The following is a 56,476-nucleotide window of genomic DNA, read 5'->3' on the forward strand; positions in this document are numbered from 1 at the left end:
GCCGGTCGCCCCGGAGCCGGGTGCCCCCGCCCCACGTCCACGCCCCCACCTGCGGCGAACGTGAGCTGCGCCACTCGCGGCCGTCACCTCTGGACGAGTCACTTTGCGATTCCTTTACACTGAGTGGAACGCGCGGGTGACCGACGACCCGCGACGACGACCAAGGAGCAGCGGGACCACCATGGGTGAACCTCCCAGTACCAGCCGTGCCTCTTCCGGCCCGGGACGCATGCGTACGGGAGCGGGGGTGGCACGGTGACCGAGATCCTGCTGCTGGTGCTCGCCCTGTCGCTCACCCTCGCCTGCGCGGTGTTCGTGGCGGCCGAGTTCTCGCTGACCACCGTCGAGCGCGGTGATCTGGAGCGGGCGGCCGAAGCGGGCGAGCGGGGCGCGGACGGGGCGCTGAAGGCCGTACGGAAGCTGACGTTCCAGCTGTCCGGCGCCCAGCTGGGCATCACCGTCACCTCCCTGGTGATCGGCATGCTCGCCGAACCGTCACTGGCCGTGCTCCTGGAGGGACCGCTCAAGGCCGTGGGCCTGGGCGGCGCGGCCTCGACGACGGCGACGCTGCTGGGCGTGGTGGTCTCCACCGTCGTCCTGATGGTGGTCGGCGAGCTGGTGCCGAAGAACTGGGCGATCTCCCGCCCGCTGGCCGTCGCGAAGGTGGTCGCGGGCCCGCAGCGCGGCTTCACGGCCGCGTTCGGCCCGTTCATCCGGCACCTCAACAACACCGCGAACCGCTTCGTGCGCCGCTTCGGCCTGGAGCCCGCCGAGGAGCTGGCCTCCGCGCGCGGCCCCGAGGAACTCGTCGCGCTGGCCCAGCACTCGGCCGCGCAGGGCGCCCTGGAGCCGGACTCCGCCGAACTGTTCGTCCGTACGCTGCACCTGGGCGAGCTGACCGCCCAGAACGTGATGACGCCCCGGGTCGACGTGAAGGCGCTGGAGGCGCACGCCACGGCCACCGACGCCGCCAACCTCACGCACGCGACCGGCCTGTCCCGCTTCCCCGTCTACCGCGACAGCCTGGACGAGGTCGTCGGCACGGTCCACATCCGCGACGTACTCGCCCTGGAGCCGGACAAGCGGGCCGTGACACCCGTGACCGAGCTGGCCACGGCCCCGCTGCTGGTGCCGGACAGCCTGCCCGCCGACCGGCTCCTGGAGCGCATGCGCACGGCCCGCACGATGGCCGTCGTCATCGACGAGTACGGCGGCACGGCCGGTGTGGCCACGGTGGAGGACATCGTGGAGGAGGTCGTCGGCGAGGTCCGCGACGAGCACGACCCCGTCGAGGTCCCCGACCTGCTGCCCGCCCCCGCCACGGCGGACGGCCGCGCGGCCTGGGAGGCGGACGGCGGCGTACGGCTGGACGAGCTGGCCGGGATAGGCCTGCGCGCGCCGGACGGACCGTACGAGACGGTCGCGGGCCTGGTCGCCACCCGGCTCGCCCGCATCCCGGCCGAGGGCGACGTCCTCGACCTGGACGGCTGGCGGCTGGACGTCCTCGACGTGGAGCACCACCGGGCCGACCGCGTCCGCATCACCGAACCGGCCGCCGAGCCGCCCGGGGAGCCGGACGGCAGACCCGTGGGCAGGCCGGCCGGTCAGAGCGCGTGGGAGTCCCGATGAACACGTCCACCACCGTCCAACTGCTCATCGGCGCCCTGACGCTGCTGACCAACGCGTTCTTCGTCGGCGCGGAGTTCGCCCTGATCTCCGTGCGCCGCAGCCAGATCGAGCCACTGGCCCAGGAGGGCAACAAGCGGGCCCGGATGACCCTGTGGGGCCTGCGGCACATCTCGGCGATGATGGCGACCGCCCAACTCGGCATCACCGTCTCGTCGCTGGTGCTGGGCGCGGTCGCCGAACCGGCCATCGCGCACCTGCTGGAGCCCGCCTTCGAGGCGGCGCACATCCCGCACGGTCTCGTGCACCCGATCGCCTTCGTGATCGCGCTCACCGTGGCCACGTATCTGCACATGCTGTTCGGCGAGATGGTGCCGAAGAACATCGCGCTCGCCGCGCCCGCGCAGACCGCGCTGCTCCTCGGCCCGGCGCTGGTGGCCCTCACCCGTGCCCTGAGGCCGTTCATCTTCGGCATCAACGCCTTCGCCAACGCCCTGCTGAAACTGCTGCGCGTCGAGGCCAAGGACGAGGTGGAGTCCGCCTTCACGGACGACCAGCTCGCCCGGATGGTCGTCGACTCCAGCGAGGCCGGACTCCTGACGGCCGCCGACGGCGAACGGCTGCGCGACGCCCTGGAGCTGGGCACCCGCCCGGTCGGCGAGATCCTCGTCCCGGCCCAGCGGATGCGCACGGTCGACGACACCGTGACCCCGGCCCGGCTGGAACGGGCGGCGGCCGAGGCCGGCTTCTCCCGCTTCCCCGTGACCGGCGGGGACGGCACGCTGCTCGGCTACCTCCACATCAAGGACACCCTCGGCGTCACCGACCGCGACCGGCCCTTCCCCCGGAGCGCCCTGCATCCGGTGACGCGCGTCCGCATCGACACCCCGCTCGACGACACGCTCACCGCGCTGCGGGCCACGGGCAGTCACCTCGCGGCGGTCACCGGCGAGGCGGGCAACGTCCTCGGCTTCGTCACGATGGAGGACGTCCTGTCGGAGCTGGTCGGACCGTCCCCGGCAGCGGTCTGACCTGTGCCGCGGCGCCCGGGAAACCCTTGCGACGGAGACCGGGCGGGTGCCGCGGACGGGTGAGGTCACCGCAGGGGTCTGCGGATCCAGACCTCGCGGGCCACCGTGTCCCGGCCGGGAGGGACACCGAAGGCGAAGCCCGGGGCGGCGTGCGCACCGAGGACACCGAACCTCGACCATCCCCAGGCACGGAACGCCTCCGCCGCGGCGCTCCGCGGATCGCCGATACCGCCGCCACCGCCGCCGCCACCGCTGTGGCCGTCGACGGGCCGGTCCGGGGCCGCGACGAGCAGATCGGCGTCGAGCCGGATCAGCAGCCGCTCGACCATGCGCGTGGCGATGCCGCGCCGGCGGTGGGCCGGCAGCACCATCAGTTCGGCGAGCAGGAAAGCACGGCCCGAGGCGGTGAGTTCCTCGATGTCGGCGGGCAACTCGCCCTGGAAGTCCGACCACCACTCACCGGAGCGCGGCACCCGGTACCCGTACGCGCAGCCGACCGTCCCTGCCGTGTCGGCGACCACCATGTCGAAGCCGGTGTGCTGCACATGCTGTTCGAGCCGGTCCAGGAAGCCCTGGCGGTCGCGGTGCTCCTCCCCGACCGCGCCCCGGTACGCCCTGACGTGCACGTCCGCGACGGCGTCCCGCTGTTGCTCCGCCTGCCACCGGGACAGTCTGCGCAAGTACACCTCTGCCATACGGGCCTCCCCCCGGCCGCGGGACGGGTATCCCCGGACTCGGCATCATCACAGCAGGAGCCGCCGGGGTAAATGGTGTCTCGGCAGCGGCCGGTGATGATCCGTCGTACGGGAGCGCGTCGTCGGTACGGTCACGCGGACGGGCAAAGGGGGGCGGGAGTGGGGCGGGGAGAGCTGTGGAACGTCCGTTCCCGGGGTTGCGCGGCCGTGGCGGCGTCGCCGACGGCCGACGGTTCACGGGGCTGTGCACAGCCGCCGGTCTCGCCTACGCTCTGAACAGATTCACGAGCGGGGCTCGCCCGGAGCAGAGCCCGCCGACCATGTCGAAGCCGTGTCGCGGCTTCCCTCGCGCCCCCGGCCCCCGGGTGCATCAGCCCCCTGATCCCGGGTGCCAGAACGAGGCGATCGAGAACGCCGGGCGAACTCCCTTCCCGCCGCTTCCTCGCGAGCGGGCCTCTGTCCACATGTCCCTTGCGGACCCGCCAGCGGTGCACTCCCGCGTGCCGCCGCGACCCGACGAGGGATCACATGCCCTGGAACCGCTGCCGGGGGGCGGCGCGGAAGGGCGGTACGGTCGCCGCCGGTGGGCACGACACCGGCGGCGACCGTCACATCGACGGTTGCCGGCGTCACAGGCGGATCACCACGAGCGCCGTGTCGTCGTCAGGACCGAGTCTCGACGAGGGCAGAAGGTCGGCCAGGACGGCGTCGGCGAGGTCCTCGGGATCGAGTACGTGGTGTTGTTCGACGCTGTCGGCCAGGCGCCGCAGCCCGGCGTCGATGTCCTCACCACGGCGCTCGATCAGCCCGTCGGTGTAGAGCACGAGCGTCGCGCCCGGCGCGTAGCCCACGGTCGTCTCGCCCCGGGACATGAGTTCGTCGCACGCGCCCAGCGGCGGGTCGGTGGCCATGTCGAGGATCTCGACGCTCCCGTCGACGTGTGCGAGAAGCGGCGGCGGATGACCGGCGCAGCTGTACGTGACGGTGTGCGCGACGCGGTCGACCACGGCCTGGACGACACTCGTGGCGAGCGCGCCCTCGACGGTGCGCGCGTGCTGGGCGAGTGTCGTGAGCGCGGCGGCGGGCCGGCCGGTGGCACGGATCGCGGCGCTCAGCGCGCTGCGCAGCTGCCCCATGACACCGGCCGCCTCCAGACCGTGCCCGACCACGTCCCCGACCGCGGTGGCCAGCCGGCCCGCGTCCAGGTCGATCAGGTCGTACCAGTCGCCGCAGACGTTGAGGAAACTGGCCGCGGGCCGGTAGCGCACGGCGGCGAAGGAGTGTCCGGGCAGCGCGGTGCCGGGCAGCATGGCGCGCTGGAGGGTGACGGCGACCTCGTGCGACCGGGCGTGGGCCTCGCGCAACCGCTCGTTGAGTTCCTGCAGTTCCTGGGAACGGGTGAGCAGGTCGGCCGTCATGGTGTCCGCGCGGCTGAGCGTGGCGAGGGGGTTGCCCGGGTCGGCGGCGGCCTGCCGGGCGCGTACCAGCTGCGTGACCTCCTCGACGCGGTGGACGACGAGCGACACCCGGCCGTCGGTGTCGAGGACCGGGATGTTGACCGGGCTCCAGTAACGCTCCTCGAACACACCGGGTCTGCCGGGCACCTCGACGTCGTACTTCTGCAGGGCCATGGTGTCCCGCTCGCCGGTGTCGAGGACCCGTTCGAGCGATGCCCGCAGCGTCCTGGCGCCGTTGCCCGGGGCGTGCTCGCTCCGGGCGTCCTCGCTCCCGACGGCCGGGCTGTCGGGGAACACGTCGAAGATCGAACGGCCGAGCAGCTCGTCGAGGCCGCGCCCGGCGACCTGCACGTAGGCCCGGTTGGCGTCGAGCATCACCAGGCCGGGGGTGAGCAGCAGCACGGGGCTGGGCAGGGACTGGAAGACCTCCGCGAAGTCGATGTCCGACCTGAAGCCTGGCCCCTGGTGCCCGCCGGGTGCGCTGCGGTCGCTCATGCCCCCATGTCTACTCCGTCACCGGGGCCCGTGCGACCCGGCCGGTGCCGGGTTCGCCGACGGGCCGGTCGGCCGGCGCACGCGGTGTACGTCAGCCGATGCAGACCACGAGCAGACAGAGCTGCGAGGGCGAGGTCGCTGTCGGCGCGGGGCTCGCCGGTGACGTGCCCGGGTCGGAGGCGCCCGAGCCGCTCGTACCGTCCGAGGCGCCCGTCCCGTCGCCGGCGGCGGGGGCCGACGGCTGCTGCGACGCGGTGCCGCCCGTGTCCTGGGAGGACGAGGACGAGGCCGACGACGAGGAAGATGCCGAGGACGCGCTCCGGGACCGCCGGTCGGACGCCGATGCCGTGTCCGGTGACGGAACGGCGTCCGGCCGGGTGCCCCGCGGCGCGGCGGAGCTCGGGGCGACGGCGGCCCGCCCGGCCGACCGGCCGCTCGCGGGGACCTGCGTGGACGCGGCCGTCGAGGACCGCCGGGCGTCGGGCCGTGTCGACGACGGGCGGGTGCCCTGCTGTGCCTCGTCCTCGGCGGAGTCCGTGGCGGAGCCCGTGTCCGTGCCCAGTCCGGCGGCCTCCGGAGCCGAGGCGGCCTCCGCCCGGTCGGCCGAGAGCCGGTCCAGGGCGGTGAAGGTCAGGCCGCCGCCGACGAGCGCGACGGCGGTCGCGACGACGGCTCGGCGCTGGTTCTTCTTCCATCGGACGCGCTGGCGACGCCGTGCGGCCCGGCCCTGCGGTGCGGGCGTCGCTCCCTCGAAGCCGTCCTCGCCGTACGGGTCGGCCCCCGTGGTCCCGTCCGGGCTCGTCCCGGCCGACGAGGCATCGTGCGGACGGCCTTCGTGCGGACGGCCTTCGTGCCACGGGGCGGGGGCGGCGGGTTGCCATGCCGAGGTGCCCGAGGAGGCCATGGTGACCCGGGGCTGGACGGTGTGACGGCTGACGGTGACCGGAGCGATGTCGGGGGCGTAGGCGCCGCACCCGGGACACACCAGGGCGCCGTTGAGATGCCGACGACACGAGGAGCAGTAGTCCATCAGCGTCTTCCTGAGTTGACTGGATCGTCGCCCCGCCGGGTCCCTGCCCGGTGATGGTCGTACGTGGGTACGTGGGGACGGTTGGCCAGTCACGCTAACGAGGCCTGCGAGGCACTGTGTGCAGCCTGTGTGACGCTCCTGCACGGATTCCCCGGGGGCTCGAGGGCAATGCCGTGCGCATCCGGACATCGCGCCCAGCCCTCACCGCTCAGGGGCGCGGGGCTGTGGCATCGGCGGCTTCGTCACGGGGCGCGACCAGCCACGGAGCACCCGCGGGTCCATGTCCACATCAGCCACGCGGCCACGCGGCCGCTCGGGGTCGGGACAGGTCCAGGCCGGGTCCGGGTCGGTCCGGGTCAGGAAGTACCCGGACTCTCCGGCGCGCCCGAGGCGCGACGGTACTCGGCGTTGATGCGCTGCGCTTCCTCAAGCTGGTCCTCAAGGATGACGATGCGGCAGGCGGCATCGACCGGGGTGCCCCGGTCGACCAGCTCGCGCGCGCGAGCGGCGATCCGGAGCTGGTAGCGGGAGTAGCGCCGGTGCCCGCCCTCGGAGCGCAGCGGAGTGATGAGCCGGGCCTCACCGATGGCCCGGAGGAAACCCGGAGTGGTGCCGAGCATCTCGGCCGCCCGGCCCATCGTGTAGGCGGGGTAGTCGTCGTCGTCCAGTCGATCGCCCAGCGGACTGTCTGCTGTCATGTCACCTCGTTCTGCAACGCGTCGAGGGGCCCTGGTGCCGTACGGCACCAGGGCCCCGAAGGAAATTGAACACCATCTGCCGGCGCTACTGTCGCGCCGACCTTCTGTTTCCGCCGCCCGGCCCGGGAGAGGGCAGGGAGTGCGGGGACCGTGGTTGCGTGACCGGGGACCACCTTCCAATCCGGGGCCTAGCGGTACCCGTCCGAACGTTCTCGGCCGGGCGATCCTGATGGCGTCTGCTCCTTCCGTCTTTCTTCGAGTCTTCTCGAACCTTCTTCTCGAACCTTCTTCTGGATCAGTGGTGATGCGTCGGCGGCTCCTCGGCCTGCGAGCCACCCAGCGCGGCTGTCAGTCCCGTCACCGTCCTGCGAACCACGTGGCTTCGACACTCCACAACCGCTCTGACCTGCGAACTTCTGGTACTTCTCTGGTACGTCCACCCGCCAGTTCGTGTCTGCCGGGTCTTGCTCGACCTCGTCTACGAGAGAAACCTTAGCCACGTGCAACGCCAATGTCTACTCTGGCAAAGATAGATTTTGGTCGGCATGAGCCCCAGGTATTTTGGTGTCATCTCTACGGGAGGTGGGCAGGAGTGACCGCTGGATAGAATCGGCTCCCATGTCGAACCCTGACGAACTGCTCGTCGGTATCTCAGCCCTGGTGGAGTCCGGGCAGAGCAATCGGATGTCGCTGACCGTGGTTGCCGGTGGTGCTGTCATCACCGGCAGACTCGCTCCCGAAGCCGTGTGGCGGGAGCGGGTCTCGGAGGTGCTGAAGGACTCGGACCATCTCGGCCCGTTCTCCGGCGTCTTCATCGCGGACCGGCCACAGGACCGCGCCGACCATGGCGAGCCACCCACGCATCTGCACTTCCATCTCGCCCGGATCCTGCAGGGCAACGTCGGAATCCCCGACACGGGAGGGATGTACCGCGTCGCGATCACGGACGTCAGCGCCTGGACCGTGGGCGACTTCAGCTACTCCGACCACTGAGACGCCCACCCCTGAAACACCGAGGAACGTCGAAGGGCCCTGCCGACAGATGTCGGCAGGGCCCTTCGACGTGCACCGCGGTACCGGGTACCGGTGGCTGTTCCCTGTGTCAGCGGGCGACGGCGGCGTCCGCGTCGGCCGGCACGTCGGCCGTCGTGTCGGCGGGCACGGCCACCGGCGCGGGCATGGCCACGGCGGGCTCGGGGTCGCCGAGCATCGCGGACGCGTTCTGGAGCGGGGTCAGGACGCGCGGCGCGGCGGGCGTGGGCTCCTGGACGCTGCGGCAGGTGAAGCCGAGGCGCGCCATGGCCCGGGTGACCTCTCCGCCGGTGAAGTCGCGGCGGTCCTGGCGGGTGATGATCTCGCCGACCTGCTTGACGGGGTACTGGCGGCGGCCGATGAGTACGGACTCACCAGTGATGGCCTCGGGCTTGACGCCCTTCATCGAGTCCAGCACCCCGCTCTTGGTGAGGTCGAACGGGAACCGGGCGATGACACAGCGCATGATGCCTCACAGTCACAGAGAGGGAGAACGGGGGCCGGAGGGGGCCGGCCCGGGCGGGGGCGGGGGTGGGACGGGTGGAGCGGCCTGACCGGGCGAGCGTGTCCGGTCCGTACGAGGCCGGTCCATGGACGGTACTCGCCGGTGGCGACGTACGGGGCGGCGGGCTGCCGCAACCGCGTCGCGGGACCGGCTCCGGGCACCGTCGCGGTCACCGGCCGGGTCGGGCGCGAAAGGCCGGACGGCGGGTGGGCCGTCCGGCCTTACGGGACCGGACTAGGCAGCCGCGTCGACGGCGGACGAGCGCGGGGCCGGACGGCGGGCCGCGTCACCGGTGGAGCGGCTCCGGCTGCCACGGCCGCGCCGGCCGCGGGAGGCCGCGGACGGTGCCGAGGAGGTGCTGCGCCGGGGACGCTCGGAGGCGGGCGCCGTGATGGTGACCGGGACGCCCGAGGGGGCCTGGGCGCCGGTGATGCGGTTCAGTTCGGCTTCGCCCGAGCGGACCTGGGTGGTCTGCGGGTTGATGCCCGCGGCGGCCATCAGGCGGCTCATGTCGCGGCGCTGGTTGGGGGTCACCAGCGTGACGACGCTGCCGGACTCTCCCGCGCGGGCCGTACGGCCGCCGCGGTGGAGGTAGTCCTTGTGGTCGGTGGGCGGGTCGACGTTCACCACGAGGTCGAGGTTGTCGACGTGGATCCCGCGGGCCGCGACGTTGGTCGCCACCAGCACCGTCACATGCCCGGACTTGAAGCGGGACAGGGTCCGCGTGCGCTGCGGCTGGGACTTGCCGCCGTGCAGGGCCGCGGCCCGCACCCCGCTGCTCAGCAGGTGGTCGGTCAGCCGGTCCACCGCGTGCTTGGTGTCCAGGAACATGATCACGCGGCCTTCGCGGGCCGCGATCTCGGTGGTCGTCCGCTGCTTGTCCGCGCCGTGCACGTGCAGGACGTGGTGCTCCATGGTGGTGACCGCGCCCGCGGAAGGGTCGACGGAGTGGACCACGGGGTCGGTCAGGTAGCGGCGCACCAGCAGGTCGACGTTGCGGTCCAGCGTGGCCGAGAACAGCATCCGCTGGCCTTCGGGGCGCACCTGGTCGAGCAGCGCGGTGACCTGCGGCATGAAGCCCATGTCGGTCATCTGGTCGGCCTCGTCGAGGACGGTGATGGCGACCTGGTTCAGGCGGCAGTCACCACGGTCGATGAGGTCCTTGAGGCGGCCCGGGGTCGCGACGACGACCTCGGCGCCGGCGCGCAGCGCACCGGCCTGCTTGCCGATCGACATGCCGCCGACCACGGTGGTCAGCCGCAGCCGCAGGGAGCGGGCGTACGGGGTGAGCGCGTCGGTGACCTGCTGGGCCAGCTCGCGGGTGGGTACGAGGACGAGGGCCAGCGGCTGCCTCGGCTCGGCGCGCAGGCCCGCCGTGCGGGCGAGGAGGGCGAGGCCGAAGGCGAGGGTCTTGCCCGAGCCGGTGCGGCCGCGGCCGAGTACGTCACGGCCCGCGAGGGAGTTCGGCAGCGTCGCGCCCTGGATCGGGAACGGCACGGTCACACCCTCGTGGCCGAGCGCGTCCAGCAGCTGCGACGGCATGTCGAGATCGGCGAACGCCTCGACGGCGGGCAGGGCCGGGGTGACCGTCTTCGGCAGCGCGAACTCGCCCTGGGGCGAGCTCTGTCGGCGACCGTAGCTGCTGTCGGGACGGCGCGGGGCGCTGGAGCGGCTACCGCCACCGCTGCGGCCGGCGCTCGGACTTCCGGCGCTGCGGGTACGGGAGTAGCGGTCGTTCGTGCGCATACGGTTCACGTGGAACCTTCCTTGACATGGCGCGTATCAAGGAATTCCCGCGGAAAACGAACAGCGCAGAGAATTGCAAGAACGAGCCGAAGTAATGGGTAGCCGAATCGATTGGTAAATCGAAGCGGCGGGGAATATTCGCGGGAGGCCTCGCCGGAGCGCTTGGCGCGTTTCCTGGGACGGGGTCGGTCGTTCCGTGCGGGTGGCTCCGAAGGATTTTCATCCGGAGCTTGGACGGAGGACCCCGAAGAGCGGGTCGCGAATCCCCTGGAATGCAGCGAGCTGGGGCCCGCACCCCAAGGTGCGGGCCCCAGCTGCGAAGTGCGTGCCGACTAGGCGGGAACGATGTTCTCGGCCGTCGGGCCCTTCTGACCCTGCGCGATGTCGAACGTGACCTTCTGGCCCTCGTTCAGCTCACGGAAGCCCTGGGCGGCAATGTTCGAGTAGTGGGCGAAGACGTCAGCGCCGCCACCGTCCTGCTCGATGAAGCCGAAGCCCTTTTCTGCGTTGAACCACTTCACGGTACCGGAAGCCATGTTTTTCTCCTTCGGGGCGGTGCGTCGGGGCGCACACTGTGTGCGCTCCGTGTCGCCGTGATGATCACCCCACCGGAAATGAAACCGGAGCCATAAAGGATCCCCACCCGTAACGAACTGGTGGGGATGCCTGTCAAGATTTTCGGGAACCACAACATGCAACTGAGATCGAGACTAGCACGCCGAGATCGACCGTGCATGATGAATGAATCCGCTCAGCCTGTCGAGTAAGTAATATTCATCGCGCGTCGATCTCAATTCTCATCTGGCGGGCATAGATATTGGCGGGCCCGGGCGGCATGGTTTCTGGTTGCCGGCCGCGTGCGCCCGGCGGCGAACCGTGGGGGGCCGCCGCCGGGCGGGTCGGTCGTCCGCGCCCCCTCGGGGTCAGGGCCGGATCGGGAGGGTCCGGCAGTTGGAGGTGGTGGGCTTGGCCGCCAGGCGGTCGGTCAGCCAGTCGATGGCGTCGCCCTGGTCGGTCAGCAGCGGGGCGAAGTGGTTGAGGAGCGCGCTGCCCACGCCCGGCAGGACGACGGGCTTGTAGGTGACGTCGGCCCCCTTGCGGCACCAGTCGACGGCGAGGTCCCGCGACTGGCCGTGGGGTACGAGGTTGTCGCTGACGCCCGTCGCGAGCCGGACCGGCCCCGACGGCTTCAGCCGGCCGATGCGCTGGCCGTCCAGGAACGTCCTGAGCTCGGGCGTGGCGGCGATGATCTCGCTGATGGAGCGGCCGTCGGTGGTCCACTTGGTGCTCTTGGCGTAGCCGTAGCCGAAGAGGGCGTCGCCGACGCACATGGTGGACAGATCGGCGAGGGCCGCCTTTCCGGCCGCGTTGAGATGCGCCTCGGCGATCGGCTTCAGCTCCGGGTCGGACTGGAGGAAGCCGTTGAGCGACCAGCCCAGCGCACCGGCCAGCTCGCTGCCGTCGATGGCCTCGGTGACCGAGGTCAGGTCGGCGGGCGGCGCGCCCGCGTAGGTCCCGGCGAGGGTGACGTCGGGGGCGTAGGAGGACTGGAGCTCGGCGGCCGAGGCGGTCGCCCCGCCGCCCTGGCTGTAGCCGAACAGGCCGACCGGGGAGCCGGTGGTGACCGAGGCCCCGCCGAGCGAGCGGGCCGCGCGGACGGCGTCCAGGACCGCGTGTCCCTCGTCGACCCGGTCGACGTAGGTGTGCAGCCGGTCGGTCGCGCCCAAACCGGCGTAGTCGGTGACGACGACGGCGGTGCCCTTCGCGAGGAGCCGGTAGATCGCCAGGTCCTCGTAACCCACCGACACCGTCCGGCCGTTGAAGCTCAGCGGGTGTTCGAGGCCCATGGACGCGGCGCACTGGTCGCCCTGGCCCAGGGTGCCGGGTGCCACCGCGACGAGGGGACGAGGCCCCTCGCCCTTCCAGCGGGCCGTCGGCTCGATGTACGCCCCGGTGACGGCGACGGGCTTCCCGTTCGAGTCGGTGGACTTGTACATCAGCCGGGTCGCGGTGCCCGGCAGTGGTCCGTGCAGGCTGGGCAGGCTCAGGGCCAGCGGAAGGGGCTCGCTGCGCACGAGCGCGCCGTTCGCGGCGGGCAGGGCGGTCGGCGGGTTGTAGAAGGCGGGGATGGTGACGCCCCGGGACACGACCTCGTCCGTCGCGGTGGCGGCGGTGACCGTGAGTGCCTGGGCGGAGAGACAGGCGGCGGCGGTGACTGCCGCGGCCAGCAGTTTTCTGCGTGCGGGCATGGCGAACCTCCTGTGGAGCGGCCGGAGAGGTGCACAGGTGCGGCGGCACGGGGCGCAGACACGTCCCACGGGTCCGGCCGTGCCGCCGTGAAGTAGTTCGCCTGGAACTTACCTATGAGTAAGTTACTCGTGGTAGCAGTAGGGAGGTTACGGTTCGGTAACTTGACGGGTTGTCTAATAGCGGAGCCGTCCCGGTCACCCCGAGGACACCCCGAGCGCACCCCGAGCGCACCCCGGAGGCTCCCCGCGGGCAGGCCCGAAGCTGACGGGAGCCAGACCAGAGGCTGACACGGCGGCCCGCCCCCTCGTCCCGGAGGCGGAGCGGCAGGCCCGTTCCTACTGCGTACCGAGTAGCGAAATGTGTCGGCAGACGCACGACGACAGGACGGCCCTCCACCGGACAGCCTGGAAGGACATTGGGCACCAGATGTGGAGACCTCCTGCCGTGGCTACTTTCCTGTACCGACTGGGCCGTCTGGCCTTCCGGCGTCGCTGGTACGTCGCCCTGGTCTGGGCGGCCGTCCTGGCCGCGGTCGGCCTGGGCGCGATGAAGGCACCGGCAGCCGCCGACGAGGGATTCTCCATGCCCGGCATCGAGTCCCAGAAGGCCTTCGACCTGATGGAACAGCGCTTCCCCGGTACATCCGCGGACGGCGCGACCGCCAGGGTCGTCTTCGTCGCGCCGGGCGGTGAGAAGGTCACCGCCGCCGACAACAGGAAGGCCGTCGAGAAGACGGTCACCGAGCTGGCCGACGGCTCCCAGGTGGCGAGCGCCGCCGACCCCTTCGAGTCGAAGGCGGTCAGCAAGGACGGCACGACGGCGTACGCGACCGTCACCTACAAGGTCGGGCCCGAGGAGCTGACGGACGCGAGCAGGTCCCACCTGGTGAAGGCTCTCGACGAGGCCCAGGACTCCGGGCTGACCGTCGAGGCCGGCGGGACCGCCATGGAGGAGAACGGCGGACCGGGCGGAGCGGCCGAGCTGATCGGCGTCGCGATAGCCGCGGTCGTCCTGCTGGTCACCTTCGGTTCCCTCGCCGCGGCCGGACTGCCGCTGCTGACCGCCGTCATCGGCGTCGGCGTGAGCATGGCCACCATCCTGACCCTGGCCAGCACCCTCGGCCTGTCCACGACGACCGGCACCCTGGCGATGATGCTGGGCCTCGCGGTCGGCATCGACTACGCCCTGTTCGTGGTCTCCCGTTACCGCGAGGAGCGCGCCAAGGGCCGTACGCCCGAGGAAGCCGCCGGGCTCGCGGCCGGCACCGCCGGTTCCGCGGTCGTCTTCGCCGGACTCACCGTCGTCATCGCCCTCGCCGGACTCGCGGTGGTCGGCATCCCGATGCTCACCAAGATGGGCCTGGCCGCGGCAGGCGCGGTCGTCGTGGGCGTACTCATCGCGCTGACGCTCGTACCCGCGCTCCTCGGCTTCTGGCCGAACGCCGTGCTCACCCGCCGGGCCCGCAAGAGCGGCCGGGTCGAGAAGGAGGCCAAGGACAACGGGGGCACCCGCTGGGCGCGGTTCGTCCTGCGCCGTCCCGTGCCCGTGCTGCTCCTCGGAGTGGTGGGTCTGGGAGCCCTCGCCGTGCCGATGACCGACCTGCAGCTGGGCATGCCCGGCGACGAGGCGAAGTCGACCTCCACCACCGAGCGCCGGGCCTACGACGCGCTCGCCGAGGGCTTCGGTCCGGGCTTCAACGGTCCGCTGACCGTCGTCGTGGACGCCAAGGGCGACTCCGACGCGAAGGGCGCCGTCGAGACGATCTCCAAGGAGATCGGCGCCACCGAGGGTGTCGTGTCGGTGTCCCCGGCCCGCTTCAACGAAGCCGGTGACACCGCCGTCTTCTCCGTGGTGCCCGCCACCGCGCCGACCGACCAGAAGACCACGGACCTCGTGCAGACCATCCGGGGCGAGCGGACCGGGGTCGAGACCGAGACCGGCGCCACCTTCGAGGTCACCGGCACCACCGCGCTGAACATCGACATCTCCGACAAGGTCCAGGCCGCGCTGGTCCCGTACCTGATCGTCGTGGTCGGTCTGGCGATCATCCTGCTGATGGTGGTCTTCCGGTCCCTGCTCGTCCCGCTCAAGGCGGCCCTCGGCTTCCTCCTGTCGGTCCTGGCGTCCCTCGGTGTGGTCGTCCTGGTCTTCCAGCAGGGCCACGGCGCCGAACTCCTGGGCGTGGAGCAGACCGGCCCGATCATGAGCCTGATGCCGATCTTCCTGGTGGGCATCGTCTTCGGCCTGGCCATGGACTACGAGGTCTTCCTGGTCTCCCGGATGCGCGAGGCGTACGTCCACGGGGAATCGCCCGACCAGGCGGTGACCAGCGGGTTCCGGCACAGCGCCCGGGTCGTCGTGGCCGCCGCGCTGATCATGATCGCGGTGTTCGCCGGATTCATCGGCGAGAGCGACTCCATGATCAAGATGATCGGCTTCGGGCTGGCCTCCGCCGTCCTCTTCGACGCCTTCGTCGTCCGGATGGCGATCGTGCCCGCGGTCCTGGCCCTGCTCGGCCACAAGGCCTGGTGGCTGCCGGGCTGGCTCGACCGGCTGCTGCCCCGCGTCGACGTCGAAGGGGAGGCGCTCACCCGGCGGGCCGAGCCGGTTCCGGCCCCGTCCGAGCCGGCCGACCTCGAAGTGGCCCGCACCTGACCCCCGCCCGAGGCGACCGCCTCCCCCCGGTAGGGGCCGTCCGTGGCGCGACGACACGGGCGGCCCCGTCGGCCGTTCGCACCGCGGAGCGTCCACGATGGGCGCAGCACGACGGACCCAGCCAGCCAACCGGAGAGCCCGATGTCCACCAGCCTGGAGCGCTACACGGACCGCTTCGAGCAGTACGCGGACCGCCATCCCCGCGTCATCGACGTGGCCCTGGCCGCGGGGCTGATGGGTTCGGCGACCCTCGGCAGCTCACTCACCCTGCCCGGCGTCGTTCCGCCGGACCACGACAGCGCCGGGACCGTCCTCATGGGCGTGTCCTGCCTCGCCCTGCTCAGGTACCGCAAGTACCCGCGGATCACCGTCGCCGTGATCACGGTCTGCACGGTGATCGCGATCAACCTGGGGTACCTGGTCACCCCCCTGCTGCTGGCCCCGATCATGGCGGCGCTCTACTGGCTGGCCGTCCTCAGCGACCGGAAGACCACCCGTGTCTACGGCTGCACCGTCATGGTGGCGCTGACGGCGGGCTCGGTGCTGTCCGACTCGATGGACGAGTACTCCCTGCTGCTCAGAACCATCGGGCCGTTCTTCTGGCTGCTGCTGCCGATCGCCGCGGGCAACATGACCCGGTTGCGGCGCGCCTATCTGAAGGCCGTGCAGGCCCGCGCCGAACACGCCGAGCGGACCCGGGAGGAGGAGGCGCGGCTGCGCGTCACCGAGGAGCGCATGCGCATCGCCCGCGAACTGCACGACGTCGTCGCCCACCATCTGGCCCTGGCCAACGCGCAGGCCGGCACCGCGGCCCACCTCGCGCTCAGCAACCCGCAGCAGTCGCGGAAGATCCTCACCGACCTGACCGGGACCACGTCGTCCGCGCTGCGCGAGCTGAAGGCCACGCTGGGGCTGCTGCGCCAGAGCGACGACCCGGCCTCCCCGTCGCTGGAGCCGTCCCCCGGCCTCGACTGCCTGCCCGATCTGGTGACGGCGTGCGCGTCCGCGGGGGTCGCCGTCGCGGTGACCACGGAGGGCGTGCCGCAGCCGCTCTCGCCCGGGGTCGACCTCACGGCGTTCCGGATCGTGCAGGAGGCGCTGACGAACGTGACCAAGCACGCCGCCGCGGAGACCGCGCACGTGCGGCTCGTCTACTCAGGCTCCCGGCTGCTGATCACGGTCACCAACGACGGCCCCGCCGCCGTGGCCGCCATGGCTCCCAGGGCCGCCGAGAACCCCTTCGCCGTCGAGCAGGGCCGGGGCTTCGGGGTCATGGGCATGCACGAACGTGCCCGGTCCATCGGCGGCGAACTCCGGGCGGGGCCCCGTCCGGAGGGCGGCTTCGAGGTCGCCACCGCACTGCCGCTGCAGCCGTCGACGGCGGGAGAGGCGGGGGCGACGGGGACCGCGGGGACCGCGGGGGCGTCCGGGGAAGCCTCCGGAGCGTCCGACACCGCCGACCTCTCCGGCGCCCCCGAAGCCGCCGAAGCCGCCGGCGAGGCAAGGCCCACCATCTCCACCATCTGCTCGACCTGCTTCAACTCCTCCCACTACTTCACCTCGGCCAAGTCGGCCGGTTCCGCAGAAGGAGAGAAGCCATGAGCATCAGGGTGCTGCTCGTCGACGACCAGGCCCTGTTGCGGGCCACCTTCCGGATCCTGATCGACTCCTGCGACGACATGACGGTGGTCGGCGAGGCCTCCGACGGTGCCGAGGCGGTGAATCTGGCCCGCGCCCACCACCCCGACATCGTCCTCATGGACATCCGGATGCCGGGCGTGGACGGCCTCACCGCCACGTCCGCCATCTGCGCGGACCCGGAACTGTCCGCCACCCGCGTCCTCATCCTGACCACGTTCGAGACCGAGGACTACGTCGCCCAGGCGCTGCGCGCGGGTGCCAGCGGGTTCCTCGGCAAGGACGTCACGGCCGACACCCTGCTGGACGGCCTGAGAACCGTGGCGTCGGGAGAGGCACTGCTGTCGCCCGGCGCCACCCGCACGCTCATCACGCGCTTCCTCACCTCCCCCGCTCCAGGGGGTCACCTGGCGCCCCCGGAGCGGCTGGCCGAACTCACGGTGCGCGAACGCGAGGTGATGGCCCTGGCGGCGGAGGGCAAGTCCAACACCGAGATCGCCGAGGACCTCACGGTCAGTCCGCTGACCGTACGCACCCACGTCCACCGGGCCATGACGAAGCTGGGCGCCCGGGACCGCGCCCAGCTGGTCGTGATCGCCTATCAGACGGGTCTGGTGCAGGCGGGGCCGACGGCGCCCTGAGGGCCACGCACACGCCGGTGACTCGCCGCGGTCCCCGGCGTGCGGTCCGCGGCGAGTCGGTGGCCCCCCCCGGGGACAGGTCAGGTTCCGGTGAGGCTGATGGCGATGTCCGTGACGTTCAGGGGGAACTGGCCGATGGACGTCGGCTCGCCGGTGAGGACGTTGACGCTGTAGAAGAACGCCCTGGTCGAGCCGTACGGCAGGAGCGAGGCGAAGGCGTCGTTCGAGGTCGTCCTGCCGTTCGTCAGGGTGCTGTAGATGTCGAGGCCCGCGTCGACACCGGCGTCGAAGCCGAGGAGGCCGGTCGGGACGAGGGTGCCCGCGTTGGGCGGCGACTGGATGACGACCTGGTCGTTGTACGTGTCGATGTCGAACAGGGTCGTCGCGGTGGACCCCACCAGGTCGTTGTTCGTGTAGCCGGCCGCGGTCACGCCCTGCGCGGCCGTGGTGAGCGGCGGGACGGTCAGCGCGGTGTCCGTGGCCGTCGTGCCGTCGTTCAGGTTGTGCCGCAGGTTCTGGCCGTAGTTGCTGATCACCCGCAGCCGGTCCGCCGCCGGGTTGAAGTCGATGTCGAAGACGGTGCCGTAGAGCGCGACCGAGAGCTGGGAGACCTTGGTCGCGACCACGGTGTCGGGCAGGGCCGGCGGCATCTTGATCGTGTAGATGCCGCCCTTGTCGCCGACGGCGTACAGCAGGCCGTTCTGCACCCGGAAGTCGATGCCGATGATCTTGGTGTCGCCGACGAGTCCGTCGATGACCAGCACCCAGTTGAGCACCCTCGGGTTGTCCGTCATGAACGTGGACAACAGGGTGCCGTCGCCGGCGAGGCCGTACGCCCGCAGGCTGGGAGTGGCGTCGGGGGCGGCCGAGCTGGAGCCGGGCGCGCTCAGTGTGAGCGCGGTCGCTGCCGACATGACCGCCACCGCCGCCGCGATTCTCTTCTTGAACGCTGCTTTCATCGTTTTCCCTCCCGTTTCAAGAATTCCGGTGAAGGAATTCCGGTTCCTGGTGAGCGCAGCGGAACAGGGCGTCCTGGACGCCCTGTTGCATGACTTCGGGATGTGTTGCCCGGCGCTTCGATTCATCTGCGGATCCGCGGTCCCCCCGGGCGGCTGCGCGGTTTCCATTAAGCCCAGGCAGCCCGGGTGCCACAAGCGGATCGAGCCACAAGTGCGCCGGGATCAAGGAACTTTGCGCACTGTGACAAATCGGCCGTCGACATATCCTTCACCGATTCACCCGGAGTGATAAGTGTCCGTCCGGATTTCACCTGTCGGCACCCTGGCCTCGGTGACATGCTCATGTTCATGGGGAGCCTCTTCGCCGAGCTGGCCCGGCGGGCGTCGGCCAACGCACGCCGCGAGGTCGAGACGTACGTGCGCGAGATCCCGGAACTCGGGTCGCTGGACGTGAACTCCCGGGCCAGGGACGAGACACTGGAGTACTCGGTGTGGTTCAGGCGCCGCACGCTCGAACTGGCCCCCGTCAACGGCATGCTGACCGACGCCGACCTCGTCTTCATCGCGTCGATGGGCGAGTCGCGGGCCGGGGCGGGGATGTCGCTGGATTCACGGCAGCGGGTCCTGCGCGTGCACACCGAACTCATGCTGCGCGAGATCAACGAGGCCACGGAGGCCCAGCGCGGCGGCGATGTCGACGAACTCATGCGGATCATGAGCTGGTTCGCCCCGCAGGGCGAGCGCGGCATCGGCGCCTACCGCCAGGGCTTCGTGACGGCGCTGCGACGCCGTCTCCCGTACGCCGAACAGATCGGCCTGCTCGCCAGGTCACTGCTCTCCGACGACCCCATGGCGGCGGAACTCGCGCTGCTCACGGGCGTGGAACCGGCCGGGTACTACGCGGTGACGGTGATCCGGATGCCCGACCGCCCGGTCGGAGACCGCGACCTGGAGAGCGGGATCGAGGCGCTGGTCAGGGACCACCAGGTGCCGGTCACCTGGTGCCCGGAACGCGGCGGCACGGGAGGGGGCGGAGGTGAGGGCGGGGGCAGAGGCGGTGAGCTGATCGCCCTCGTGCCCGGTGGCGGTCCGGACACCGTGCGGTCGGCCGCCCTGCCCGACCTTCTGGCCGCCCCCGATCCCTCGGCCGTCCCCGACCTCCTGCGGGACGTCGCCCGGGCCATCGGCCCACTGTGCGCGGTCGGCACCGCGGGCGCGCCGGTGGGCGAGCTGGCCGGCGCCCTCGACCGGGCCCGGCGGATCAGCAGGGCGGCCCCCCTGCGGCGTACGTCCGCGAGGCTGCGGCCGCACACCCTGGCGGACGTCTTCGTCGAACTCACGGTCGCGGACGTGCCGTACGTGGACGAATGGCTCCGGACCGTGGCCCGGCGCCTCGAACCCGGCCCGGACCTCCTCCTCACCCTCGACGCGTACTACCGCCACGACATGAACCGCGGCTCCGCGGCGGAAGCCCTCAACGTCCACCCGCGCACCCTGGACTACCGCCTCCGCCGGGTACGGGAACTCACGGACATCGACCCGGGCTCGACGCGGGGCGTACGGATCCTGAGCTCGGTCGTCGCCCGGAGTCTCTCGGGAGCGTGGCGGTGAGCGGTCAGCGCGTGACGTCGAAGGCCGCGGCACGGGGTACGAACGTCGTGCCGCCGTCCTCGGCCGTCGCCAGCGCGGAGATGTGCCAGGTGCCCCGGTCCAGCCCGGCCTCCTCCTTCTTCGTGACCTTCAGCGTGTAGGTGCAGCGGGACGTCCCGTCCGAGGTGCTCCGGCAGTCGGCGCTGTCCACGGACCGCAGCTCCGCCTCGGTCGGGTCGAGCTTCGAACTCGCGGGCCACGCGATGACCTTGAGCCCCCGGACACCCGAGTCGTCGCTCACGTCCGTGGTGAAGGTCAGCGAACCCGCGCCGCTGCCGGTCGGGGCGACGTAACGGGCCGACGTGCCGCTCAGGGCCGGCTCCGAGGAGGACGAGGCCATGGCGAATCCACCGGCGGCGACACCGCCCACGACAGCGAAACCGACGAGCGACGAGATGAGAATGCGCTTGGACATGGGATATCCCCCTGAATTGGTCTGGAATTCGTGCGGAATCAGATGCGCTTCACAACTGTGGAGAAGCGGTACGCGCATTTGCTAGGGCGGGCCGCTTTCTCGATGTGTCCGAGATTAGGGGCCGGGGCATCGCGTGGTCGTCGCGCTGCCGGATGACTGCCGTCTCGAACCAGAGATGGAGACCACCGCCTCGCCGTCCACCCGGCCGTCCCGGTCAGGTCACGTCTCCAACCCTGGTAAGAGACGGGAATCCACCCTCAGCCGGAGCCGGGCCGCCCACCTGCGGCCATAGCCTTGGTCCGCCATGAAACCCGCCGTGAACTCCCTCGTGAAGCTCCCCTGAGGCCCGCCATGAACCGCACCGACGACCGGCTGCTGCCGGTTCTGCTGCTCTGCGCCCAGGCCCTGGTGTGGCCCGGTGCGGCACTGGTGCGCGGGACCGCACCCACCACCTCCGCGCTTCTCGTGGCGGTCCTGGTCGCCGGATCGGTGACCGCCGCACTCGCGCTGCGCCGGGCCCGTCCGGTGGTCACCCTCGTCCTGGTCGCCGCCGCCTGCGCGCTGGGCGCCGGGCCGCTGCCCGTCGGGGCGACGGCGGTGCTCGGGACCGCGGGCGTCGGGCTCGCCCTGTTCACCGTGGCGGCCGAACGCGACACCTTCACCGCCGTGCTGTGCGGGGTGGCGCTCGCCGTCTGGCAGCTGCTGCAGAACCTCACCCTGCACGGACTCAGCGAACGCGACGGACTCGACCTCGTCCTGACCGCCCTGCTGTACGCCGTCGCGTGCGGCGCCGGCCTGCTCGTACGGCGTACCCGGCGGGCCCGGCGGACGGCCGAGGCGCTGCTGAAGCGGGCCGAGACCGAACGCCACCGGCTGCCGGCCGTGGAGCGGCGCCGGATGGAAAGGGAGCTGCACGACGTCAGCGCCCACCATCTGACGGCCGTGGTGGTCACGGCGGGCGCGGCCCTCGGACTGCGTGAGCGCCGGCCCGAACTGGCCGAGGAGGCACTCGGGTTCGCGGTCGAGACCGGGCGTGAGGTCACCCGGGCGCTCGGTGCGGTGCGGGCGCCGGCGCCCTCGCGGGAGGAACTGCCCTCGCCGGAGGAACGGCTGCGGGAACTCGTCGCGGGGTTCCGGCGGCTCGGCCAGCCCGTGGACTGCGAGATCGGCCCGCTGCCGGACGGGGCCGTCGCGGACGCGGCCTTCGGCATCGTGCGCGAGGCGCTGACCAACGTGGCCCGGCACGCACCCGGCGCCCACACGGTGGTGCGGTGCCGGTACGGCGACACCCGCACGGACGTCGTGGTCACCAGCGCGGCGCCGCCCTCCGGTGCGGTGGCCGCGGCGGCGCACGGGGCGGGTCTGGGCGGTGGGCGCGGGCAGGGGTTCCTGCGGTCCCGGGCGCGGGAGGCGGGCGGGACCCTGACCAGTGGGGCGACGGCGGAGGGTGGCTGGGAGGTGCGGGCCGTTCTGCCCGGCCGGAGTGCCGCGCCGGCGGAGCGGGGGGTCGCGCGGAGCTATCGCTTGGCGCAACTGACGGCTGCCGTCGGGCTGGTGGTGCAGCCGTTGCTGCCCGTGCTGGTGGTCCGGGCGGAGGCCATGCCGCCGGGCGGGAGTGGTGGGCGGGTGTCCGCGGGGCTGCTCTTCGCGCTGCTGGCTGCGGCTCAGGTGGTCGCGCTGTTGTGGTTGCGGCGGGCGCCGGGGTTCGCCTGGGGGGTGCTGCTCGGGCTGGCGCTTCTTTGGCCTCTGGCGATGGAGGTGGGGGAGTACGGGGGGCCGGTGCTCGTGCCGGTGGGGTTGAGCCTGCTTGCCACGTGTGTGGGGGTTGAACGGGTCGGTCGTCTTGCTGTCAGGGATTGCGCCGTTCCCCGCGCCCCTGGGGGGTGGAGGGCTGGGCGGGTTGGTCGTCTTGCTCCTGAGGATCGCGCCGTTCCCCGCGCCCCTTCGGGGGTTGTCGCGGGTGCCGTGGGGGTGCATGCCGTGGCTGTGATCGTCGCCGTGACGGGGCGGGAGGTGTCTGTTCCCGGCTGGGCGGTTGCCGTGGGCTCGGTGGGTGGGGTCGGTGCGGTGGTCTGTGCGGCGCTGTGGGCCGGGGTGCTGCGGGGACGGCGGGAAGGGGTCGCGCGAGGAGTGCGGGAGGCGCGGGTCGCCGGGTGGGCGGGGGAGGCCGTCCGGGACGCCTGGGCCGAGCGCCGGCGGATCGCGGCCGGGCTGGAGACCACCGTGCTGGCCCGCACCGCCGACATGGTCGCCCAGGCGGAGGCGGGCCGTCTCGACACGACCGCCGAACGCGCCCGCGAGGCCCTCGCCGCGATGCGCGCCCTGCTCGACACGGTCCGGGACAGTGAGGGGGAGAGGCAGCCCGAACTGCGGCCGCAGCCCACCCTCCAGGCGCTCGACCTGCTGGCCAGGCAGTGCCGGGCCACCGGTCGCGACGTCGAGATACGGCTGACCGGCCGCGTACCGGAGCGGCTGCCCACCGCGGTGGATCTGGCCGCCTACCACGCGGCCGAGACGGTGCTCGCGGCCGGCGGCGAGGAGCCCGCGGTTCTCGAATTCGACACGGACGGCGATACGTTGACGCTCACGGCCACCGGGGTCCCCCGCGCCGCCCGCCCCGCCGTACGGGAACTGCTGGCGGCGCGCGCCGCCGCGCTCGGCGGCACCCTGGACACCGACCGGCCGGGCACGGTCGGGCTCCGGCTGCCACTCGCACCGGTTCAGCGGCAGGACGGCGTCATGCCGTCCGAGGAGACCGAGGAGAGGGAGCGATGAGCCTCAAGGTGCTGGTCGTCGACGATCAGGGCATCGTGCGGGCGGGGTTCGCCGCCGTGATCGACGCCGAGGAGGACATGACGGTGGTCGGCGAGGCCGCCGACGGAGCCGCCGCGGTGCGTCTCGCCGCGGAACTGGCCCCCGACGTGGTCGTCATGGACGTCCGGATGCCCGTGCTCGACGGCATCGCCGCCACCCGCATCATCACCGGCCGCCAGGACGCGCCCCGGGTCCTGGTGCTGACCACCTTCGACCTCGACTCGTACATCTTCGACGCGCTGCGGGCCGGGGCGTCCGGGTTCCTGCTCAAGGACGTGCACGCCTCCGAACTGCTGCAGGGGATCAGGGTGGTGGCCGCCGGGGAGAGCGTGCTGGCACCCTCCGCGACCCGTCGGCTCATCGGGCACTACGCGTCGGGAGCGAGCGCCGGCGTACGGGCCGGGGGCGGTCCGAGCGAACTGGACAGCCTCACCGGCAGCCAGCGGGGCGTCCTCGCCCTGGTCGCGTCCGGGCTCAACAACGCGGAGATCGCCGACGAACTCGGCATCACCGTCGGCACGGTCAAGTCCCACGTCAACGCGCTGCTGCGCAAACTCGGCCTGCGTGACCGCGTACAGGCGACGATCCTCGCGTACGACCTCGGCCTCGCCCGTCCGAATCCGCCCGGCACCGACCCGAGGAGTACAGCCCCGTGACCGCCAAGAGCTCAGGCTCCGGCCGAACCGCCTTCACGCGCCTCCCGCGCCCTACGGACTTCGCGCGGTGGCTGGGGCGCGCTCTCGGTGACGTCTTCGCGCTCGTCTACCTGGCGGTCTGTGCCGGTCTGCTCGTGTGGGCCGTCGTGGTCAGCACGAGGGACAGCCCGGACGCGTCCATGGCGGGCGTCATCCCGCTGCTCGCCACCGCCCCGGGCAGCTTCGTGCCGCTGATGCTGCTGCCGGAGGGCGCCGCGACGTTCGTCGGCACCGTCGCGTTCGGGGCGGTGCTCAACGCGCTGGTCATCGGCGTGTGCGCCCGCGCGCTGCGCCGCGGTGGGAGTGCTTCCGGCCCGGTGTCCTGAATCGCCGCGCAGGCCTGGACCAGCACCGTGCCGTCCATCATGATGACGCTGCCATGACAACATAGTCCTCGGGACGGGACGGTGACCGTGCGCGGATCCTTCGGCAGGGCGATTCTGGTCGCCGCACTCCTTCTGGGACCCCTCGTTCCCTCGGCCTCGGCCTCGACCGGATCGGAGTCCGCCGCCCGCGAGGGCGCCACGGCCGCGGCGGACTGGACGGCGCCGCTCAGCACGCGGGGCCGCTGGATCGTCGACGCGAACGGTGACCGGTTCAAGCTGCGGTCCGGCAACTGGCACGGGGCGAGCGGCACGTGGAACGGCAGCGGCAGCGTGGACGACGACGCGAACCACCACGCGGGGGAGAACTCCGGGCGGATACCGCTCGGCCTGGACCGGGCGCCCATGGCCGAGATCATCGCCGGGTTCCGGGAGATCGGGATCAACAGCATCCGGCTGCCCTTCTCCAACGAGATGGTCCACGACAGCCGCCCCGTCACCGACGACGCGGTCGCGGCCAACCCGGCGCTGCGCGGCAGATCACCGCTCCAGGTGTACGACGCCGTGGTCGGCGAACTCACCGCCGCCGGGCTTGCCGTGATCCTCAACAACCACACCAACACGACGCGTTGGTGCTGCGGGGTCGACGGCAACGAACGCTGGAACGCCTCCCGGTCCGTGCAGACCTGGGAGGACGACTGGCTGTTCATGGCCCGCCGCTACAAGGACAACAAGCGGGTCGTCGGCGCCGACCTCTACAACGAGGTGCGCCGCAACATCCTGGACGACCCCAACTGGGGTCTCGGCGACGACCACGACTGGTTCGCCGCCTCCCAGCGCGTGGGCGACCGCATCCTCACCGAGGCCGACGCCGATCTGCTCATCGTCGTCGAGGGCATCAACTGGACCGGGATCCCCGTCGACGGCTTCGCCCACGGGCGCCCCACCCTGGAGCCCGTACGCAACCTCTCGCACACCCTCGTCGACTCCGGCAAGCTCGTGTACTCCGCCCACTTCTACGACTACACCGGCCCCAACCACAGCGGCGCCACGGGTACGGGCGAGACCACCGACCCCCGCTACCGCGACTTCAGCCCCGCCGAACTCGTCGACGTCCTGAACCGCCAGGCCTTCTTCGTCACCGCCGAACAGGACCAGCACTTCACCGCGCCGGTCTGGATCAGCGAGTTCGGGGTCGGCGGGCGGACGGAGACCAACCCCAAGGCGCGGGCCTGGTTCGAGAACTTCGTCGACCACCTCGTGCGGACCGACGCCGACTTCGCGTACTGGCCGCTCGTCGGCTGGCACGAGAACCGCACCGGCAACGGGTGGGCGCTGCTCCACTGGGACGCGGCGGGCCACCGCATGGGCCTGTACGACGGCGACGACTGGCGGGCCGCCGCCTGGACGCGGCTCATCGGGGCCACCGGGCGCACGGGTCCGGTCGCCCCGGTGTCGGAGTGGTCCATGCTCAGCCCCGACCACGGGGACTTCATCGCCTCGCGGCGGATGCGGGTGCTGCCCGACTGGGACGCCGGGGCCCGCAAGGCCGTCTGCCCCGACGGGCAGCGGCTCCTCGGGCTCGCCCACACGGGCAACCGGGGACTGTGCTCCGACGTGACCACCGGGCCGCTGGCCGCCTCCGGCGGCGGGTACGAGGTCGTCAAGGACGAGCGGTACGTGAAGGCGGGGGGTGACTGGGCTTCCGGGTACACGAAGGTGCAGTGCGCCGACGGGCAGTTCGTGTCGGGGTACAGCGTGCGGGGCGCCGCGGTTTCCGGTGCGCTGTGCACGGTTGCCCCCGGCGGGGTCATCACCGGGACCGGTGGTCGTACGGTGTGGTTCGACCGGGGGGACAACAGGGGGGTGTCGCCCAAGGGGGGTGACTTCGCCAACGGGCGCTACAAGGGGCAGTGTGCGGACGACGAGTACGTGGCGGGTGTCGCGTACACGGGCCGTATCGGGTCCTCCCGCACCCCCGATGCCCTCTTCTGCCGAAAGCTCCGCTGATGGTTGCGAGTCGGGTGCGGGCCGGTGGGGGTGACCCGCGCAGTTCCCCGCGCCCCTAAAGGCAAAAGACTGCGCCGTTCCCCGCGCCCCTGGGGGCTGCGCCCCATCTTGGGGGCGCGGGGAACGGCGCATCTTTCAGGGGCGCGGGGAACTGCGCGGCCGGCCACAGGCGACCCGCACCCGACAGCCCACCCCCGGTAGGGCGCCCCTCACACCGGGACGCGGACCCGCCGGGACTCCGTCTCACGCAGCCGTGCGGACCGCGTCCGCGTCCCGAACGCGGCCAGCGTCACCGCGCCCACCAACCACGTCCCGGCGATGAAGTAGAAGACGCTCTGATACCCGTGCCCGGTGTAAAGCGCCGCCACGATCAGCGGACCCGCCGCATTGGACAGCCGCCCCAGCCCGTAGGACACGCTCGTGCCCAACGACCGGGCCCGCGTGTCGAACAGCTCGGGCGAGTACGCGTACGCCAGCGCCGTGTAGCCGCGCTCGAAGAGGTTCACCAGGAAGCCGAACACGATGATGAGCACCGGGTTGAAGGTGAGCCCGTACAACAGCCCGCATATCGCGATCACCGTGCCGAAGGCGACCAAACACCACTTGCGCTCGAAGCGGTCGGTGACCAGCGACGCCAGATAGCAGCCGAGCGGCGCTCCGACCGTGGTGAGAGCCACGTAGAAGACGGACTTCTCGACGCTGAAGCCCTCCTTGGCCAGCAGCGTCGGCGCCCAGCTCGAATAGCCGAAGAAGCCGATCGTCTGCGTCATCCACAGGACGGACAGCAGGAGGGTCGGGAGCAGGTACTTCTTCTGCAGCAGCAGCCTCAGCGGAGCCTTCGTCGACGGTGTCTCGGCGACCGGCGGCGCGGGCTCGGGCAGCGGCCCCTTCTCCGCCGCGACGCTCGCCTCGATCTCCGTCAGGACCGCGTCCGCCGCCGCGTGCTCGCCCCGGCTCTCCAGCCAGCGGGGTGACTCCTTGAGCCGGCCGGAGAAGAAGACGAGCAGGACGCCCAGCGAGCCCCAGAGGTAGACCAGCCGCCACGACCAGTCGTTGAGCGGGACGACCGCGCTGGCGATGAGGTTGGTGACGGGCGTGCCGCAGATGCCGATGGCGATGGCGTACGCCTGGTACTTGCCGCGGATCGCCGACGGGTACATCTCGTTGACGTAGACGACCCCCACGACGGTCATCGCCGACAGGCCCGCCGAGGTCAGGACCCGGAACACCCCGAGCGAGACCAGGTCCCAGGAGAACACCGCCGCGAACGAGGAGATGCCGAAGAACAGGGTGGTCCATATCAGGGCCCGTTTGCGGCCCCACCGGTCGGCTATGGACCCGGCGACGATCGCGCCGATGAACATGCCGACGAAGGAGAGAGAGGTGACGTAGGCGACCTGGTCGACGGTCAGGCCCCAGAGTTTGATCAGTTTCGGCGCGGTGGTGGCGAAGCTGTTGATGTCCGCGAACTCGAAGAAGTACGCGAAGGCGACGGCGAGCAGGGTGACCTTGTGGAACCGGGAGACCGGAAGCCTGTCCAGCCGGTTCAGGGCGTTGGAGTGCTGCATGTCAGTAGTCCTCGCCGGGCCAGTACAGGCCCATCGGGTTGGCGACCAGGAGCTTGTGCCGCTGCTCCTCGGTGACGGCCACGTGCGGCACGTGGTCGACGAGGAGGCCGTCGTCCGGCATGTGGTCGGTGAGGTTGGGGTGCGGCCAGTCCGTGCCCCACAGCACCCGGTCGGGGAACTCCGCCACGACCCGGCGGCCGAAGGGGACGACGTCCGTGTAGGCGTGGCGCTCGCCGTCCAGGGCGGCCGGGCCCGTGACGGTGAGGCGTTCGGGGCAACTCACCTTCACCCACACGTCGTTGTCCTGCACGAAGCGGAGGAAGCGCGTGAACTGCGGTCCGTCCACCGGCTCGGTCACGTCAGGACGCCCCATGTGGTCCACCACCAGCGGGACGGGGAGCGAGGCGAAGAAGCCCTCCAGCTCCGGCAGGTCGACGCTCTCGAAGTAGAGGACGACGTGCCAGCCCAGCGGGGCGACCTTCCTGGCGATGGTGAGCAGGTCGTCGGCGGGCGAGGTGTCCACCAGCCGGCGTACGAAGTTGAAGCGCACCCCGCGCACACCCGCCGCGTCCAGGGACAGCAGCTCGCTCTCGGCGATGTCCGGGCGGACCGTCGCTATGCCGCGCGCCCGGCCTCCGGCCGACCGGACGGCGTCGACCATGGCGCTGTTGTCGGCGCCGTGGCAGGTGGCCTGCACGATGACGTTCCGGGCGACGCCCAGGTGGTCGCGGAGCGCGAACAGGTCCTCCTTGCCGCCGTCGCAGGGCGTGTACCTGCGCTCCGGCGCGAAGGGGAACTCGGCCTGCGGGCCGAAGACATGGCAGTGCGTGTCGACGGTGCCCGGCGGCAGCAGGAAGGCGGGCGCGGACGGATTCCCGTACCAGTCCAGCCAGCCGGGGGTCTTGGGGGCGAGAGGGGCCGCGGGGGAAGGAGCGCTCACGAGGCTCACCGCCCCTGGCGCTTCAGGAGGGCGTCCAGGCGCGGGTACACCGCTCGGGCGTTGTGCTCCTGGACCGCCGCCAGGTCGTCCGCGGGGAGGTCGGCGGCCTCCGCGTACCGGCGGGTGTCGTCGAAGTGGAAGCCGGTGCACGGGTCGATGTCCCGGACCGCGCCGATCATCTCCGAGGCGAACAGGATGTTGCGGGCCGGGATCACGTCGTACAGGAGGTCCGAGCCGGCCTGGTGGTAGACGCAGGTGTCGAAATAGACGTTGCCCAGGACGTGTTCTTCGAGCGGCGGTTTGCCGAGCGCCATCGCCAGGCCCCGGAAGCGGCCCCAGTGGTACGGGACGGCGCCGCCGCCGTGCGGGATGACGAAACGCAGGGTCGGGAAGTCCGCGAACAGGTCGCCCTGGACCAGCTGCATGAACGCCGTGGTGTCGGCGTTGAGATAGTGCGCGCCGGTGGTGTGGAAGGCCGGGTTGACGCTCGTACTGACGTGGATCATCGCCGGGATGTCGTACTCGGCCATTTTCTCGTAGAGCGGGTACCAGGAGCGGTCGGTGAGCGGCGGGGCCGTCCAGTGGCCGCCCGACGGGTCCGGGTTCAGGTTCACCGCGACGGCGCCGAACTCCTCCACGCAGCGGGTGAGTTCGGGTATGCAGGTCGCGGGGTCGACACCCGGCGACTGCGGGAGCATCGCGGCGGGCACGAAGCGCTCCGGGTACAACTCGGCGACCCGGAAGCAGAGTTCGTTGCAGATCGCCGCCCAGGCCGCGGACGTCTCGAAGTCCCCGACGTGGTGGGCCATGAAGGACGCGCGCGGCGAGAAGACCGTGACGTCGATGCCGCGCTCGTCCATCAGCCGCAACTGGTTCGGCTCGACGCTCTCACGCAGTTCGTCGTCGCCGATGCGCGGGTCCGCGCGGTCGGGTGCGGCCGACGGGTCGGTGAGGGCGGCGGTCTGCCGATCGCGCCAGGCCGCCAGGGCCGGTGGAGCGGTCGTGTAGTGACCGTGACAGTCGATGATCATTACGGGGTCCTTCGCAAGCCGGGCTGCTCTGCTGGGCGCACTGCTGAGTACCGCTGGGTGCCGTGCAGCCTCACCCCGCCCCGCGCCGCCGCACGAGAGGACCGAACACAGAACTAACGTCCCCTTAACACTCCGGCGGGTGCGGGGCCGGTGTGGTCTACATTCGGTTGCGTGGCTACGGGGAGTGGCCGCGGCGCACGGGAGTGCCATGGCGTGGCCGAAGGAGGTGGACAGGGTGCAGGTACTGCTGGCCGAGGACGACGACGGCGTGGCCGCGGCGCTCGTGGAGGCCCTGTACGACCACGGCCATGTCACCCGGCGGGTCCGCTACGGCAGGGACGTACTCACCTACCACCGCAGCTCCGACCTGCTCCTTCTCGACCTGGGACTGCCCGACACCGACGGCCTCGACGTGCTGCGCGCGCTGCGGGCGGTGAGCGACCTGCCGGTGGTGGTGCTCACCGCGCGCGGCGACGAACGCTCGGTGGTGCGCGGGCTGCGCCTCGGCGCCGACGACTACCTCGTCAAGCCGGTGCGCCTCGCCGAGCTGCTCGCCCGCATCGACGCCGTCACCCGGCGTAACGCCGCGAGGAACGCGCCCGCCGCCGCGCCCGCCGTGCGGACGGTCCGGGCCGGTGACGTCGAGGTGGAGCTCGACGCGCGCCGGGTCCGGGTCGGCGGGGCGGAGGTCGAGCTGACCACCAAGGAGTTCGACATCCTCGCCGTGCTGGCCGGGCGCGCGGGCACGGCGGTCAGCCGCGAGCAGCTCCTGGACGAGGTGTGGGGCGACGCCCACCACGCCGTCTCCCGCTCCCTGGACGTCCACCTCACCCAGCTGCGTGCCAAGCTGCGCCGCCCCGGCCTGCTCACCACGATCCGGGGCTTCGGCTACCGCTTCGGGACCTCGACGCGCACCGACGAGGACTGAGGGGCGAGGCGTGCGCACCAGGGTCCAGGCCGCGCTGCTGCTGTTCGTCGTGATCGCGGTGGCCGCGTTCGCCGTCCCGCTGCTGCTGTTCACCGCGTCCGACCGCACCCAGCAGCTGGTGCTGGCCCGCAGCGCGGACCTCGACCGCTTCGCGGCCCTGATGGACCAGGCCGCGGCGACCGGCGACACCTCGGCCGTCGCCGCCGAGGCCCGGCGCTACACCGAGCTGTACGGCGAACCGCTCGTCGTCACCGACACCCGCCGCAGAACCGTCGTGCAGACCGGTGGGATGCGGGCCGGGGATCCGGCCGTCACCGAGCTGCTCGACGCGGCGCTGCGCAACCAGACCGCGCATCCCTCGGGCGCGCTGCGTCCCTGGTCGCGGGGGTACCGGATGTTCGCCGAGCCCGCCGGAACGGGGACGCGGGTCTCCGGGGCCGTGGTGCTGCGGGCCTCGGTGGGGACGGCCGCGGACGAGATCACCCGGCGCTGGGCCGCCGTCCTGGCGGGGGCCGCGCTGGTCGCCGTCGCCTGCGCGGTCCTCGCGCGGGCCGCGACGGGCTGGGTGGTCAGCCCGCTGCGCCGGCTCGACCGGGCGGTGGGCCAGCTCGCCGCGGGGCTCCCGCCCGAACAGACCCGGGCGGGCGGCCCGCCGGAACTGCGCCAGCTCGCGATCGGCTTCAACCGCATGGCGCGTACGGTCACCGCCGCCCTGGAGCAGCAGCGCAGACTCGTCGCCGACACCTCCCACCAGATGCGCAACCCCATGGCGGCGCTGCGGCTGCGCGTCGACGCCCTGCACACGCACCTGGCCCCGTCGGGCGAGCGCACCTACACCGGGGTCACCACCGAACTCGACCGGCTTGAGACCCTCCTCGACGATCTGCTGGCCCTCGCCACCGCGGAACACCGGGCCGGGGAGCTGACGGTGACCGACGGCTCGGGCGTCCACTGCGACGCGACGGCGGTGGCGGCGGACCGGTACCGCCTGTGGGAGCCGGTCGCCGGACGCGCCGGAGTCCGGCTGACCCTCGAATCCGCCACGCCCCCGGTCCCGGCGGCCTGCACGGACCGCGAACTCGCCCAGATCACGGACATCCTCCTGGACAACGCCATCAAGTACGCGGGCCGGGGCGCCGGGATCACTCTCCACTGCACCACCGAGCACAGCGCCGACGGCATCCCGGCGGTGGCGGTCCTCACCGTGACCGACGACGGCCCCGGCCTCGACGCGGACGAACTGGCCCTGGCCGGCACGAGGTTCTGGCGCTCGGGCCGCCAACGCGAGAACGGCACGGCGGGTACGGGCCTGGGCCTGGCCATCGCCGAACAACTGCTGGCGGGACGGGGCGGCCGACTGGAGCTGACGGCGGCGCGACCGCGCGGACTGCGGGCGAGGGCGCTGGTCCCGGTGGCGGTGGCGGTGAGCGGCGGCACCGACGGCCGGGGTGGCGCAGATGATCGTTGCGACGCGCCCGACGGCCGGGGCGCACACGACGGCCGGAGCACGCACGACGGCCGGGGCGCGCCCGGGGATGCGCGATGACCCCCCGCCCCCGCCCCGGCTCCCGCCCCGTCGACCGCCGCACCCTCCTGCACGCCGCCCTCGGCACGGCGGCCGTCGCCGTGCTCGGTGGCGCGCTCACCGCCGACACCTCCGGGCAGCGCCCCGGCCCGAGCGGTGTCCTGCGCGTCGCGACCGGCGAACCCACGGCGTTCTACGAGGCGTTCGGCCGCCTCCTCACCGCGGAACTGGAGTCGGCGTACCCCCGCCTGAGCTGCCGCGTCCGCACCACCGCGGGCAGCCTCACCAATATCGAGCTGCTCCGCGACCGCCGCGCCGACCTCGGACTCGTCCTCACCGACACGGCACTGGCCGCCCAGGGCACCGACCTCTTCCCGCGGCCGGTGCCCCTGCGCGCGATCGGCCGGGTGTACGAGACCTACCTGCAGTTCGTCGTCCGCGCCGACTCACCCGTGCGCGAGGTGTCCGACCTGGTCGGACACCCGGTCTCGCTCGGCGCGACCGGGTCGGGCGCGGCCGTGCTCGGCGAACGGATCCTGCACGCGGCCGGCCTCACCCCGGGGACCGACGTACCCGTGCTCCACCTTCCGCTGGCCGACGCGGCCGAGGCGATGCGGGCCGGTTCGATCGACGCCCTGATCGTCGCGGGCGGCGTGCCGCTGCCCGTCCTGTCCGGCCTCGACGAACGCCCCGGTCTGCGGTTCCTGCCGCTGGCCGGGCTGCTGCCCCGGCTCGGCGGTCGCGACGGCCGGGCCGGTTCCGGTCTGGAGGAGGTGTCCCTGCCGCAGGGCGCGTACCGGTCGGCGGGCGGGGTCGAGACCATCGGGGTGTCCAACCTGCTGGTGTGCCGCCCCGACCTCCCGCACGCCGTAGCCGAGGCACTGACCCGCCTGCTGGTCCTGCGGGCGACGGCCCTGGTCCCCGACAACGCCGTCGGCACCCAGTTCCTCGACGTCGGCAGCCTGATCGGCACGGGTGGCATCGCCCTGCACCCCGGGGCGGCCGAGGCGTACCGGGCGCTGCACGGCTGAGGCGGGGAGGGGGCGTGCATAGGCGGACGGGTGGTGAAAGGGCGCAATCGAGTCGGGCATCAATTCGAGTGCGCGCTCCCCGGGTGACAAGGGCTTTCCAAGATCTTTCGGCTGCTAACTTCCCGCCTCGTGATTCATACAGTTATCGCGGATATCGCTCCTGATGAGCCCGTATGGCCGTTTCCCGGGCCGGCCCCTCTGCCGCAGGACGTGTACCGGCCCGTCCTGATGCGTCCCACGGAGCCCGAGGAGGAGGCGGCCCTCGTCGCGCTGCTGGAATCGGGTGCCGTACGTGAGGTCCACGACCGTATCGACGACCAGTTGGCGGAGCTGGTCGGCTGTCTGCGGCCGGGCGATTCGCTGGACGCGCGGGACCTGGCGGCCGTCGTCACCGAGTTGTGCGGCGGCATTCCGCGAAGGCGGTACGGCACCTGGGTCCACTACCCGTGGTCGGGGCGGCTGGTGCACGTCCTGCCGGCCGACGAGTTCCGCCTGGTCCGGACCGACCGCAACCGGGACAAGATCACCCGGGCCGAACAGCTGACGCTGCTCGGGCGCCGTATCGGCGTACTGGGCCTGTCGGTGGGCAACAGCGCGGCGCTCACGTGTGCCATGGAGGGCGTAGGAGGATCGTTCCGGCTGGCGGACTTCGACCGGCTGGGCCTGTCCAACCTCAACCGGCTGCGCGCCGGGATCCACGACCTCGGAGTGGAGAAGACCGTGCTGTGCGCACGGCAGTTGTACGAGATCGACCCCTACCTCGATGTCGAGATCTTCCGTGCGGGGGTGACGGAGGAGACCGTCGGTGACTTCTTCGACGGCGTTCCCGGCACGGCTTCGGGTACGGCTTCCGGCGCGGCTCCGGACGGGGCTTCCGGCTCCGGGCTCGATCTGCTCGTCGAGGAGTGCGACACCCTCTGGGCGAAGTTCGCCGCCCGCGAGCACGCCCGCGCCCGCCGCGTCCCCGTCCTGATGGACGCCAACGACCGCGGTCTGCTGGACGTGGAGCGCTTCGACGAGGAGCCGGACCGGCCCCTCTTCCACGGCCGGGCGGGTACGAGCACCGCGCAGGACGTCCGGGGCCTCGACGCCGCCGGTGCGCGCGCACTCCTGCTGCGGATCGTGGACGAGAGCAGGCTCAGCCCGGCCATGACCGACGCCCTCGGCCGGATCGGCCGCACCCTGTCCAGCTGGCCGCAGCTGGCGAGCGGCGTCATGCTCGGCGGAGCCCTGGTCGCCGACACCGCCCGGCGCGTCCTGCTGGGCGCGCCCGTGCCGTCGGGCCGCTACTACGTGGACCTGGAAGCCCTGGTCGGCGCCGAGGAGCCCGCCTCTGGCGCGGCCGGGCAACCCGTCACCGCACTGCCCCTCCCCGGGCGACCCGGCACGGCGCAGCCCCTCCCGGGGCAACCCACTTCCGTCGGCGCACGGCAGCCCCGCCCCCTCGGAGCCGCGTTCGGAGACGCGTCATGACGCATCTCCCCGAACTGCACGGCGAGCACCTGTGGCTGCGTGAACTGCGGGCCACCGACCTCGCCCCCTTCGAACGGATCCACACCCACCGCGTCCTGACCCGCTACCTCGGTATCGACCGCATGGACGCCCGGCAGGCACAGGACGCCTTCGCGCAGTGCCTGGCCCAGCCCTACACCCACCCGCGCCGCAAGCACACCCTCGCCGTCTGCGCGCCGGGCGACGACACCGTGGTCGGAACCATGGGCCTGCTCGTCGAGGAGTACGGCAGCAACGCGATGCTCACCTCGCTCGTCCTGCTGCCCGACTCGCCCGTCCGCGGCCACGGCCACGAAGCCGGCCGCCTGCTGATGGCCTACGGCTTCGGCACCCTCGGCCTGCACCGGATCTGGGCCGGCCACCGCGCCGACCACACCCGGATGAGCGAGGTCATGCGCGCCGCCGGCCTGCACCCCGAGGCCACCTTGCGGGAGCTGTTCCACACCCAGGGCACCTGGCACGACGTCACCACGTACGCCGCCCTGGCCCCGGAGTGGTGCCGTTCGGCCACCCCCGCCGAACAGGCCATCCTCGCCGACGGCGGCAGGCTCCTGCCCGTCTGACCGGCACCAGCCGCACTCCGTCGTGCCCGTCGTGTGCGTCGTGGCGGGAGCCGGGTCCAGCCGCCCGGCGCCCGACCGGAATGCCGGTCGGGCGCCGGGCAGTGACGCCGCCAGCGCCGGGCAGTGACGCCGCCAGCGCCGGGCAGTGACGCCGCCAGGTCCCGGCCGGCGCGCGCCCGCACGGCCCCCGGGCCGGACACCGCGACACCGTCCGCCAACACCGCGTCGAGCTGGGTAAGCCTCCTGACTTCTTCGGCAAGGACCCTGGTGCCGGTCGGGACCTGCGCGTAAGTGCGTACGTGGCCTCCCGGGCAGGGGTGGCGGACGGGCAAGATGTCCTCATGACAAAGCTGCCAGTACGGCCGGCCCGGCGAAGCTCCTCGGGCTCGGTGCTGTCGTTGTGGTCGCAGGACTCCGTGCTGTCGATCGGCTCGGTGGGCTCGGTGCTGTCCGTGGGCTCCGTGGGTTCGGCCCTGTCGGTCGCCTCGATCGGAAGCGCCCTGTCGGCCGGCTCGATCGGCTCGTCCCTGTCGCTGATCTCGACCGGCTCATGGCTGAGTACGGGATCGCTGTTCTCCGCGCAGTCGCGGTGGTCGGTGCTGTCGTGGCGCTCGACCGGCGGGTTCCTGGCGGTGGGAGCGGTGGGAGCGGCCGCCGGCGGGGCACTGCTGGCGGCACGGCTGCTGCACAGGGCCGAAGGGTGAGGGCGGAACCCCAACCGCGCTCCCTCCGTCTTCCCCTGCTGAGAGGCCCGTCGGGGTGACGACCGACATCGACCGCGAACCCTGACCCTGCCCGTATCTAGCAAATCGACTGAAGAACTTGAAACATATAAAACCGCAGGTCTTCGCACGAATAGACCGCAGTACGGTGTCCGCCGCATGGCGTCGACGACGGGTGAGACTCTGGGCCGTGGTGGGTGCGGCGGCCCTCGGCTTCATGATCATGCTGGAGATCGCCGCGCGCCACTACGGCCTGCCGGGGCCGATGACCAACCAGGTGCGAGAGGTGATATTCGCCCCCAAGTCGGGCGGGCTGCTGTACGCGAGCATGGCGCTGACGCTGGTGGTGCTCCCCTGGCGGCAACGGTTCGTCGCGATCGGTGCCGCGCTCGGTGTCGACGCCGTCTTCTGGCTGGTCCGATGGGCGGCCGACGTGAAGGTGACCGACGGCCACCCCTTCGGCAACGGCGCGTTGTGGGTGATCCTGGGCTGTGCCGTCGTCGCCCTCACCCGCCGCACCGGCCCGGACCGGGTTCTGCTGCTGAAGGGCGTCGGGCTGGGCCTGCTGCTGGTGGTGGGCCGCAAGACCGGCGACACCTGGCTGCTGATCACCTCCAAGACGCGCCCCATGGTGCTCGACCAGTACATGGCGACCGCCGACCACGCGCTGGGCAACCTCTCCTGGCCGATGGGCAGGCTGGTCACCGCCACCGGCGCGATCGGCTTCAACTTCCTCGACTTCGTCTACGGCCAGCTCGCGGTGGCCGCGGTCGTCGTCGCGCTCTACCAACTGCGCAACGTGGCGGCCGAACGCCGCTTCCCCGGCCATCACCTGGTGCGTACCTTCCTGCTGGTGGGCCTCCTCGGGCCGGCCATCTACATGATCTTCCCGGTGGTCGGACCGGTGTTCGCCTTCGGCGACGGCGCCGAGCACTGGACGGCGCTCAGCATGTGGTCGGCCGACGCGCCCCCCAGCGCGCCCTGGGCGGTGGGCGACCTGTGGCCGCAGACGCCGCCGCCGATCGCCGCCCCGCACGCCATGCCGTTCGACGAGGTGACCCCGCGCAACTGCATGCCGAGCCTGCACACGGCATGGGCTGTCACGATCTTCGTCCACTCCCGGAAGGGCCCGCGGGCCATACGGTTCGCGGGTGCGTTCTGGCTGGTCGCGACGCTGGCCGCGACGCTGGGATTCGGCTACCACTACGGCGCCGACCTCGTCGCCGGCGTGGTGTTCGTGCTCACCATCGAGGCAGCCCTGCGCTCGCACGACCGCGGCTGGGACCGATCGGGGATCCGGCTGACGGCCCACGGCGCGACCGTGTTCGCCGCGCTCCTGGTGGCCTACCGCTGGCTGCCGTCGGAGATGGCCGCGTACCCGTGGGCCTACGGACCACTGGTCGTACTGGCGATGGCCTCGGTGATCTACGGCTACGTACGGACCACGACGTCGTGGGAGCCGAAGGCCGCACCGGCCCGGCAACTGGACCCGCAACCCGAACCGGCCTGAACCCCGGCGCGGACCGGCCTGAGCCCTGGCGTGGGCCGGCCTGCATCCTGGCGTGGATTCTGCCGGAGTCACTCGGACGCGTGCGGCCGACGCACTCCCCGGTGGTCTCAGGAGAACAGCAGCCGCCAGGTCAGCGGTCCGGGGATGCCGTCGGCGTCGCCGCGCAGTTCCTTCCGTGACTTCTGGAAGTCCCGCACGTTCAGCCGGTCCGCCTCGCCCCAGGTCCTGCTCGGGCCGACCTTGTAGTGGTCACCGAAGCCGCGCTTCACCAACTGCTTGCCGAGCTGCAGCACGTACGCGTTCGAGGCGCCGGCCGCGAAGTACTTGCGTCCGGGGAACGCGGGGACCGCCGGCTTGGTGGGGGTCGTCCCCGGGGTGTCGTCGTCCACGTCCAGGTCGGCCTTCGCGTGCTTGATGATCCTGGCGAAATCGATCGCGCCGGGGTCGCCATGCGTGTTCTCGGGCACGTGCATGTGCCCGCAGACCCCCTTGAAGGCGTTCCACTTGGCGCCCGTGAACCGCTGGCCACCACCGTTCGCGTACGAGGAGGGGTAGGCGGGCCACGCCTTCGGGCCGGACAGGGGGACGCCGTGTTCCTCGTGCATCCAGGCCAGGAAGCGGGCAACCCCTTCGAGGGCCCAGTCGGGCGCGTCCGGCCAGTAGATGTGCGCCTGGCCCGCGGCCTTCCACTTGGCGTGCGTCTTCGGGTCGCAGGTGCCGACCAGCTCGACCTGGCACACGTTCAGGGTGTTCGTCTCGACACCGCCCCGCAGGTTCACCAGTGCGCGGGAGGAGGTCTCGATGTCGAAGTGCTGGTACCACTTCAGCTTCTTGGCGGCGAGGTCGGGGACCGCGGTCAGGTTCGGTGCGCTGGAGCCGCCGCCGTAACCGGGCAGGGAGGAACCCTCCGTGGTGTGCAGGACGACGACATTGACCTGCATCGGGTCGCCGCCGAAGTCGTCCTGGTACCAGTTGGCCCGGCTTGCGGAGGGATAGCGCTGGGGTCCTGTCTTGGTGCTCATCACTGACTCCTGGTTCGAATACGTCCGTTGAATCCTCTGAACCCTCTGAATCCTCTACATCTTCGAAGAACGGCCGTCACGGCACATCGACTCAGCACAACAGGGCCCGGATCAGTGACCTGGGCCCTGCGGTTGTGAGTCGATGTGCCGTGACCGGGTCCGTTCAGCCGCTGAAGGGAACGGCGTCGGTCGGGGAGGTGTGCCAGTTGGTGACGATCGGCTTGTCGACGGTGAAGGCGTCGACCGGCAGGCTGACCGGCTCGGGGTCCTCGTTGCCGATGGCGACGATGATGTGCTCCAGCTCCTTGCCGCCGTCCGTGTTGGTGGTCTTCGGGTTCACCCCGGCGTAGGCGGCGGTGCTCCCGCTCAGCTTGATCTGCTCGCCGACGGACTGCTCCGCGGGACCCGCCTCGGTGCCGTCGGACCCGAACGCCACGGTCGGCAGCGCGGCGGGCAGGTAGCAGGTGATCCCCGACTTCGCCTTCGCGATGATCAGGATGTAGCCGCCGGCCTGGCTCTCGGACCTGGTGCTCCAGGCGATGTCGTTGGCGCCACAGGTCTGTTCGACCTTCTCCCGCGTGCCGTCACCGGTGTCGACGCCGGAACCGTCCGCGCCCTCGGTCCCCTCGCTCGCGTCGGTTCCCTTGCCCGGGGCCTGGTCACTGCCCGGGGTCGACGTACCGGACGGGCTGCCCGCGTCTCCCGTCGAACCCGCGGAGGAGGAAGGCTTCTTCCCGGCGCCGGTGTCCGAGTCCTTGTCCGTGTCCTGGCACGCGGTCATCAGCAGGGCGCTGCCCACGACGACGGCGGAGACGAGGAAGGCCTTACGACGGTTGCCAGACATGAAGTTCCTTTTTATGGACGGGAGTTGAGCCGACGTCGAGGCCGCTCGACAGCGGCCTCGCGGTGCTCGCTTGATCACTATGAGGGTGCTGAGGGCTGAAGGGATCCCGCCGCCGTCGTTCCAGGACAGCGCTGTCACGGAGTGGTGACATGGCCACGGCGGATGGCGGGATCCGGGCTACCAGACGAGGGCGTCCGCCGCGTTGTCCTGCCAGTACGTGACGGCGGCGGCGCTGTTGAAGAAGAGACCGCCGCCCGGCAGCTTCAGGCTCTTCTCCGTGGCGGTCGCGTTGCCCTTCTTGTCGGTGAAGAGCACACCGAGGGTCGTCACCTGGCTGCCGCCCTCGCCGTCGGGGGAGTACGCCGAGATGCCGGCGTACGCGGACTGGCCGGGCTCCAGCATCAGCACGGACTGCGGAGTGCTCTCCTCGACCCACCGCAGCGGGGCCTGGGCGTCGGCGCCGGCCCGCAGGAAGGGGGCGCTGTAGGCGTAGCAGGGCTTGGCACCGGTGTTGGTGGCCTTGAGCAGCAGGTGGTTGATCGGGCGGGACACCGTGGACACGGTCAGCTTGGTGTTCGCCGCCGTGCAGGTGACGACCGGGGACGCCTTCGTGGCGGTGGCGGCGGACGCGGCCCCGGCGGCCTGGAATCCGACGAGCGCGAGGGCGGCGACCACCACGGAGGCGGCGGCGGTACGGGAGACGAGACGACGGGTGGTGCTACGAGTGCTGCGCATGGCTGAACTGCTTTCTGCGAGTACGGATTTCTCCGAGTGCGGACTGCGTGGGGCGCGGTCGAGCACGCCGAAGCCACGCCACACGAAGGGAAGTCGAGGGCGGCCGATCACCGTGTACGGCTCTCCGGCGACGCGCCCTGCTGATGACCCCACCTTGCGGCATGCACCGCCCCATCGGCTGTTCCACCGGAGATCTTGGGACGCTGGAATGCGAGAACGGCCTTTGACCTGCAGAAACGCGACAGGCCTGGAACGCCGGACGGGACGGGGGAGGGGCGGTGAGGGGTGGGGGCCGTTCAGCCGAGTTCCCTGGGCCCGTAGCGGGCGACCGCCGCGCCGGTTTCCAAGGCCCAGTAGCGGTCTCCGTAGGACCAGTGCCACCACTCCGTGGGGTAGTTGACCAGCCCGACGGCGGTGAGCGCGGAACTCAGGATGTCCCGATGGGAGCGGGCCTCGGCGCTGATGTCGCCGGCCTGCGTGTAACAGGCCCCGGCGCTCTCCTCCGGAGTGGCGTTCATAGGCGTGCCCATGTCGAGCTCGCGCCCCTCGTCGTCAGCGAGCGTCAGATCGACGGCCGCCCCGGCACTGTGCGGTGCTGTCTCGGGCGGGGACACGTAACGGCTGGCTGCCGAGCGGACCTGTTCGGCCGACCACTGCGGTTGTCCGGCACGCAACTGGGCGGCGTAGTCGTCGAAGTAGCGACGCTGGAGGGACGGCGGGCGATAACCCTCGACGAACAACAGCCGCAGGCCGGTGGGCAGTTGTTCCTGTGCTTCGAGGAGCCGGTCGAGCACCCCGCCCCGCAGATACGCGAAGGCACCGGCGGAGTCGTGCAACTTCCGCTCGTCGACCAGCAGAAGGCGGCCCCGGCGGACATCCACGAGCGCCTCACCGCACTCCTCGACGGGCACGGCCGCGACGCGCGGGTCGGACATCAGAACAATCTCAGACATGCCGAGATCTTCCCGCGGGCCCACGCCTTCCGGGGGCGGGCTGGATCCGGGGTTTGACGGCCGCTTCTCTCAAGGCGGGCAGGGCGGCGCGGCAACTCGTGAGCCGCCGGGGAAACCGGGCAACCTCCGTACCGCTGCCAACCCCGCTGCCTGCACAGGGATATCCAGCCGACGATGTCAGCACCGCCCTTTAGAGTGTGCTGATCGTCGCCCGTGACACATGTGCCGGGGACGGTCTCAGGGGAGACAGGCAGGGGGTAATCGATGTCCGATTTTCATGTGCGCCGGTTTCGAAGACGCACCACGGTGGGGCTGGGCGGAGCGGCACTGGGCGCCACGATGTTGCTCGCCCCCACGCCCGCGCCCGCGGTGACGGCGGCGGACAGCGGGCGGGCCACGGTGGGAGTGGTCTCACCGGTGGAGGACGAGGGCAACGGCGGTGCACCCGGCACCGGGCGGAGTGCCGGGATGGGGGACGCCGGACGCGTCGAACTCGTCGACGGACGTGACGTCCGGGTGACGGCGGACGCGGAAGGCTCCGCGCGGGCGACTCGCTACTCCGTGGCGTCACTGAACGGCACGGTGTCCGTACGACCGGCGGGGAAGTCCGCCTCGGACGGCACGACCGCGAAGCTGCCGCTGACGACGACGGGAGCCGGTGACACACACCGTGCGTCCACGACGGCGAAGGCGAAAGCCGGCACCACCGCGGCCGCGGCCTCGTACTCGGTCAAGCTGAGCATCACGCACGCCGACGTCAACTCGAAGCTGTTCTACGTATGGAACCGCAAGACCTGGACGTCGTACGCCGTCAACAGCGACACCGCGGGCGCCTCGTCCACCGTGAAGCTGCCGCCGGGTGACTACTTCTCCGTCGCGCTGCATAACGACTGGCAGGAGCCGAGCTACCTGCTCACCAGCAGCTTCACGGTCGGTTCGGCGGCGAAGACGGTCAGCTTCGACCAGCGCGCGGCCAAGGAGACCGCGATCCGCACCGACGACACCACCGCCACCCGCCAGGCGTCGGCCGTGTGGATCAGCGTCCCGGGCGGCGGCCTCGCGGGCTTCGCGGGCTCGGGCGCCGACAAGGTGTACGTCACTCCGTTCTCGGTGAGCGGCGTCTCGCTGCGCCTGCACGAGCTGCTCGGGAAGACCGGCGCCTCGGTGAGCGCGCCCAGCCCCTACCGCTACGACCTCACGCACAGCTTCACCACCACCGTGCCCGCCTCGCCCGTGAAGACGGTCCGTACGTCATCGCTGGCGAAGACCGTCACACAGGTGGCGGGCCAGGGCACGCGGACGACGGCCACCCTGCAGAGCGTCCCGTCCTTCGGCGAGTGGACGGGCGTCTACATCGGTTCCGCGGTGCCGACCGCCGGCTCGATCACCGAGTACGCCACCCCGGGCATCACCTACGGCCGCCTGCTGTCCTACGGGACGGGCGAGTTGACCCTCGACCTCCCGGACCGCACGCTGTCCGCCGGGACCGGCGCGGGCGAGACCGTGGGCGCGGCACCCGCGCAGCCGCTCCGCCGCGAGTACGGCGGCTCGCAGCGCAACTCCGGCAAGGTCTGGCTGTACGAGCCGCACACCTTCGGTGACACCGCCGGCCACACGGGCACCGACGGCCGCGCGACGTACTCGTACAAGCTCAGCTCCTCCGACGGTGTCACCTACGCGCAGGCCGAGGGCCTCGACGCCTACGACACGCTGTCGTCGGCCGCACTGCCGTCGCCGCAGAGGACGTACACCCTCGACCAGAAGGTGCACCGCAAGGTCGCGTACTCCCGGCTGTCGACGGACGTACGCAGCGAATGGACGTTCCGCTCGGACTACACGGAGAGCGGCGAACTCCCGCTGATCGACACCGAGTTGGATGTGCCGGGGCTGGACAGCCTGGGCCGCGCGAGTGCCGGTCCGGTACGGGTCGACGTGAGCGCGACCACCCGCGACACGGACGCGGCGGAGGCGAACACCAGGGTCACCGGGCTCGCCTACTCCACGGACGACGGCGCGACCTGGACGGACGCGGCCGTCACGGCGGACGGCTCGACGGACAGTGGCTCGGCGAACAGCGGCTCGGCGACGGTCGACGTCCCCGCGACCGCTTCCTTCGTCTCCCTGCGGGTCACCGCCGCCGACGACCGGGGCGGCGTCCTGCGACGCACCATCTCCCGGGCGTTCGCGGGTCCGGCCCCGCAGGGTGACGAGACGGTGGGGTCGACCCGTATCTCGAACGTCGTGGTGAACGGGGGCAAGGCGGTCGAACTGACCGACGCGCCGCTGCAGGAGTTCACGGCGAAGTTCACCGCCACCGACCCGTCGGGCATCGCGGGCGGAGACATGTACCTCTACAAGGGGTCGTACGACAGCCCCGACGCCGTCATCCACGGCGCATGCTCCGCGACCTGCACCAAGGCCGACGCGACGACCTCCACCTGCGAGACGCAGTTCGCGTACATCGAGCCGCGCTGGACCCTGGGGCGCAACTCCCTCGCCGGTACGTGGAAGGTGGCCGCCTGGGCGGAGTCCGCGGACGGTACGGGTCACGTCGACCTGCACGCGGCCAAGACCGCGCCCGTCCTGCGTGACGCGAAGCTGACGGCCAACGCGTCTCCCGAGCCGGTGACCAAGGGCAAGACCCTCACCATCACCGGCAAGCTGTCCCGGGCGGACTGGGAGGCGCTCGGCGGCTACCACGCCTACGCAGGCCAGAAGGCCAAGCTGCAGTTCAAGAAGAAGGGGACGTCCACGTACACGACCGTGAAGACGGTCACCGCCAACAGCTCCGGAAACCTGAAGACGACGGTGAAGGCGTCCACGGACGGCTACTGGCGCTACAGCTTCGCCGCGACGTCCACCACCGCGGCGGCCAACGCGCCGGGCGACTACGCGGACGTCCGCTGATGGCTTCTTACATCCGCTGACGTCACAGTCCCTGCCGCAGGGATGCGGCAGGGACTGGGCAGGGGCGGGGCAGGAGCGGGGGCGGTTCAGCGCACCGGGAACCCGAAGGAGCGACCCTGCTCCTTGAGCTGGGGGAGGATCCGGCGCAGGGCCTCGACGGTCTGGGAGCGGTCGCCGCCCGCGTCGTGGAAGAGGAGCGTCGGCCCCTCGGGCAGCTCCCGCTCGACGGTGGCGACGATGGCCTCCGTGCCCGGCCGCTCGAAGTCCTTGGTGTCGACGTTCCAGCCCAGCGGGCGCATCCCGCGGGAGGCGGCGAGCTTGCGGCTGTACGGGGTGAAGGCACCGCCGGGGGCCCGGTAGTACATCGGCCGTACGCCCCCGGAAGCCTTGGTGATCATGCGTTCGGCGTCGAGGATCTGCTTCGACTGATAGGCCTGGGACTGCTTGTCCATGGTGGTGTCGTGCGACACCGAGTGGTCGCACAGCCGGTGCCCGGCCGCGACGACCTCCTTCACGAGGTCCGGGTGGGCCTGCGCCTGCGTCCCGACCATGCAGAACGTGGCCTTGACCTCGTACTCCTTCAGTACGTCGAGCATCTGAGGCGTCCACACGGGGTCGGGGCCGTCGTCGATGGTGATGTTGACGCCGCGCGCCCCCTTGTCGGAGGCGTGCACGATGCTCACCGCGACCGGCTTGACGTCCGGCGTGACCGACGCGGTCTCCTTCGACGTCTGACCGGCCTGCGCGGTCCACATCGAGGTGCCGCCGGCGAGCAACGCCACTCCGAGCGCCGCGCCGAGCACCTTGCCGTGCCAACCCCGCCCGCCACTGTGCCGCGCCATGTCCGCCCCGCTTTCCCGCAGTTACTCGCCGATGCCCCGGTCAACTCGCGACCAGCTGAACAGTACGAGGCAGAGGGGCCATCGGATTGGTTCGTTACGGATCAAGGACAATCCCGGTGAAGTTCCCGGACAACGGAACGAGCGGCGGCCGCACTTGGGCCCCTCTCCCCGCCCCCGCCTCCCCCGCCCCGCACCGGAATCGACGCGCGCCCCCACCGGGACGGCCCTGTCCGGACGCCTATGGGGCAGCCCGGCCGGCGCCGGTTACGTACTCGTCCTGACGGTGGCGGCCGTACTCACGACCGTCCTCCTCCGGACAGTCCTGAGGGCTGACGGCACCGCACAACTCCTCCCCTGACGACACGAGGGCGTCGAAGCCGCGGCATCCTGAGACAACACCTCGGGGTTCGTTCCGGCACCGACGGGGTTCGGGCCGTACGGCATCGCATCCAGGGCCGCTGCAGGCCTGGCACGAGCCTGCTCACGGGGCCGGCTTCACCACGTGGCCCAAGGCGATGAGGCCGATTCCGACCACTGTCAACGACAGATGCTCGAACCCGCCGAGCAGGACGAGCAGAACACCCGCGCCCCAGAGTCTCGGCTGCCGGACGTGGCGCGGCAGCCATCGGCCCGGCATCCGTCCTATGAGCAGGCCATGCAGGCCGAGAACGACACACGCGAGCAGGAGTGCCCCGCCCAGGAGGATCAGCGGCAGAAGGAGGACCGCGAGCGCTGCTGACATGGTCGTCTCCCCCGGGCGGCCTGGTTGCCTCGTTCCCTGCACGGAAGTCTGGCATGTCCGTTGCGGACAGGGCCGGTTGGCCCGCTGCGCCCCGAACCGACCCGGGTGGGGGCGCCGCCTCGGGGCCTCCGAGCCTCGGGGCCTCGGGCTAATGCCGTTTGCCCAGCCGGCCACCGTGCCGCTTGGATACGTCGCCGGGCGGTCCACGGGCGCCGAACGCGGCGGATCGGCGCCTTCGGCACACATCCGACTCCGCCGAGCGAGATTTTTCGGAGTTCGAAGTTCGGAGTTCGGCGGTCCGCGGATGTCGAGAACGTGCCACCGGCTCCGTCCCAGGGACATCAGCGGCCACCACCGGCCGCACGAGGAGAAGGAGAGACCAGCATGGCGATTCAGCGGATGGACAACGTCGGCATCGTCGTCGAGGACCTGGACGCAGCCATCGCGTTCTTCGTGGAACTCGGTATGGAGCTGGAGGGCAGGGCGGAGGTCGAGGGCCTCGTCGCGGACCAGTGCACCGGCCTCGACGGTGTCCACTGCGACATCGCGATGGTCCGGACCCCGGACGGCCACAGCCGGCTGGAGCTGGCGAGGTACCGCAGCCCCGAGGCGATCAGCGACGGGCCGCGCAACCGGCCGCACAACATCCTGGGTACGCACCGCGTCATGTTCGCCGTCGACGACATCAAGGACACGGTTGCCCGCCTGCGCCCGCACGGCGCCGAACTCGTCGGCGAGATCGCCCGCTTCGAGGACAGCTACCTGCTCTGCTACCTCCGCGGCCCGGAGGGCATCATCGTCGGCCTGGCCGAGCAACTGCGCTGAGAGCACGGGGCGATGCGGCTTCTTCCCATGGCGCCTACGGGCGCGGTTGCCGGCTTGCGAGTCGGTAGATCAAGTAGGTGAGGGCCAGGATGACGTCCACCGCCACCCAGAATCCAACCACGATGCCCACGCCGATCGTGGTTCCGACGTCTCCCGCGTCCTCGCACAGCTTCAGGCTGTCGCCTGTCAGGCCCTCGCATCCCTCGGAACTGCCACTACCGGTGGCGATTCCCGTGATCACCCAGATCAAGAACAGGACCTGTACCGCCAGGAAGACCCAGAGAAAGACGCGGTGCCGTCGTCTTGGAGGGGGCGCCGTCTGTTCCTGGTAAGGGGCCCGGTCGAGCGGGGGCGATGGAGGCGACGGGGGAGTCGGCGTTTGCCCTGGTTCGGTGGCCGGAGCGTACGGGGGCGGGGGTGGGGGTGGGGGCAGGGTCGGAGGTGCCGGGGATATCGGCGTCGACGCGTCGGTAGTTCTCGGATCCCAAGCCCACTGAGGTGCTTGAGGTGCCTGTGGTGCCTGTGGTGTCTTGGGACGCCGGATGGGGTGGAGTTTGCTCATGATCCCGGCCTCCTCGGCGCGGCTGTCTCCATCGTGCGCCTCGGGTGCTGTCATCGCATGCCGACCGGCACACGTGACCGGGGCGGTGGCAGCCCGCGCCGAGCATGATCAGCACAACGGTCGCCGACCAACGAGTCGCCGCCTGGAGAGGCCCCTACACGGCCGGGACAGCGGCTTGCACTTCGCTGAGGGTCTGCCGGGCGAGGTCGCCGTACTCGTCGGTGTTGTCCACCTCGCTCCACCGCTCGTAGGTGACCTTCAGGGCGAGCGCGAACAGCTCCGCGGCCACGCGGGCGGTGAGGACGGGGACCCCGCGGCGCACCAGGGCCCGGGCGATGGAAGCGGTGAGGCTGATGCCCTTCAGGGCTTCGCGCTCCTGAAGGTCGGGATGGGCCTCGATCACCGCCCGCCGCCGGACGCTGAACGCGTGGTGGGCGGGCGTGAAGACGGTCCCTCCGAGCGCGTCGATGCCGAGTGCGACCGCTTCGAGGGGAGTGGCCCCGGCGGGCGCTTCCGCGATCGCGGCGACGACCGGCCCGGTGAGCGCGTCCTCGCCGAAGAGCACCTCCCGCTTGTCCTGGAAGTGCCGGAAGAAGGTGCTCTTGGCGAGCCCGGCGCGCTGCGCGATGTCGAGCACGGTCGTGTCGTCGTAACCGCGCTCCGCGAACAGTTCGAGGGCGGCGTGAGCGAGCCGTCGTGATGCGTCGGGTTCCCAGCGAGCCATGAACACAGCTTACGGGACTTGGTCTCGTCACGGTGTACGTTGATGGGACCAAGTCTCATCACTCACTCCTGGAGGCACACCATGAGCCGAGCCGTCATGTACGAAACCTTCGGAGGCCCCGAGGTACTGGAACTGCGCGAGGTGCCGGAGCCGCACGCGGGGGCAGGCGAGGTCCGCGTCCGGGTGGCCGCCGTCGGCCTCAACCCCATGGACTGGGTCCTCGCCGCCATGCCGGAGATGGCGCAGCGGTTCGGCATCACCCTGCCGTCCCGCTTCGCCACCGACTTCGCCGGCACCGTGGACGAGGTCGGCGACGGAGTATCCGGCTTCGCCGTGGGCGACCGTGTCCACGGCGCCGCGACGGGCCGGGCCGCTGCCGACCTGGTGGTGGTCGACCCCTCCGGGGCGGACACACTCCGTCGCACCCCGCCGGAGATCGGCGACGAGGTGGCCGCCACCCTCACGATTGCGGGAATGACGGCCTCGGCGGCGCTGACGGCGGTCGGTGTGAAGGCCGGCGACACCGTCCTGATCGGGGGCGCGGCGGGCGGAGTGGGCGTGTTCGCCGTCCAGCTTGCCGAGCTCGCGGGCGCCCGGGTGATCGGAACCGCGTCCGAGGGCACCTTCGACTTCCTGCGACAACTCGGCGCCGAACCCGTCACCTACGGCCCCGGCCTGGCAGACCGTGTGCGCGCGGCGGCCCCCGACGGCGTCAGCGCGGCGACCGACCTGTTCGGCACGGAAGCGGCCGAAGCGGCGCTGGTACTCGGCGTCCCTCCGGAGCGGATCTCGACGATCGCGGCCCCCACCCCTCCCGAGGGCGTGCACGCTACCGGAGGCGCCGACGCGCAGCCGGAGGACCTGCAACGGATCACGGACGCCATCGTCGCCGGGACCCTGACGGTGCCGATCGCCGCGACCTTCCCCATCGACCGGATCCGGGAAGCCGTACAACTGCAGGCGGGCCGCCGCGTACACGGAAAGATCGTGGTCACTCTCTGACGCAAGGCCCTCTGCCGGGCAGCGGGGGTGCCCCTCGCGAGGCAGCTCGATCGGGCCGGGAAACGGATTCCACTACTCCGCTTTATCGGAGAAGTGCCGCTGTGCGACGCCCGGTCCTCATTCGCAGGGCCGCTAGGCAGACCGTTCGGGGATCCTCGGAAGAACCTTCTCGGCGATGTCGAGCAGAGCGCTGTCGTCCGGGAGGGTTCCGGGCTTGCTCCAGACGGTGATGTCGCAGTAGCCGCCTCGGTCACTGCGGTCCAGGGCCACGGTCAGCGTCCTGGCCAGGGGGCCTTCTTCGACCGGTCCGCCGGATCCGCCGCTCCCGAGGTCGATCTCCAGCTTCATGGTGTGATCCGAGGAGAGGACCGCGGGCCGGCCGAGAACCGTGAGCGTCCTGACGTCCGTCTCGTTCCCGTACTTCATCAGATTCACGTACTGGTCGGTCGTCAGCTCGTTGTAAGTGGCCGACACATTCACGGTGTACGTGTCGAACGTGACCGAGGCCTCCGGCTGGGCGACCTTCTCGTCAGTCAGAGGAGCGGTGTTGTTGGTGCTGGAAACGGTGGTCGCGGTCTCTCCGGGCGTTCCGAGGAGCTGGGCCAGGCCGGGCCGGTTGACCGCCTCGCACAGTTCTTCACCGGTCACGGGGTGGGGTGTGCCCTTGTAGGCCTTCGGAAGCTCCTCGTGTGTCCCGTCCGAACACGAGGCGGGTTGCGAGGCGTTGTCGTCGGACGGCATCAGGTGTGGGGCCGCCCAGAGCGCGACCGCGAGCGCCCCGAACAAGGCCACGGCCGCGAAGGCCTGGCCCCATGCGTTGGGCTCCTTTTCCGGAGTGGCCGGGCCTGGCCCCGGCGCGGCTCCGGCCCCGGCCCGGGGCTCGGCCACAACCACGGCCTGGGTCTGGGCCTGGGTCTGGGCCTGGGCCTGGACGGCGGCATCGACTGCCGCCCCGTCCGCGGAGGTTGTCGGACCCAGGTTCCGGCGTGCGCGCAGGGCCCGGACCACCGCGTGGACCCGTATCGCGGTGAACACGAGGAACACCGCCCCGAGACCGGCCGCGACCCGATCGTGATCGTGGACGGCGAGATACGTGATGCGCACGCCGAGGACGGATCCGACCACGATGAGCAGGGGCTCGCGGACCCAGAACGGCAGGAGACGGAGGAGGAGACCTGGCATCCGGCGATCCCATCAGGGCAAGATCACTTCCGCTGTGATGGAAGCCATAGTTCCGCCCACGGGAAGGGCCCGCCGGAGCAGTCGCTTGTCCAGCAGCACTTGATCAGCGACCGCGTCCGGGCCATCGCCGACGGCTGATGGGCGGCCGAACTCCGGAGGCGGACGTTGCCCGAAAGGCCGTCGTTTCAGTTCAAGGTTCTGGCCGCTTCTCCGCGCATGACGGAGGGCCTGTCGCACGTGACGCCGCTCAGCCGACGGCGGCGGTGATTGGCGAGGAAAACAAAAGGCCCGGGTCGATGACCTGGGCCTTTGTCATGGAGCGGGTGACGAGAATCGAACTCGCACTCTCAGCTTGGGAAGCTACGGCGCTTGGGCGGGGACTATGCCTCTGACCTGGGCATACAACATCTCCTTGGGTCGTTGCGCGGGCTGGGTTGCGCCGCTGTTGACCGCTGCTTTCCGCTCTTAAGGGCACGCTATGGGCACGAAGCTCCAAGGAGGGTCCTTGGCCTGCCTGTAGCCCCGGCAGGCATGTGGGTAGGGCAATGCTGAGGTGCACCGTGATGCGGCGTTGCGGCAGCACATGTCCTGCCCGGGAGCCCTCAGAATAAGACGCTGCCGGGGAGGTCCGGTCTGCTTGGCGCCGAGGACGCTGGATCTGCGCCTTCTTCGGAGGTTTCAAGTCCCCTTCAGCTCATCGGGGTCCAGCGGCACGTCATCGAGGATCTCCACCGTCCACGTCTCCTGCAAGCGGTCCTCGTTGCCGGGGGCTGTCCGGTCCGGAAGCGTGTTCATCACGTTGCTGATCCGAACGCCGAAACCGAGATGAGCTGCGGATTGGGCAAGCTCGTAAGCCTCCTTCAGCTCACCGATCATCATCAGCTGCTTGATCACCGGCGGGTCGGTTACGTATCCGTCCACGTCTTGACGTTCTTCCCCCACTGCCTCTCCTGCCAGCTCTGATCAGTTGAAAGTCCTGGCCGCCAGGGTGGCTGAGCGGCGACGACACGTACGGACGATGGTCGTGCTTGGGCGAGATTCGATCGTTTGGTGACTGGAAATTGCAGAGGTGTCCGCATTGAAGCGGCGCATTGTATGCGGCTCTCACCTAGAGGTAACCGGCTTCCCGGTGTGGCTCCCCTCGAACGAGGCATCCACCTCGACCGTGCCTGACGGGACGTCTATCAAGACAGGGGAGCTCAGCGGCGGTTCGTATCCCCGCCACGAGATCACAGCCCTTTGCCCATTTCGAGGAGGCGCAGCATGCCGGAGACGGCAGCAACAATCGACGACGCCAGGCGCACGGAGTCCCAGGGTGCGCAAGAGCAGCGGGTGGTCGGCGGAGTTCTCGCGTCGGAGAACGGCAACCCGAACCGCTCGCCTGACGTCACATCCGATCCGGTGACGGACTTCGAGGCCCTCACCACCAAGTACGGCCTCCGCGTGGTGGAGTGGGACATATCTGCCCTGGAGCCCGAACTCCGCGAAGCCTACGTCGCGCATTACCTGGAGCAGAAAGGCGACCGGATCTTCGCCGTCCCCGTCGGCCAGGACCCACGCACCCGTCTTTCAGCCCTCAATCACCTCCTCGCGCACCAGGAGGTGACACCGGTATGACACTTCGTGACACCTCCGTGTGCGTCTATGAGGGCGGCCGCGTCGTCACGGTCCGCTCCGGCAAGACTGGCAAGTACGGACTGTGTGCTTCGTGCGCCGACATCACCGAGCGCACCGACGCCGTCAGCGAGATCATGGAAGGCTTTCGAACCCGCATGCGGGAAGCCGGACGCCTCGACGAGCGCATAGAGGACTTCATCAACGGTGTAATCATCTGCGCGCCGCTGGCGCCGGGCAGCGACCCGTTGGCCTGGATCAGCACCGTCTTCCAACACCTCGCCAAGAGGTGCGGAGTGGAAGCAGAGGTGACAGCAGCATGACGGCACCGCCCGCCGCGCATCTCATTGCCCAACTCAAGGCCAACCACGTCGCTGCTAACGCGGTCGGGCTCGGCAGCGCAGCACTGAACGCCTGGCACGAGACGATGATCGATATCGTCACTGACTCTCCGGATCCGGAGGCCACCATCGGCGCCATCGCTCAGCTCATATCCCGCGAACGCCGCAAGGAACTCGCCTGTCAGCTCTACCGCGACTGCACCGAGACCGGGCAGCACTTCGATCACTGCCGTCACAATCTGAAGGTGGCGGGTAGCGACGAAAACCCGGTTCTAGAGGCCGGCATGGTCGCTCTCTCGGGCGGGGACATGCAGCCGATCGTCTACATCCGCAATGAGGAGTTCGCGGATGCTGTCTCCGTCCGCGCGAAGACCAGCGAGCTGAGGAACCTGCTGGATCAGGTTGATGAGATGGCCGACCGGGTCTTCGCTGACCACGAGGGCCGCTCGTGACGGCGACGACCACGAAGTTCGCCCTTGATACCCGTGATCACGTGAATGCCCGTCCCAGTCTGCGGCGTCGCTCGACATCCCCCGCTGAGCAGCCCAGATCGAACTTTCCCTCGCCGTGGTCCAAGAGATGTCCGGTCGGCTGGAAGCCTCCGCCCGCCGCTGAGGGAACTTGAGGCGTAGAAGGGGCCGAGGCCGGTCGACATCCTGCCACTGCCCGCGCTGAGCCTTGCGGCGCGGTCCAATCGAGGTCCGTGGTTCATTGCTGTAATACATCAATCCAGTACATGGACTACTCTTGGTACATGTCCATGAAGCGTACGAACGTCTATGCCGACCCCGAAGACCTGGCAATCATCAAGGAGGCGGCCAAGCGGAGGGGCATAAGCGAGGCCGAGATCATCCGACAGGGGATCCATCTCGCGGCCATGGCGAACCGAGTCTGGGACGAGCCCCTTTTCTCGCGGACGTTCGAGGGGTCGGGGCGTACGCCGACCAAGGCTGAGGTCCGTGACGCGGTCGCCGATGCGGTCCGCCGCGAGACAGACCCCGGAACCGCCGCGTGATCATCGTCATTGCGGACACGTCCGGCCTTCTGGCCGCTCTCGACTTGACGCACCCGGAACACGGAGCGGCGAACGAGGCGATTATGGCGGCCGGTCTCTTGGTGATGTCCCCGCTCCTGCTGGCGGAACTCGATCACGTGGCCACGCGCGAGTTGGGGCGCGCAGCCGCCGTCAGCGCGATCGATGACCTGCGGCGGTGGATGAGCCGGGGTCGGATCGTCATGCCCGAGATCACGCAAGACCACTTGGGCGCCGCGCAGTCCGTCCGAGTCCGCTACGGCGCGCTCGACCTGGACCTCGCCGACGCGGTGAACGTGGCGCTCGCCGCCGACTACGACACCGACGCGATCCTCACCCTCGACCGGCGGGACTTCCGGGCCGTACGGCCGTTGGGCCGCTACAAGGCGTTCCGGGTACTACCCGACGACCTCCCGCTCTGACACGAGATTCGGCTGTGGCCAAGCGCGCGCACCTGCAAGGGGCTTGGTTCCTGACTGCCGGAGCGTGATACGGGGGCGTGCGGAGCCGTCATGGAACGGCGGGCTGAGTGCTCTCACCGCGCAAACTCCCTTGATGGCCGTATGAAATCGCAGGTCAGCGCCGTGCTGCAACGTGGACGGACTGCACCCGCAAGGCGCTTGTGCCCTCCGCGTGCCCAATCTTCCGGCGCGGGGGTGCGGGCAAACGCCGAAACGACCTATCTATAAACAAGCCCCAGGCCGCTGACCTGGGGCTTCAAGAAGAGCGGGTGACGAGAATCGAACTCGCACTCTCAACTTGGGAAGCTACGGCGCTCACCCAGCCATGTGACCCCTGAGCTGGGCATACGTGACTGAAGCCCGGCTACTGGAATGCTGGACCGCACCGCTGTTGACCGTGACTGGCCGCGCTTATGGGCACGCTATGGGCACGCGGGAAGTTCACCGGCGTCCGGGTGGCGCGCCCCCGGAAGGAGTCGCCCCACACGTCCGGCTAGCTCTTGTGGCTTTCCAGCCAGGCGTTTAGCCAGGCAACCGCTGTGGCGCCGAGTGCCCCGGCGACTCCCAGGACCGCCTGCCGACACAGCCGCTGCCAGAAGGGCGGCGGGGCCTGCTCCTGCTTCGGGACCCCATGTTCGATCATCTGCTAGTTCCTCCTGCGTGCTTCAGTGTTCTCCGTGAGCCGGCTCGGACCCCATCGTGTCGAGGGGCGCTGGTAGCGGGAACCGCTTCGGTGTTGACGTCAGAGGTCGGCAGCGAGACCGGTGTTGCCGACTGCGAGTGGCAACGGCTTCCGGCCGCTGCCGGGATCGGAGGGGGCGATACTGACTGCTGTTGACGGGACGGCGGGTAGAGGCATGGGTACACAGAACGCACTAGGAACGGCGCGCTTGTCACCGCTCAGCGAGGACCTTGTGGCGGAGAAGCGGGCTTTCGTCGAGGACCTACGGATGATCTTCTGCCGTCTCGAAGTGGGTGTCAGGCGTTATGCCGCGCGTCGTCATGTGGACGCCAGCACATTGACCCGCTACCTCAAGGGTGACCGCCTTCCGGCGTGGGACTTCGTCGCCACACTCATCGCCGACCTCCGCGAGGAGGGGGCGTCCCTCACGCTCGAGGCGGAGCAGCGGGTGCGGGAGCTGCACCGCGAGGCGCTGCAGTCGAACAGGCCAGCCAGTAAGAAGCAGAAGTTGGAAGACCAACTGGCCCTCGCCGACGAGGAGGCCCGGCGGAAGCAGGCGCACGCCCAGGCGCTGGAGGAGGCGCTGCTGGACCGTATGCAACGGTTGTTGCAGGCAGAGGCCCGCTGCCGTGACCTGGCCATCGGACTCGACCAGCAGGCACAGGCGCACCGAGCCGAACTCGACCTGTGGCAGGGCGAGTACGACCAGCTCGGACGTGAGTGCGACGACCTCCAGCAGGAGATCACCTACCTAAAGGAGGCACTGGCCGTCACGCAGGCCGAACTGATCGCCGTAGAGGATCAGTGTTGCGTGCTGGAGTCGCAACTGGAGACAGTGCAGGAACTGTGGCAGGAGGCGGCAGTTGTCCCCTCGCTGATGGCGGCGCTGGAGGCCACGGACCGGACCGCGTCCGTGCCCGAACTCGTCAGCGTGGTCAGCGACCTGGAGTCGCGGACCCAGCGTGCCATGGCCAGTGAACTGGTCACGTCCGTCAGCAGGTCCCGGCCGGTCCACGAGGTCGCGGCCCTCCTGGCGGGACTGGACAGAGCGGGACTGGGGGCGCACGCCCAGGCGGCGCTGCCCGTCCTAGTGCTCACCCGCTCGGTCGACGACCTCGGCTGTTTGGCGGTGGAATTGAAACGCTCCAGTCTCATCGACCTCGGCGCCCGGTTGCTGCAGGCATCGGTCCGCCTGCACACGCCGGGGGACACTGCCGCATTTGCGATCGCGCTCCACCATGAACACCTGCCCGAGCACGTCGCCGTACTGCTCGGAGCGTTCCTCGTCACACGCGAGGTGCCCCAGGTACTGGAAGCAGTGGATCTGTTGGCGACCGGTCCAGTGGCCGCCGTGCTCCCCCAGGCCCTGCACGCAGCGGCGTCTGAACGGCCGGTGTCGGACATTGTGGAGATCAGTCACGGGCTGAGAGAGAACGGCTGGCACGGTCTCACCCACGCCCTGCAGGCAGAAGTCGTTTCCGTCCGCCAGGCCACCGATGTCACGGAGCTGATCGACTCGCTCTCGTGTCGCGGACTGCTGGGAGACGCCGACTTCGTGTTCGACAGCGCCCAGTCGCGCAGCAGCGGTCATCTGGTGGCGCTGGTCTCCGCCTTACGCGTGGTGCGGAACCACGCGGCCTCCGCGGCTGTTCTCGAACGCGCTGCACTGACACGCGCGCCCGGTGATGTGGCCACTCTGATCAACGATCTGCATGCGACCGGCAACGGCACGCTCGCGTGCGACGTGCTGATCGTGTCGGCGGCCCGACGCGCCCCGGACGACTTCCTCGCGCTCCTGCGCGCTCTCGACGAGAGACACCGAGAGGTCCACTGGGTGCTGGAACATGCGGCCGGGATGACCAGCCCCAGCGATGCGGCGCGCCTCTTCCGGAGACTGAACGACGTGGCACTGCCCTCTCACGCCGAAACGGTGCTCACCTCCACACTCGAGAACCGGCCCACCGGACACGCCGGACAGTTCCTCAGCATCCTGCACCGCGGCAAAGCAACGGAACTCACGACGGAGGCATTGCTGGAACGCGCCCGCATAACGCCCCCGGCGATGGTCGCCCCGCTGGTCCTGGCGCTCGCCTCGGCCGACCTCCGCAGCCAGCTCGACGCGGTGCTCCGTGGTGGCGGAGCCGAGAGGGACGGAGGCGAGATCGCCATCCTGCTCAAGCAGATCACCCTCGCGGACAGCCCGATCACCCCGCTCCAGGGCCATGTGTTCGACCGTCTGACACATGTGTGCCTCTCCTTGCTGCCGGCCGAGACTCTTGCCAAGCACGTCCTCGCCCTCGAAGAGGCGAA

49 protein-coding genes and 2 pseudogenes (1 of these 51 only partly in view) are annotated in these 56,476 nt (G+C 70.8%); 27 read left to right on the forward strand and 24 right to left on the reverse strand.

What is annotated here, in order from left to right; all coding sequences use genetic code 11:
* Positions 1-255 precede the first annotated feature (255 nt).
* Positions 256-1,629: a hemolysin family protein gene (locus OHS59_RS23615; protein WP_328495398.1), complete on the forward strand. Its 1,374-nt coding sequence runs from the start codon at positions 256-258 to the stop codon at positions 1,627-1,629.
* Positions 1,626-2,657: a hemolysin family protein gene (locus tag OHS59_RS23620; RefSeq protein WP_328495399.1), complete on the forward strand. Its 1,032-nt coding sequence runs from the start codon at positions 1,626-1,628 to the stop codon at positions 2,655-2,657. Before OHS59_RS23615 ends, OHS59_RS23620 begins: the two co-directional genes overlap by 4 nt.
* 65 nt (positions 2,658-2,722) lie before the next feature.
* Here OHS59_RS23620 and OHS59_RS23625 read toward each other — a convergent pair whose 3' ends face one another.
* The 4 genes from OHS59_RS23625 to OHS59_RS23640 all read right to left on the reverse strand — a co-directional run bounded on the left by OHS59_RS23625 (position 2,723) and on the right by OHS59_RS23640 (position 7,032).
* Positions 2,723-3,352: a GNAT family N-acetyltransferase gene (locus tag OHS59_RS23625; RefSeq protein WP_328495400.1), complete on the reverse strand. Its 630-nt coding sequence runs from the start codon at positions 3,350-3,352 to the stop codon at positions 2,723-2,725.
* Positions 3,353-3,981: 629 nt separating this feature from the next.
* On the reverse strand, positions 3,982-5,304 hold the full coding sequence (locus tag OHS59_RS23630) for a PP2C family protein-serine/threonine phosphatase (RefSeq protein ID WP_328495401.1): 1,323 nt from the start codon (positions 5,302-5,304) through the stop codon (positions 3,982-3,984).
* Between the two features lie 91 nt (positions 5,305-5,395).
* Entirely contained in the window at positions 5,396-6,334 is a 939-nt protein-coding gene (locus tag OHS59_RS23635) for an SCO2400 family protein (RefSeq protein WP_328495402.1), read from the reverse strand.
* Between the two features lie 356 nt (positions 6,335-6,690).
* Positions 6,691-7,032: a MerR family transcriptional regulator gene (locus OHS59_RS23640; protein ID WP_328495403.1), complete on the reverse strand. Its 342-nt coding sequence runs from the start codon at positions 7,030-7,032 to the stop codon at positions 6,691-6,693.
* 618 nt (positions 7,033-7,650) lie between these two features.
* Between OHS59_RS23640 and OHS59_RS23645 the strand changes: the two genes are divergently transcribed.
* Positions 7,651-8,025, forward strand: coding sequence for a hypothetical protein (locus OHS59_RS23645; RefSeq protein WP_328495404.1), 375 nt, complete (start codon positions 7,651-7,653; stop codon positions 8,023-8,025).
* Between the two features lie 193 nt (positions 8,026-8,218).
* On the opposite strand, the pseudogene OHS59_RS23650 reads toward OHS59_RS23645, so the two are convergent.
* The 4 genes and pseudogenes from OHS59_RS23650 to OHS59_RS23665 all read right to left on the reverse strand — a co-directional run.
* A pseudogene (locus tag OHS59_RS23650) lies at positions 8,219-8,530 on the reverse strand (SCO5918 family protein); the annotation flags it as partial.
* 273 nt (positions 8,531-8,803) lie between these two features.
* Entirely contained in the window at positions 8,804-10,324 is a 1,521-nt protein-coding gene (locus OHS59_RS23655; protein ID WP_328495406.1) for a DEAD/DEAH box helicase, read from the reverse strand.
* Positions 10,325-10,647: 323 nt separating this feature from the next.
* The gene (locus OHS59_RS23660; protein WP_107017975.1) at positions 10,648-10,851 is read right to left on the reverse strand and encodes a cold-shock protein; all 204 of its coding nucleotides are present in this window, start codon (positions 10,849-10,851) and stop codon (positions 10,648-10,650) included.
* 387 nt (positions 10,852-11,238) lie between these two features.
* Positions 11,239-12,564 carry a lipase family protein gene (locus OHS59_RS23665; RefSeq protein ID WP_328495407.1) on the reverse strand — a complete coding sequence of 442 codons (1,326 nt, stop codon included), beginning with the start codon at positions 12,562-12,564 and terminating at the stop codon, positions 11,239-11,241.
* A 445-nt stretch (positions 12,565-13,009) separates the two neighbouring features.
* Here OHS59_RS23665 and OHS59_RS23670 point away from each other — a divergent pair, with 445 nt between their 5' ends.
* The 3 genes and pseudogenes from OHS59_RS23670 (at position 13,010) to OHS59_RS23680 (ending at position 17,499) form a co-directional block, all read left to right on the forward strand.
* Entirely contained in the window at positions 13,010-15,220 is a 2,211-nt protein-coding gene (locus tag OHS59_RS23670) for an MMPL family transporter (RefSeq protein WP_328495408.1), read from the forward strand.
* 141 nt (positions 15,221-15,361) lie between these two features.
* Positions 15,362-16,609: pseudogene (locus OHS59_RS23675) on the forward strand (histidine kinase); the annotation flags it as partial.
* Between the two features lie 209 nt (positions 16,610-16,818).
* Positions 16,819-17,499, forward strand: coding sequence for a response regulator transcription factor (locus OHS59_RS23680; RefSeq protein WP_328495409.1), 681 nt, complete (start codon positions 16,819-16,821; stop codon positions 17,497-17,499).
* 80 nt (positions 17,500-17,579) lie between these two features.
* Here the strand turns inward: OHS59_RS23680 and OHS59_RS23685 are convergent, their stop codons facing one another.
* Positions 17,580-18,458: a DUF4394 domain-containing protein gene (locus OHS59_RS23685; protein ID WP_328495410.1), complete on the reverse strand. Its 879-nt coding sequence runs from the start codon at positions 18,456-18,458 to the stop codon at positions 17,580-17,582.
* A gap of 348 nt (positions 18,459-18,806) precedes the next feature.
* Here OHS59_RS23685 and OHS59_RS23690 point away from each other — a divergent pair, with 348 nt between their 5' ends.
* Complete coding sequence (locus OHS59_RS23690; protein ID WP_328495411.1) at positions 18,807-20,069, forward strand: PucR family transcriptional regulator; 1,263 nt, start codon at positions 18,807-18,809, stop codon at positions 20,067-20,069.
* Between the two features lie 4 nt (positions 20,070-20,073).
* On the opposite strand, the gene OHS59_RS23695 is transcribed toward OHS59_RS23690, so the two are convergent.
* On the reverse strand, positions 20,074-20,523 hold the full coding sequence (locus tag OHS59_RS23695) for a DUF5707 domain-containing protein (RefSeq protein WP_328495412.1): 450 nt from the start codon (positions 20,521-20,523) through the stop codon (positions 20,074-20,076).
* A 351-nt stretch (positions 20,524-20,874) separates the two neighbouring features.
* On the opposite strand from OHS59_RS23695, the gene OHS59_RS23700 reads away from it, so the two are divergent.
* The 4 genes from OHS59_RS23700 to OHS59_RS23715 all read left to right on the forward strand — a co-directional run bounded on the left by OHS59_RS23700 (position 20,875) and on the right by OHS59_RS23715 (position 26,365).
* Positions 20,875-23,298: a sensor histidine kinase gene (locus OHS59_RS23700; RefSeq protein ID WP_328495413.1), complete on the forward strand. Its 2,424-nt coding sequence runs from the start codon at positions 20,875-20,877 to the stop codon at positions 23,296-23,298.
* On the forward strand, positions 23,295-23,993 hold the full coding sequence (locus tag OHS59_RS23705) for a response regulator transcription factor (protein WP_328495414.1): 699 nt from the start codon (positions 23,295-23,297) through the stop codon (positions 23,991-23,993). Before OHS59_RS23700 ends, OHS59_RS23705 begins: the two co-directional genes overlap by 4 nt.
* Complete coding sequence (locus OHS59_RS23710) at positions 23,990-24,358, forward strand: SCO4225 family membrane protein (RefSeq protein WP_443061485.1); 369 nt, start codon at positions 23,990-23,992, stop codon at positions 24,356-24,358. Before OHS59_RS23705 ends, OHS59_RS23710 begins: the two co-directional genes overlap by 4 nt.
* An 87-nt stretch (positions 24,359-24,445) precedes the next feature.
* Positions 24,446-26,365 (forward strand): glycoside hydrolase family 5 protein, encoded by a 1,920-nt coding sequence (locus tag OHS59_RS23715; RefSeq protein ID WP_328499325.1) that lies wholly within the window; start codon positions 24,446-24,448, stop codon positions 26,363-26,365.
* Positions 26,366-26,574: 209 nt separating this feature from the next.
* On the opposite strand, the gene OHS59_RS23720 is transcribed toward OHS59_RS23715, so the two are convergent.
* The 3 genes from OHS59_RS23720 to OHS59_RS23730 are packed head-to-tail and all read right to left on the reverse strand — an operon-like array spanning position 26,575 to position 29,904.
* Positions 26,575-27,933, reverse strand: a complete 1,359-nt coding sequence (locus OHS59_RS23720; RefSeq protein WP_328495415.1) for an MFS transporter — start codon at positions 27,931-27,933, stop codon at positions 26,575-26,577.
* A gap of 1 nt (position 27,934) precedes the next feature.
* Positions 27,935-28,873 carry an amidohydrolase family protein gene (locus OHS59_RS23725; protein ID WP_328495416.1) on the reverse strand — a complete coding sequence of 313 codons (939 nt, stop codon included), beginning with the start codon at positions 28,871-28,873 and terminating at the stop codon, positions 27,935-27,937.
* Positions 28,874-28,878: 5 nt separating this feature from the next.
* A complete protein-coding gene (locus tag OHS59_RS23730) occupies positions 28,879-29,904 on the reverse strand; it encodes an amidohydrolase family protein (RefSeq protein WP_328495417.1) in 1,026 nt (341 codons plus the stop codon).
* 235 nt (positions 29,905-30,139) lie between these two features.
* Between OHS59_RS23730 and OHS59_RS23735 the strand changes: the two genes are divergently transcribed.
* The 7 genes from OHS59_RS23735 (at position 30,140) to OHS59_RS23765 (ending at position 37,695) form a co-directional block, all read left to right on the forward strand.
* Positions 30,140-30,832, forward strand: a complete 693-nt coding sequence (locus tag OHS59_RS23735; protein WP_328499326.1) for a response regulator transcription factor — start codon at positions 30,140-30,142, stop codon at positions 30,830-30,832.
* A 10-nt stretch (positions 30,833-30,842) separates the two neighbouring features.
* Complete coding sequence (locus OHS59_RS23740; protein ID WP_328495418.1) at positions 30,843-32,378, forward strand: sensor histidine kinase; 1,536 nt, start codon at positions 30,843-30,845, stop codon at positions 32,376-32,378.
* The gene (locus OHS59_RS23745; RefSeq protein ID WP_328495419.1) at positions 32,375-33,388 is read left to right on the forward strand and encodes a TAXI family TRAP transporter solute-binding subunit; all 1,014 of its coding nucleotides are present in this window, start codon (positions 32,375-32,377) and stop codon (positions 33,386-33,388) included. Before OHS59_RS23740 ends, OHS59_RS23745 begins: the two co-directional genes overlap by 4 nt.
* 228 nt (positions 33,389-33,616) lie before the next feature.
* Complete coding sequence (locus OHS59_RS23750; RefSeq protein WP_328495420.1) at positions 33,617-34,861, forward strand: ThiF family adenylyltransferase; 1,245 nt, start codon at positions 33,617-33,619, stop codon at positions 34,859-34,861.
* Positions 34,858-35,463 carry a GNAT family N-acetyltransferase gene (locus OHS59_RS23755; protein ID WP_328495421.1) on the forward strand — a complete coding sequence of 202 codons (606 nt, stop codon included), beginning with the start codon at positions 34,858-34,860 and terminating at the stop codon, positions 35,461-35,463. The genes OHS59_RS23750 and OHS59_RS23755 overlap by 4 nt, the downstream gene beginning before the upstream one ends.
* 341 nt (positions 35,464-35,804) lie before the next feature.
* Positions 35,805-36,167 carry a hypothetical protein gene (locus OHS59_RS23760; protein ID WP_328495422.1) on the forward strand — a complete coding sequence of 121 codons (363 nt, stop codon included), beginning with the start codon at positions 35,805-35,807 and terminating at the stop codon, positions 36,165-36,167.
* A 208-nt stretch (positions 36,168-36,375) separates the two neighbouring features.
* Positions 36,376-37,695 carry a phosphatase PAP2 family protein gene (locus tag OHS59_RS23765; protein WP_328495423.1) on the forward strand — a complete coding sequence of 440 codons (1,320 nt, stop codon included), beginning with the start codon at positions 36,376-36,378 and terminating at the stop codon, positions 37,693-37,695.
* Positions 37,696-37,802: 107 nt separating this feature from the next.
* Here OHS59_RS23765 and OHS59_RS23770 read toward each other — a convergent pair whose 3' ends face one another.
* From OHS59_RS23770 to OHS59_RS23785, 4 genes are all read right to left on the reverse strand, one after another.
* Entirely contained in the window at positions 37,803-38,717 is a 915-nt protein-coding gene (locus OHS59_RS23770; RefSeq protein WP_328495424.1) for a peptidoglycan-binding protein, read from the reverse strand.
* A gap of 163 nt (positions 38,718-38,880) precedes the next feature.
* Positions 38,881-39,561: a DUF4232 domain-containing protein gene (locus OHS59_RS23775; RefSeq protein WP_328495425.1), complete on the reverse strand. Its 681-nt coding sequence runs from the start codon at positions 39,559-39,561 to the stop codon at positions 38,881-38,883.
* A 177-nt stretch (positions 39,562-39,738) separates the two neighbouring features.
* The gene (locus OHS59_RS23780; protein ID WP_328495426.1) at positions 39,739-40,296 is read right to left on the reverse strand and encodes a DUF4232 domain-containing protein; all 558 of its coding nucleotides are present in this window, start codon (positions 40,294-40,296) and stop codon (positions 39,739-39,741) included.
* A 296-nt stretch (positions 40,297-40,592) separates the two neighbouring features.
* Positions 40,593-41,249 (reverse strand): M15 family metallopeptidase, encoded by a 657-nt coding sequence (locus tag OHS59_RS23785; protein ID WP_328495427.1) that lies wholly within the window; start codon positions 41,247-41,249, stop codon positions 40,593-40,595.
* A gap of 264 nt (positions 41,250-41,513) precedes the next feature.
* On the opposite strand from OHS59_RS23785, the gene OHS59_RS23790 reads away from it, so the two are divergent.
* Positions 41,514-44,156 (forward strand): hypothetical protein, encoded by a 2,643-nt coding sequence (locus tag OHS59_RS23790; RefSeq protein WP_328495428.1) that lies wholly within the window; start codon positions 41,514-41,516, stop codon positions 44,154-44,156.
* An 86-nt stretch (positions 44,157-44,242) separates the two neighbouring features.
* On the opposite strand, the gene OHS59_RS23795 is transcribed toward OHS59_RS23790, so the two are convergent.
* Both OHS59_RS23795 and OHS59_RS23800 read right to left on the reverse strand, forming a co-directional pair.
* Positions 44,243-44,998, reverse strand: coding sequence for a polysaccharide deacetylase family protein (locus OHS59_RS23795; protein WP_328495429.1), 756 nt, complete (start codon positions 44,996-44,998; stop codon positions 44,243-44,245).
* A gap of 481 nt (positions 44,999-45,479) precedes the next feature.
* Positions 45,480-45,740 carry a hypothetical protein gene (locus tag OHS59_RS23800; RefSeq protein ID WP_328495430.1) on the reverse strand — a complete coding sequence of 87 codons (261 nt, stop codon included), beginning with the start codon at positions 45,738-45,740 and terminating at the stop codon, positions 45,480-45,482.
* Positions 45,741-46,124: 384 nt separating this feature from the next.
* Here OHS59_RS23800 and OHS59_RS23805 point away from each other — a divergent pair, with 384 nt between their 5' ends.
* Positions 46,125-46,565, forward strand: a complete 441-nt coding sequence (locus OHS59_RS23805; protein ID WP_328495431.1) for a VOC family protein — start codon at positions 46,125-46,127, stop codon at positions 46,563-46,565.
* A 34-nt stretch (positions 46,566-46,599) separates the two neighbouring features.
* Here OHS59_RS23805 and OHS59_RS23810 read toward each other — a convergent pair whose 3' ends face one another.
* Complete coding sequence (locus OHS59_RS23810) at positions 46,600-46,815, reverse strand: hypothetical protein (RefSeq protein ID WP_328495432.1); 216 nt, start codon at positions 46,813-46,815, stop codon at positions 46,600-46,602.
* Between the two features lie 466 nt (positions 46,816-47,281).
* On the reverse strand, positions 47,282-47,851 hold the full coding sequence (locus OHS59_RS23815; RefSeq protein WP_328495433.1) for a TetR/AcrR family transcriptional regulator: 570 nt from the start codon (positions 47,849-47,851) through the stop codon (positions 47,282-47,284).
* An 81-nt stretch (positions 47,852-47,932) separates the two neighbouring features.
* On the opposite strand from OHS59_RS23815, the gene OHS59_RS23820 reads away from it, so the two are divergent.
* Positions 47,933-48,853 (forward strand): NADP-dependent oxidoreductase, encoded by a 921-nt coding sequence (locus tag OHS59_RS23820; RefSeq protein ID WP_328495434.1) that lies wholly within the window; start codon positions 47,933-47,935, stop codon positions 48,851-48,853.
* Between the two features lie 132 nt (positions 48,854-48,985).
* On the opposite strand, the gene OHS59_RS23825 is transcribed toward OHS59_RS23820, so the two are convergent.
* Both OHS59_RS23825 and OHS59_RS23830 read right to left on the reverse strand, forming a co-directional pair.
* Positions 48,986-50,035 carry a DUF6215 domain-containing protein gene (locus OHS59_RS23825; protein ID WP_328495435.1) on the reverse strand — a complete coding sequence of 350 codons (1,050 nt, stop codon included), beginning with the start codon at positions 50,033-50,035 and terminating at the stop codon, positions 48,986-48,988.
* A gap of 678 nt (positions 50,036-50,713) precedes the next feature.
* Positions 50,714-50,977 carry a hypothetical protein gene (locus OHS59_RS23830; RefSeq protein WP_328495436.1) on the reverse strand — a complete coding sequence of 88 codons (264 nt, stop codon included), beginning with the start codon at positions 50,975-50,977 and terminating at the stop codon, positions 50,714-50,716.
* Positions 50,978-51,298: 321 nt separating this feature from the next.
* Between OHS59_RS23830 and OHS59_RS23835 the strand changes: the two genes are divergently transcribed.
* From OHS59_RS23835 to OHS59_RS23855, 5 genes are all read left to right on the forward strand, one after another.
* A complete protein-coding gene (locus OHS59_RS23835; RefSeq protein WP_328495437.1) occupies positions 51,299-51,652 on the forward strand; it encodes a hypothetical protein in 354 nt (117 codons plus the stop codon).
* Positions 51,649-51,972, forward strand: a complete 324-nt coding sequence (locus OHS59_RS23840) for a hypothetical protein (RefSeq protein WP_328495438.1) — start codon at positions 51,649-51,651, stop codon at positions 51,970-51,972. The genes OHS59_RS23835 and OHS59_RS23840 overlap by 4 nt, the downstream gene beginning before the upstream one ends.
* Positions 51,969-52,442 carry a hypothetical protein gene (locus tag OHS59_RS23845; RefSeq protein WP_328495439.1) on the forward strand — a complete coding sequence of 158 codons (474 nt, stop codon included), beginning with the start codon at positions 51,969-51,971 and terminating at the stop codon, positions 52,440-52,442. Before OHS59_RS23840 ends, OHS59_RS23845 begins: the two co-directional genes overlap by 4 nt.
* Before the next feature lie 302 nt (positions 52,443-52,744).
* Positions 52,745-53,005 (forward strand): CopG family transcriptional regulator, encoded by a 261-nt coding sequence (locus tag OHS59_RS23850; protein ID WP_318325042.1) that lies wholly within the window; start codon positions 52,745-52,747, stop codon positions 53,003-53,005.
* Positions 53,002-53,445, forward strand: a complete 444-nt coding sequence (locus OHS59_RS23855) for a PIN domain-containing protein (protein WP_328495440.1) — start codon at positions 53,002-53,004, stop codon at positions 53,443-53,445. Before OHS59_RS23850 ends, OHS59_RS23855 begins: the two co-directional genes overlap by 4 nt.
* Positions 53,446-53,977: 532 nt before the next feature.
* Here OHS59_RS23855 and OHS59_RS23860 read toward each other — a convergent pair.
* Positions 53,978-54,127: a hypothetical protein gene (locus OHS59_RS23860; RefSeq protein WP_328495441.1), complete on the reverse strand. Its 150-nt coding sequence runs from the start codon at positions 54,125-54,127 to the stop codon at positions 53,978-53,980.
* A gap of 247 nt (positions 54,128-54,374) precedes the next feature.
* Here OHS59_RS23860 and OHS59_RS23865 point away from each other — a divergent pair, with 247 nt between their 5' ends.
* Positions 54,375-56,476: the 5' portion of a hypothetical protein gene (locus OHS59_RS23865; protein ID WP_328495442.1), read on the forward strand. 229 nt of this gene lie beyond the right edge of the window; the window shows 2,102 of its 2,331 coding nt (coding positions 1-2,102); it begins with the start codon at positions 54,375-54,377; its stop codon lies off the right edge, out of view.

Origin of the sequence: Streptomyces sp. NBC_00414 (assembly GCF_036038375.1) — a bacterium.
GTDB lineage: Bacteria > Actinomycetota > Actinomycetes > Streptomycetales > Streptomycetaceae > Streptomyces.

What these genes read in the sequence shown, in the direction of transcription:
- OHS59_RS23620 (WP_328495399.1), top strand. Translation starts at nt 1,626, where the DNA reads ATGAACACGTCCACCACCGTCCAACTGCTCATCGGCGCCCTGACGCTG.
- OHS59_RS23625 (WP_328495400.1), bottom strand. Translation starts at nt 3,352, where the DNA reads ATGGCAGAGGTGTACTTGCGCAGACTGTCCCGGTGGCAGGCGGAGCAA.
- OHS59_RS23630 (WP_328495401.1), bottom strand. Translation starts at nt 5,304, where the DNA reads ATGAGCGACCGCAGCGCACCCGGCGGGCACCAGGGGCCAGGCTTCAGG.
- OHS59_RS23635 (WP_328495402.1), bottom strand. Translation starts at nt 6,334, where the DNA reads ATGGACTACTGCTCCTCGTGTCGTCGGCATCTCAACGGCGCCCTGGTG.
- OHS59_RS23640 (WP_328495403.1), bottom strand. Translation starts at nt 7,032, where the DNA reads ATGACAGCAGACAGTCCGCTGGGCGATCGACTGGACGACGACGACTAC.
- OHS59_RS23645 (WP_328495404.1), top strand. Translation starts at nt 7,651, where the DNA reads ATGTCGAACCCTGACGAACTGCTCGTCGGTATCTCAGCCCTGGTGGAG.
- OHS59_RS23660 (WP_107017975.1), bottom strand. Translation starts at nt 10,851, where the DNA reads ATGGCTTCCGGTACCGTGAAGTGGTTCAACGCAGAAAAGGGCTTCGGC.
- OHS59_RS23665 (WP_328495407.1), bottom strand. Translation starts at nt 12,564, where the DNA reads ATGCCCGCACGCAGAAAACTGCTGGCCGCGGCAGTCACCGCCGCCGCC.
- OHS59_RS23680 (WP_328495409.1), top strand. Translation starts at nt 16,819, where the DNA reads ATGAGCATCAGGGTGCTGCTCGTCGACGACCAGGCCCTGTTGCGGGCC.
- OHS59_RS23685 (WP_328495410.1), bottom strand. Translation starts at nt 18,458, where the DNA reads ATGAAAGCAGCGTTCAAGAAGAGAATCGCGGCGGCGGTGGCGGTCATG.
- OHS59_RS23690 (WP_328495411.1), top strand. Translation starts at nt 18,807, where the DNA reads ATGGGGAGCCTCTTCGCCGAGCTGGCCCGGCGGGCGTCGGCCAACGCA.
- OHS59_RS23695 (WP_328495412.1), bottom strand. Translation starts at nt 20,523, where the DNA reads ATGTCCAAGCGCATTCTCATCTCGTCGCTCGTCGGTTTCGCTGTCGTG.
- OHS59_RS23700 (WP_328495413.1), top strand. Translation starts at nt 20,875, where the DNA reads ATGAACCGCACCGACGACCGGCTGCTGCCGGTTCTGCTGCTCTGCGCC.
- OHS59_RS23705 (WP_328495414.1), top strand. Translation starts at nt 23,295, where the DNA reads ATGAGCCTCAAGGTGCTGGTCGTCGACGATCAGGGCATCGTGCGGGCG.
- OHS59_RS23720 (WP_328495415.1), bottom strand. Translation starts at nt 27,933, where the DNA reads ATGCAGCACTCCAACGCCCTGAACCGGCTGGACAGGCTTCCGGTCTCC.
- OHS59_RS23730 (WP_328495417.1), bottom strand. Translation starts at nt 29,904, where the DNA reads ATGATCATCGACTGTCACGGTCACTACACGACCGCTCCACCGGCCCTG.
- OHS59_RS23745 (WP_328495419.1), top strand. Translation starts at nt 32,375, where the DNA reads ATGACCCCCCGCCCCCGCCCCGGCTCCCGCCCCGTCGACCGCCGCACC.
- OHS59_RS23750 (WP_328495420.1), top strand. Translation starts at nt 33,617, where the DNA reads ATGCGTCCCACGGAGCCCGAGGAGGAGGCGGCCCTCGTCGCGCTGCTG.
- OHS59_RS23755 (WP_328495421.1), top strand. Translation starts at nt 34,858, where the DNA reads ATGACGCATCTCCCCGAACTGCACGGCGAGCACCTGTGGCTGCGTGAA.
- OHS59_RS23760 (WP_328495422.1), top strand. Translation starts at nt 35,805, where the DNA reads ATGACAAAGCTGCCAGTACGGCCGGCCCGGCGAAGCTCCTCGGGCTCG.
- OHS59_RS23770 (WP_328495424.1), bottom strand. Translation starts at nt 38,717, where the DNA reads ATGAGCACCAAGACAGGACCCCAGCGCTATCCCTCCGCAAGCCGGGCC.
- OHS59_RS23775 (WP_328495425.1), bottom strand. Translation starts at nt 39,561, where the DNA reads ATGTCTGGCAACCGTCGTAAGGCCTTCCTCGTCTCCGCCGTCGTCGTG.
- OHS59_RS23780 (WP_328495426.1), bottom strand. Translation starts at nt 40,296, where the DNA reads ATGCGCAGCACTCGTAGCACCACCCGTCGTCTCGTCTCCCGTACCGCC.
- OHS59_RS23785 (WP_328495427.1), bottom strand. Translation starts at nt 41,249, where the DNA reads ATGTCTGAGATTGTTCTGATGTCCGACCCGCGCGTCGCGGCCGTGCCC.
- OHS59_RS23790 (WP_328495428.1), top strand. Translation starts at nt 41,514, where the DNA reads ATGTCCGATTTTCATGTGCGCCGGTTTCGAAGACGCACCACGGTGGGG.
- OHS59_RS23795 (WP_328495429.1), bottom strand. Translation starts at nt 44,998, where the DNA reads ATGGCGCGGCACAGTGGCGGGCGGGGTTGGCACGGCAAGGTGCTCGGC.
- OHS59_RS23800 (WP_328495430.1), bottom strand. Translation starts at nt 45,740, where the DNA reads ATGTCAGCAGCGCTCGCGGTCCTCCTTCTGCCGCTGATCCTCCTGGGC.
- OHS59_RS23805 (WP_328495431.1), top strand. Translation starts at nt 46,125, where the DNA reads ATGGCGATTCAGCGGATGGACAACGTCGGCATCGTCGTCGAGGACCTG.
- OHS59_RS23815 (WP_328495433.1), bottom strand. Translation starts at nt 47,851, where the DNA reads ATGGCTCGCTGGGAACCCGACGCATCACGACGGCTCGCTCACGCCGCC.
- OHS59_RS23820 (WP_328495434.1), top strand. Translation starts at nt 47,933, where the DNA reads ATGAGCCGAGCCGTCATGTACGAAACCTTCGGAGGCCCCGAGGTACTG.
- OHS59_RS23825 (WP_328495435.1), bottom strand. Translation starts at nt 50,035, where the DNA reads ATGCCAGGTCTCCTCCTCCGTCTCCTGCCGTTCTGGGTCCGCGAGCCC.
- OHS59_RS23835 (WP_328495437.1), top strand. Translation starts at nt 51,299, where the DNA reads ATGCCGGAGACGGCAGCAACAATCGACGACGCCAGGCGCACGGAGTCC.
- OHS59_RS23840 (WP_328495438.1), top strand. Translation starts at nt 51,649, where the DNA reads ATGACACTTCGTGACACCTCCGTGTGCGTCTATGAGGGCGGCCGCGTC.
- OHS59_RS23845 (WP_328495439.1), top strand. Translation starts at nt 51,969, where the DNA reads ATGACGGCACCGCCCGCCGCGCATCTCATTGCCCAACTCAAGGCCAAC.
- OHS59_RS23850 (WP_318325042.1), top strand. Translation starts at nt 52,745, where the DNA reads ATGTCCATGAAGCGTACGAACGTCTATGCCGACCCCGAAGACCTGGCA.
- OHS59_RS23860 (WP_328495441.1), bottom strand. Translation starts at nt 54,127, where the DNA reads ATGATCGAACATGGGGTCCCGAAGCAGGAGCAGGCCCCGCCGCCCTTC.